The sequence below is a fragment of the Coleofasciculus sp. D1-CHI-01 genome (genome assembly GCF_040218875.1).
Classification (GTDB): domain Bacteria; phylum Cyanobacteriota; class Cyanobacteriia; order Cyanobacteriales; family Coleofasciculaceae; genus Coleofasciculus.
Genome location: NZ_JAVJQP010000061.1, coordinates 1 through 41,175, shown reverse-complemented (window position 1 = coordinate 41,175; position 41,175 = coordinate 1). Strand labels below are relative to the sequence as shown.

Genomic DNA, 41,175 nt, shown 5'->3' with positions numbered 1-41,175 from the left:
ATTGACATTCCCCCTTTGACCAGGTATAGCGCTCGTACACGCAGCTCTTGACTATATGCGATCGCCATCAGAACTTATCTGTGTCCTATCTCAACTTACTCTATTCTAGAGTGTAAATACGCCAGCGCGTAGCGCTATATTAGCATTATTGTGAGGATGAGTGCTGATCGAGCCATGTCAGTAAAAGCTCGTTAAACTCTTTGGGTTTTTCTAGCTGAAGCCAGTGATTAGAGTTTGAAATTTTGATATATTTCCATTCAGATTCAATCAAAGCAGCAGATTGTTTGATTTGCGCTTCAGCCATGAAGCTGTCTTGAGAACTCCAAACGCCTAAAGTCGGAACTTTAATTAGCTCTGGTTTTGATTTTTTATCAAAAAATGCAGAAGCAATGACAGGAATTACTGGATTGGCTTTTTCCCAAACTTGAATGTAAAAAGGCTTGCGATCGCGCAGAAATTTTTTAACGATCGTGTCTCGATCGGGGTGACTTCGTAGTACCCATTTAAAGAAAAGTCCGTCCATGGCTCGGTAGAGAGGAATCGATATGGGTAAAGGATTAAACAGCAAGTACCAACTTTTAACAAGCGATTCGAGCGACAAATTTTGCACTAAGACCCAAGGATGTCCTACAGAAAGTGCTGTGTAAGACAGTAAATATTCTGGATACTTTTCAACGAATTCCCAGGCCACCACTGCACCGTAGTCATGGGCAACGCAATGTACTTTGTTAAGACCGAGCAAATTGATCAACGTAGCAATATCTTGGGACAAAGAAGATAAAGTGTATTTACTCACATCTTCAGTCTTTTCACTTTTTCCGTGACCTAGCCAGTCAATGCAAATCACGCGATAGCCAGCGTCGATTAGAGCAGGAGTCTGGTACTTCCATACAGAACCATCGTCTGGCCATCCATGTAGTAATAAAACACTACTATGTCCAGTTTTGGAATCACGAACGTGGTAACTACAGTTGTTGATTGTCAAATTAGTTTCTTTCATTGTTAACACTCAAGTAAAAATGTTGGTGCATTGTCATCTCAAGAACTTAAGAATTTAAAATGTTTTCTTGCAATGACAAGTTTATTTAACATTGTGGTTTAAACGTACATCGAAAACAGAGAACAGCTATCGCTCTTATGTCACTCTAGGCAGAGGAAAAGTGGAAATCTGTACTAGCCTTAGCTAAAGGAACAGCGCCAGGGAAGCAATTCATCCAATTTATTAAACGATTTAAGGCCACATCTAAGTAAGGAATAGGAAAGATGTTCAACCACACCTTGATGTCATTAACCCTATTGCCCATTCCCCATTCCCAATTTCCCAAAACTATTCATATTCAGACTTCATCGGACTCCACCAACCCGAAGAAATGAGTGTACCCCCTAAACGCTGCACTCGCTCAGGTTGCATCAGGTAAATCCAAGCCTGTCCTAACGATTGGTTCGTCAGATCATAAATAGTCACTTGTTGCCGATAATATTCATTGTCCTCTGGGATTCGCTGCGGATTGTAGTCTTCTAGCTTATCCAAGACAGTTAAAAGGGTTGGCTCAGTGAACGTCAGTAAAAATCCCCGCACCTGATTATTACCAGGGATCATCGCTGGATAGCCGATGGGCAAATTAAACAGTTGACCCAACGCGATCGCAGGTTGGGCTGCTACCCCTTTCCCTTCACAGTAGCGTTGATAATTGACTTCCCCAGGTTTGAGAGTCCCGTAAACAAACACCCGGATCGACATACTCCCCTCCTAATCCTTTGACCGTCTTGGACTAAGCTTTGAAAATAATTTATAGATTTCATGGTACAGTTTAGGGGTTGAAGTTACGAAAACCCTTCCCCGTCCCCCGTTACCTTTTCCCTGTTCCCTTCTCTCACCTTTACCAAAACTAATCATTCACTTCAGAAATTCTATTCCCATAGCTAGACCCCAAGTCAACCCTGAGTCTAGGCAAGTTGCCAATTCGGGATATCTATCAATATCCCCATCGTGAGATTGCTGAAGGCTTCACATTTTGTTACAAATGTAAAGAGACAACTCGCGTGGATAACAGGACTACTATGCTCGGTGGCTTTGCCGGTTTTACCAACCCGTCTGGTACAGATTGGGGCGAACGGATGCTCAATACCGTCGCCAGCAATACGATTCGCCACCTCTTTACTCGCAGTGAGTCTGTCGAGGTTTCGGTGCGCTGTAATCCCTCCAGTAAACTGTTGCAGGGTAGCATTGACAGTTTTAAGATGCAGGGGCGAGGCTTGGTGATCCGTAGACAGTTTCGGACGGAGGAGATGTCCTTTGAAACAGACGCTGTGTCCTTGGACTTCAGTTCTGTCCTCAAGGGTCAGATCCACCTGAAGCAACCTACCCAAGCGATCGCCCAAGTCGTGTTGACAGAACCCGATATCAACCAGTCGTTTAAAGCAGAACTGGTGCGAAAGCGTTTAGAAAATATTTCCATTCCCGAATTGGAGGATATCACTGGGGGTAAACCAATTTCCTTTACCGACGTGCAACTCAAGCTGCTTCCCAATAACCGGATTCAGCTTTTTGCCAAAGTCAACATTCCCGATCAGGAGTTAGTTCCAATTAACATGACTTCAACGCTGGCTGTGGAACGGCGGCGGCGGATTCTCTTCAAAGACTCTCAGTTTGAACCGGATACGATTCCAGAGGACTTGCAAGACACCTCTGAAGCCTTGACGGATGCCCTAGATAAGATTCTGAATAACATGGTGGATCTCGATCGCTTCAATCTTGATGGCGTTACGATGCGAATCAATCGCCTAGAAACCCAAGGACAACAGCTGATATTCAGTGGTTACGCTCAAATTGATCGTATTCCTAATACTCCGTAACCATTAAGGGGGTGTAGGGTGTAGGGTGTAGGGTGTAGGGTGCGGAGGAGACAAGGCAACAAGGAAAAATTTGCCCTCTTTTCCTCTTCCCTCATCACTAATTGAGCAACTGCATGTCATTGAACGCCTTCTTTTCCTTGGGTGGGGTCGTTATGTTGCCCCTATTAGTGCTTTCTATCGTAGCGATCGCGCTTATCTTAGAGCGAATCAATTTTTGGCGGCGAGTCACCCAGCGCCAGAACCGCCTGATGCGAGAGGTGCTGCACCTGTATCAACAAAATCCCCCCGAAGCCTTTCTCAAGCTAGAACAAAACAGTGATCTGCCGATCGCCCGAATTTTTCTGGCGGCGTTGGAACTCAAACATCCCACCCCCGAACAATTTCGACTCGCCCTCGAAAGTGCTGTGCAAGCGGAGTTACCAATTCTCAAGCGGTTCAACACGGCATTTGAGACCATCATTAGTGTCTCACCTCTACTGGGACTTTTAGGTACAATTTTAGGATTAATTGACGCCTTTGCTGCCTTACGGATTGGGGATATTGGCGGTCAAACCACCGTGGGTGTGACAGGTGGGATCAGTGAAGCCTTAATTTCCACCGTCGCCGGATTGAGTGTCGCGATCGCGACTCTGATCTTTGCTAACACTTTTCGCGGATTGTATCGGCGTCAACTTGCCTTGATTCAAGAATATGGGGGGAAGTTGGAACTGATTTATCTGGGTTATTACGAGCGAATTAAATGAAGGAGATGGGGGAGATGGAGAAATTGTGTAGGGGCGGGTTTCACTACTATCGTTTAAAATGGTGCGTTACGCTACCCTTCGGGAACGCTTCGCGAACGCTAACGCACCCTACACCCACCCCGACTAAATAACGAATGACCAATGACAAATGACCAATGACGAATAACTAATTTCTCAATTTTTCAATAAAATACCAGGTTTTAACCAAATTTCCTTGCATCAGGGCAGCAACACCAGAAAGGGCTTGAACTTCTGGCAGATTGGGGCTGAGATTTAAGGCAGGCTTGAGCGCAGTTTGGGCATCTTTACCCCGCCATTCATATAAATAAACGAAGGCAAGATAAGCATGAGCATAAGGATTTTGGGGATCAAGCTGGACGACTCGCTTTAACGCCGCGATCGCACTCTGGGAATCTACTTGTAAAACCCTCGATAAAGCTAGAGCATACGCCAAATCTAACCGTTTTGGTTCCAACTTTAACCGATGAGTCAACGCCAAATCTACCTGCACGAGATAATCCTGAATTGGGTCATACTGATTAATTCGTCCTGTTTGTTCAAAGATAGCCTCCATAGAATCAGCACCATTGGGTAAAGTCGCTGCTAATGTGCGAAATTGGGTAATTAGGTCTAATTCCGGTGCAGGTGTTGCAGGTGCTTTTGGATCAATCTTTATCCTCACGGGTGGTACGGATATCGGATAGCTTTCCCCTGTCTCTCGGTTCAAATAGGTGGCTTTTAAGGTATAGGTTCCGGCTGGAATCTCTGCCGGAGGTAACATCGCCATTCGTTCAATAACCTGGTATTGCGGTGATTTATTGGTAACACTTGATAGCTGACGGTTGTTTGTTGATTTAGGAAACAAGTTTCCCATGGCAATACCATGATCATGTAACCATTGATGTTGAGATTTTCCTTCCAGTGAATGCCAAGTTAATAAAACAATTCCCGATTGTAACGGTTGCCAATCCCCTGTCCATTCGTAAGTAACAGGTACAGGTATACCAGGAGGAGCTGTCTCTGGCACAATTACCCGATTTAATTGAATTTTATCTAACCCTTCGACTACGCTTAACGGCAGGCTGTTGAATAAGGGCTTATTTTGTTGTTCATTCATTGGCGAAGAGGGCGGGTTTTGTTGTTCATTTATTGGTGAAGAGGGGGAGTTTTGTTGAACATTTATTGGTGGGTAGGGTGGGTTTCGTTGTTCATTTATTGATGAGTATCTGAATTGAGTTCCTAAACCCACCCCTACAATTGGGTCTAAACCCGCCCCTACAATTGGGTCTAAATCCGCCCCTACAATTGACGGTTTACTGTTGACTTTTGTTACCTCGAAAAATGGCTGATGTCGATGATAGAGCTTGAGCATACTACCATCCGGTAAATCCCACGTCTTCTGGAGTTGGAATTCTCCGCCTTGTTCAACAGTCTCCACCATAGTCGCTTGCGCCTCAGGAACAGAACCTTGATCTCCTATTTTCGTCACAAACCAAGAGAGCGATCGCGCATCCTGTTCAACTTGCTTTTCTCGTACTCCCACCTGACGTCCATACACCTGAAAATCCCGCAACGCCCCATAATAATTTAAATTGTGCTGATTAATTTCCGGCGTTGACGGTAATACACCTAATGTTGTCTGTAAATTCGGAGAGGTTTGGATAATTTCATCAATCACTTGAACCAGCGGAACAGGTTCTCTCAAATAAGGAAAATGTTGAACACGCGGCGCAAGAACTTGAGTTAAAAAACCACCGCCCAAAGGAAACAAATTCAGCACCATTAACACAGACGCAAACCCCACCGTACCCCAGCGAACAGACTTACCCCAACGACCTTGCCATAGAACCAAACCCGATGCTAAAACTAACGAAAATACAGACAACAATGGCAAAATATAACGAGCATCCTTATTCACATTTAGAGAACACAGTAAATATCCCCCAACCAAAAACACAGCCAGCCAACCGAAAGACCAACCTAACCCACCCAACCCATATCGTTTCTGAAACCCTCTGCGCCCCTCTGCGTTAACCTCTGCGCCCCTCTGCGTTGAAAAAACATCGTTCCTTTCCCTACCCCAAACTCTCTCTTTTTTGCGCCAATAAAGAATCAAACCCACAATCGGGACAATCAACAAAACCCACGACACCAAATACGGTAAAATCTTCCCATAATAAAGCCAAGCCTCCATAGTATTCAGCGCCGGATCACCTTCTGCGATCGCGGAATCTAAGGTTGCTCGTTTCCCAGAGGTTAAAATGAGTAGCCAGTTGGTGCGATACCAGGGATAAAATACCAACCCAGACACCAACAATCCCGCGATTAACTGAGCCAAACCTCCCCAGTTTCGCCGCCGAATTGTTCCCGCCATAACCCAGACAATTGGTATAAACAGAAAAAATAGCGCCGTTTGCTTTACCATTAGCGCTAATCCCAGAGACAAGCCAAAGAGTATTGCCCAGACTAGAGATTGGTAATTGGGTTGCGGTTTAGCAATTACAGGTTTTAAACTTTGGTTTCGCCAAACCGTGAGACAGAAGAAACTAAGTGTAACAACAGCAGTCAGTGGATAATCCAGCAGGAATTCTAAACGATAACGATAAAGTCCCGGTAAAAGTACCGTTAACCCAGCCGCCCATAATCCAACCCGACGGTTGAAAAGTTGGACGCCTAAACCATAAACTGAACCGATCAGAATAGCACTAAATAATAATAAAACCAGCGTCGCCTGATCCGTTCCCCGACCAAAAATATGTTGAATAATAGCGGTAGCGATATAAATAAAAGGCGGTATTTTAGAGGAAAGCTGCCATAAATTCGTCCACCATTCCCCAGAGAACCACTCAGGATGATGCAACGCTTGCCAATAATTTAACGAACCTGTCAAGTAATCCGCCTGATCCCAACCAGGGACAGAATTATCAAGCGCAAACCACAGGCGATCGCACAACGCGCTGGCTAGCCAAATTAGTCCGAGAATTCCCAGATATTTGCGGTTCCCCGTTTTCCACCACTGTAATCGATTGTTCATGGTTAATTGTTCATTGTCTACTTTCTTTGTCCAATAACCAGCAACTACTCACTATACAGTTGATATATTGTAGGGTGGGCATTGCCCACCAGCATACCAGTCAGTGGCACTCATCTTAACCGAGGTGTGAGGATGCTACAACTCCCAGATGTAGTGTATCAGCGCTATCAGCTTCAACAAAAGATGGGTCAGAATGCGAGTCGTCAAACCTGGTTGGCGATGGATCTCTCGGCGCAACCCAGCCAGCCAGTAATTCTCAAACTCCTCGCCTTTAATCCTCAGATGCAGTGGGAAGACTTGAAACTCTTTGAACGCGAAGCTCAAGTTCTCCAGCAGTTACAGCATCCTCGGATTCCCCGGTATCGAGACTATTTTTCCCTGGATAAGCAATCAGGAGGCGGCTTACCGTGGTTTGGTCTCGTCCAAGATTATATTCCCGGTGCTTCCTTGCAACAATGGCTAAACCAAGGAAAACGCTTTACGGAAGTTCAAGTGCGCCAGATTGCGACAGAGGTTCTGGAAATTCTCGGTTATTTGCACGCTTTAAATCCGCCTGTTCTCCATCGGGATATTAAACCCAGTAACCTGATTTGGGGAGAAGATGAACAGGTGTATCTCGTCGATTTTGGTGCGGTGCAAGATCAGACGGCGGTTGAAGGGGTAACGTTTACAGTGGTTGGTACGACGGGTTATGCTCCCTTAGAACAGTTTTGGGGTAAAGCTGTCCCGGCGTCTGATTTATACGCTTTGGGAGCCACCTTAATTCATCTTGCCACAGGTGTGGCTCCGGCTGATTTACCTCAGCATAATTTACGTTTACAATTTGCTGATCGAGTGAGCCTTAATCCCCGATTTAGCTATTGGTTAGACAAATTAATTGACCCGGCTACAGAACAACGATTTAGTAGCGCTCGTCAAGGGTTAGAGTCATTGACAGCAGCGGTTGCTCCTGAAGCTTTGACGACGAGTCAACCGTCGATTAGCCCGGTTACTGTTTTGAGTGTTTTTGCTGTTTTAATCGCATTTATTGCTGGAGGAATTAGCATTTATTTCTCCATCGCATTTTTTTTAAAGAATCAACAATTTAAAGCGACAAATGAATTGGAAGCAAAGACATACTTAAGAGCAATGAATCGCGCCCAGACGTTCTATTATATGAAGTACAAGAAATTTTCTAATTCGCTTGAAAAATTAGAACTTGGCATTAAAACAGAAACAGATAATTACACCTATTATACTTATCCATATACTGTTAATAATTTACCCCCTGAAACTCTCACCGAAAAGCAAATATTTGATTGGATGTTGAAGGATGAAATCAATCAAGATTCTATCTCTTCATCTTCTAATCAAATTGTCGTAAACTATGCAATATCTCGCCAAGAAAACCTGAGAAGCTATGTAGGATTTGTCTCAAATGGCATCCATCGAGAGAGAACTAGAGTAGAACTATCGGCAATTTTATGTCAAGCAAACAATCCAGGTACTATCTATCCTTCCATCCCAACCTATCAAACTGGTCACTTAGCTTGTGCTACTGGCACAAGCTCTGTTTGGTTAAACTATCGATAGCAAGTGGACACGCCGACACGACTGATTTGATTTCAGGAAACAAACCATTCAAGATGATCTACCTCGATTAGTATCCCAACTCCAAGATGTGCTAGAGTGGGAAACAAGGGAAGAATAGTTGATAAATTAGCGCTCCTCCCTGGGGGCTTGTAGGGGCGACCCGCTTCTTTTTCATGAACAATTGGAAGCCACTCAATTTGCTCGGGTCGCCCTATATCGGCGCGACTTTACAATTTTTAGGTGCAAGGCTAATCCATCCGATTCAAGGTTAAATCTTAAGACTTAAGTGATTTGATCATCTTAACATGAGAAATACCCGCTTCTTCAAATCTCTCTCCCTTTGGTAAAAAGCCAAGTTTTAGATAAAGAGATTTCACATAATCTTGAGCGTGAATAACCACTGTATTGATTTGCTTTTTGGCAGCAATATCTAGAGCTTTTTCCATCAATAGCTTACCGATTCCTTGTCCTCGGAAATCAGATAAAACAGCGAGGCGTTCAATTTTAGCCGTTTGATGATCCAAATATCTCACCCTGACGGTTCCCACAGGCTGATTCTCGACATACGCCAGAATATGATCGGCGGTTTCATCTTTGCCATCCAAATCCAAACTTGGATCAACGCCTTGTTCAATGTGAAAAACCCAGCGTCTCACCCCTTTAATATCGGCTGAATATGTCGTATAGTCGATAATCTTGAACGTGATATTGCTCATCGCGATCGCTCCATCGTTCGTAGTCAGGGATGCGAGCCTATTCACGGTAACAATTTGAGTAAAGGGCGACCCGAACAAATTGAGTGGACACCATTGTTAATTAATGCAAGCGGGTCGCCCCTACAGGAGAATAACCGCACCAGCAAATAGCTTGATCAACTGTGCAATTTACCCATTATGGCAAGGGCAAGAAAATGCGTTAACCACTTACCCTAATTTTGCAAGAACTGTATCAGTTGTTCCAATTTCGACCAAGCCGCCCCACTTTTGAGAATATCCTTTGCCTGTTCAATCCCAGCTTGGTGATCCTCCAACGCCACAACCCCAGCCACTTGCAGCGCTAAGGAAGTATTTAACGCCACCACATCCTGTTGGGCGGCGGTTCCTTTCCCCTGTAAAACATTCGTTAAAATGTCCACATTGTCCGCCACATAGCCGCCACGCAACGCGCCTGTTGGTGCTGACGTTAAGCCCAACTGTTGCGGATTTAGCGTAGACAGTCGCACCCCACCATCAGATAAAAGTGCCAAGTCGGTTTCGTCAGCCAATCCCGCTTCATCTAGGTTTTCTCGTCCATGTAGGACAATTCCCTGATCAATTCCCATTTGTTTTAACGCATGGGCAACTGTTGATACGACGTTAGCGTCAAATACGCCAATCACTTGACCTGTGGGGCGCAATGGATTGACTAGAGGTCCTAACAGATTAAATACCGTCCGCACCTTCAAAGTTTGTCGCAATGGGGCTACCGCTTTCATCGCGGGATGCCATCCCCGGGCAAACAAAAACGTGACTCCCACCTCATCCAAAGCGGACTGGACTTTTTCTGGTGGGGCAGATAAATTGACGCCCAACGCCTCTAAAACATCGGCTGAACCCACTTTCGAGGAGGCTGAGCGATTCCCATGTTTGGCAACCCGTACACCAGCCGCCGCCGCGACAAAAGCTACAGCCGTCGATATATTAAAGGTGGATGCACCATCGCCGCCTGTGCCACAGGTATCAATAACTGGTGTTTTATGGTCAATGGCGTCCTGCTGTAAGGATTGCTCCTGCAAGACTTGAGCCATTCCTGCCAATTCCGAGGGAGAGACTCCTTTTGCCTGAATCGCAGCCAGAATCGCCCCCGATAACACTGGCGGAATGTCCTCGTTGAGCCATCCCTGCATCAGTTGTGCGGCTTGCTCACGGGATAATGATTGTCTGTCGAGGATCTGTTGCAGCAGGTTAGACCAGTTGGTAGGAGTTTGGATCATTGGTTAATGTTTACCTGGAAAATAGGAGCTTGGAGAAATTACGATTACAAACAATTAATGGCTACTATGAAAAAGTGTAATATTATACCGGATGTTCTGGAGTGCGATTACTGGGCTACTAATCTAAACAACTATAAAGAAAGTGTTATCAGAGTACAAGCGTTGACATCCTTCCCCTACACCTGTGCTCCCCTGCATCTTGACATTTCGGCACCTCCGCCGTCTCAATCGAAAACGTTTCCATTTCCTGAATGTTATCATGAGCATTCAAAAACCTGACGGCACGTTAACTGAGTTTAGCGTTAACTCAAAACCCTTGTTTCATTCCAATCCCACCCGACCCAATACAGCTAGAACCTCTGTTGTGGACACTCCACCCAGACCTGTTGAGGCACAGCTAAATGAACGTGAAGACCGCTTCCGCGCTAGCTTTGAGCAAGCGACAGTTGGCATCAAACACGTATCGACGGATGGCAAAGTCATCCAGGTCAACCCCAAATTTTGTCAAATCGTTGGTTATACCCGTGAACAAGTTCTCACCCGCACCTGGCAAGACCTAACTCACCCTGATGACTGGGCAAGCGATCGCGCGATAATGGAGTTACTCTTAGCGGGGACTCTAGACTGTCACTGCCAACAAAAACGCTACCGACACCGAGATGGCAGCATTGTCTGGGTGCAAATTACCCTATCCTTAGTGCGAACGCCTCAAGGAGATCCGAAATACTTTTTGCTCGTCGTTCAAGATATGAGCGCCCGTCAAACGGCTGAATCGGCGTTGCAGCCAGAAGAACCCTGGCGCGAAAAATCTCGCCGCGAAGCCTTGCTCAATCGCCTCTCGACGCAAATCCGCAACAGTTTAGACGTAGATACGATTCTGGAAAAAACGGTACTGGAAATCCGCCAGCTATTGCGAATCGATCGCTGTCAGTTTATCCGATATCATACTGAGCAGACGCCGGCTTATTGGAAAGTTGTCACAGAAGATCGAGAGTCTCAGCTTCCCGATTTGACAGACTGCTATTGGGCGGATACCAATGCCGTTCTCACCCAGCAGATATTGCATCTGGACATTGTGCGGATTGATACCGTTGAAACGGTGAGCGATCCATTATTGCAGGAATTTATGCGATCGCTCGACTATCAGTCTCTCTTGCTTATCCCCCTGGAAACCCCGTCGGGAATCACCGGGATTATTAGTTGCAGCCACACTCAGGAGACTCGCCCTTGGACAGATAGCGAAGTTAAACTCCTGCAAGCGGTGATTAGTCAACTGCTCATGGCGCTCCAACAGGCTGAACTTTACGCCGCTAGCTGTCGAGCCACAGAACACGCCCGTAAACAAGCCGCCCAATTATCAAAAACACTCCACGACTTGCAGCGCACCCAATCCCAGTTGATCCAAAGCGAAAAAATGTCCAGTTTGGGTCAGCTTGTGGCAGGTATTGCTCACGAAATCAATAATCCTGTCAATTTTATTTATGGCAATCTCATTTATGCCCAAGAATATTACCAAGACCTCATAGCGCTGGTGCAACTTTACCGCACCGCTTATCCTAATCCTCAAGCCGTTATTAAAGAGCGGATGGATAGCATCGATTTGGACTTTATTTTGACCGATTTTGCTAAACTTCAATATTCAATGAAAGTCGGGGCTGAACGGATTCGGGAAATTGTGCAATCGTTGCGGACATTTTCTCGTTTAGATGAGTCAGGGCGCAAGAAAATAGATATTCATTCGGGTATTGAAAGTGCTTTGATGATTTTGCAATATCGACTCAAGGGGAATCCGGGAGCAGCAGGAATCTGTGTGATTAAAGAGTATGAAAATTTACCCCCAGTCGATTGTTGGCCCGGACAGTTAAATCAAGTTTTCATGAATATTTTGACGAATGCGATTGACGCGATCGAGGACAAGGAAAATTGCGATTCGTCTCAAACTGAGGCAGAGTTTTCCAAGGATACTGTCTTATTTTCACCAACGATTACGATTCGTACAGGTCTTAGTCAAACGGACTCCACACACCCCTCAATAACGGATGGTTTAACCGAGGAACACTCCAGCGGAGAAATGGATAATTCTCAACCGGACAATCCTTATGTTTTTATCCGCATTGCGGATAATGGAATCGGGATGAGTCCGCAGACCCAAAAACGGCTATTTGACCCATTTTTTACGACAAAACCTGTAGGATTAGGGACAGGTTTAGGGTTGGCGGTTAGTTACCAAATTGTTGTTGAAAAACATGGCGGTAAGCTGTGGTGTAATTCGACCCCTGAACAAGGGGCTGAGTTTGTGGTTGAGATTCCTATACGACAACCGCCGCACAAGCGGTGATTGGGGAAAATTGATCCGGTTCCCTCTTTTGGAAAGGGATTCCAATTCCCTCCTGTTAAAGAGGATTCCAGTTCCCCCCTTTTGAAGGGGGGCTAGGGGGGATCTCTTCTCAAGTGGTGATTATTTTGCATCAATTTATGGCTTGCTCTGTTTAGTTTAGATCCCCCTAAATCCCCCTTAAAAAGGGGGACTTTGAGTTTATTAATTTCCGGGGAACTTTGAGTTTATTAATTTCCGGGGGACTTTGAGTTTATTAATTTCCGACCAAGAACTAATGCTCTTTAACTAATAACGCTACAGCATAAGCCGCTATACCTTCTTCTCGTCCCACGGGTCCTAATTTTTCGTTGGTGGTGGCTTTAATCCCAATTTGATCGGGTTGTAATGCTAGAGTCGTGCTGAGGCGATCGCGCATGGTTTTGATGTGAGGCTTCAGCTTGGGACGTTCGGCGACGATTACGGAGTCAATGTTGCTAATCTGCCAACCCTGCGATCGCACTAACTCATTCACCTGACTCAATAACTCTAGACTATCAGCTCCTGCCCATTTTGGGTCGGTGGGGGGGAAATAATGACCAATATCGCCTAGACTCAATGCGCCCAGCATGGCATCCATAATCCCATGGGTGAGGACATCTGCATCACTATGTCCTAGCAATCCTAGTTCGTGGGGAATGTTTACACCCCCCAGAATTAAAGGGCGTCCGTTTCCCAGTTTATGGATGTCGTAACCGTTCCCAATACGGATATTCATGGCTTTTTACCCAAGGTTAACCTAAATAATTTACCAAATCCGTATCACTTAATAATAGTATTATAAATTCTGCTGAAAGCCTAGTCGGGTCAGGTTTTGGGCTGTGTACCTGCACAGTTTTTCCCTTTTTCCCCCTCTTACTCAGGGGTTGGGGGTGAGGGCTGTCGCTTCAATTGACACGAATGCGGTAAAACCCGCCCCTACACGCAACTTCCCCCATGACTAATCCCTAATCACGATTTTCTTTATCAAGTCTTTAACAAACAGATTCTTTTTTAAACTAACAGTGAATTTTTGCCATTCCTGCTCAAAAACAACCATCCAACCCCTTCAAATTTCTCAACATTAAGCTATTCTAAATAGTAAGAAGACCACTCCCTCCTAAATCTAAATAAGCGTTCAACCTCGCTTAAGGTTGTCTACTTATAAATTTTATCGCCGTTGAATTGCGCCAGACGCTGAAACCTTTAACGACGATTTATTATCCGTTTCACGGAACCAGCAACCTTATCTTGAAATTGCTCATTGTACTTAACCTAACTCTCCTATGAAACTCCAACAACATCGCATTCCTGAAGACCAAGCCCAAGACGTTTTGATGCGAGCGGCTCAAATCTATGCCCAGCACAACCAAAGTTATTCGGTACAAGAGCTAATTGATGCTGGAACCGAAGCCCAAATTCCATCAGAGTTTATGGAAGAGGCGATTCATCAGATTGAGTTAGAAAACATCCAAGCTGAGGCTCAACTCCGAAAAGCTAAACGTGGTAAACCTTTAGTTATGGGGTTCGCGATCGCACTTCCGGTACTCATCGCCCTTGGTGTAGCCGGATGGTTGTTACAGAGAAACAGTGTAACCAACGCCGCCGTCAGTCAGCCCGCCCAGACAGAAGAGACGATATCCCCACCCACTACAGTTAGTGATGCCAATGTCGCACCCAGTAACTTCAAATGTGCAGGCTTGACCCTCAACGGCGCTGATTTGAGTGGCAAAAATCTCAAAGGTGCCGATTGTACCAATGCCGATTTAGCATACGCGAATTTGGCAGGAGCCAATCTCGAAGGGGCAAATCTAAGTCATTCTAACTTAGAAGGTGCTAATCTAAATGGCGTTAATCTCAACGGGGCAGATTTAGCGGGAGCGAATTTAGCAGGGGCAAACCTAGACGGTGCTAACCTGGAAGGCGCGAACCTGAGCAATACGGATTTAAAAAATGCCAATCTCAACAACGCCACTATCACAGGAACCGATATGGCGGGAGCTAACTTAGACGGGGCGAACTTGAATAATGCCCAACCCTAAGCGGTTCGCCGTAATGGGAGCATCTTGCTCCCCCAGCTTCCCCAGCTTCCCCATCTCCCCCATCTCCCCCATCTCCCCCATCTCCCCTGACCGAGGTTGCGAAATGTTCTCTAGCAACTGTTGTAGGTTGGCTGATTTGTTAGAGTCCTTTAAGGATAAACTAAAACAGATCTCAGTGAATCTACATACCACAACCTCAACATGATGAAAGAACTTGACCTGAAAAAGACCATTGACGTACTCAACACCATTATGGAGTTTGAGTTGGCTGGTGTCGTGCGTTACACTCATTACTCCTTGATGATCATTGGTCCCAACCGAATTCCCATTGTCAACTTTTTTAAGGCACAGGCTAGTGAGTCTCTACTCCACGCTCAACAGGTGGGAGAAATTATCACAGGCTTAGAAGGTCATCCCAGCCAAAAGATTGCGCCCATCGAGGAAACCTACCAACATTCTGTGCAGGATATTTTGCAGGAAAGCCTTAATCATGAGAAAAAAGCCTTAGATCTCTATAAAGACCTTCTGGATATCGTGGAAGATGCTTCCATCTATCTCGAAGAATTTGCCCGGGGTCAAATTGGTCAGGAGGAAATGCACAACATAGAGATTAAGAAGATGATGCGTGATTTTAGCTTAGGGGTTACTGAATAAGTATTGTGGTGAGGGGAGGAAACAGGGAATGGAGAACAAAGAACGGGGAATGGGTGGGCTGTGGCATTTTTCTGGTTTCCGAATACTCCCCAAGCTGCACCGGGTATTGCTTCTATTCAACTCAAGCGGATGGGTTAGAAACTCATTCGTTATTCGTCATTCGTCATTCGTTATTCGTTATTCGTTATTCGTTATTCGTTAAGCTGTCATGCATTTAAATTGGGTATTAGTAGCGAGCAAGATGCAAAGCCTGCGGCATGGCTTCGCTAAACGCACTACGGTAAGGATTTCGCCATTATTGACATTAAGGTTTAAATGCAAAACAGCTTATTCGTCATCATAAGTAGGACAATTAATAGTTTATTGTTACATTTTTGTGAGCGATCGCATCAGGTAGCATCCCATTTTCGTAAAGAAAGATGTGATATATAGACAGATCGTCATTGAAACATCTACTATTGGTCTAATCTTTTAACCCGATCAACCGTGTGCTTGTCTGCCGTGAGTCAACGGTGGCTCAAGTTTGTCTGGAAAATTTTAGCGTGAATCCGACCTGTAAGTTGTCCGGATAGGTTGCCGTTGCTGTTGAAGGATAAAGCTTATTGTTCCAAGAATCGATTAATATGAAGAAAATCTTTTCCCGTCGCAGTTTAGCTCGCCAAGTTCGTGAAGAAGCCGCTGAAATTGCCTTTTTGCGCCCCCATCCTGAGCATTTAAATAATGGTGAGGAGTCGGCTTATCGGAACTCTGAGAATGAACTCAGTTATATTGCCAACTATTCCAAAGGGTTACCCCATAATGATTTAGGTGAAGTCGATCAAAAGGCTTACCGCCTCTTACTCAAAGCATTGTGTAGTGGCAATCCTGATGATTTTGAGGCAATACCACGGGGCTGTACTCACGGCAAATCTGAGTTATCTGAATCCAGTTCTGAGGAAAAGAAACGCCTAGGTTGTCGTCGATTAATCAATCCACAAGCCGCGTTAGCCTTTGACTTAGAAGGACCCGATGCTCAGTCATTAACGATTCGCCCGGCTCCCCGTATTGATGGGGCAGAAAATGCTTGTGAAGCCATCGAACTTTACTGGATGGCGCTTTTACGGGAAGTTAATTTTACCGACTTTCGCGATAACTGCGACATTGAAAAAGCCGCCGAAGAACTCTCAAACTGCTCGGATTTCCGGGGACCAAAAGAAGATGGTAAAGTGACACCGGATGTGATTTTCCGAGGGTCTACGCCGGGAGATGTGGTGGGTCCTTTTGTCTCGCAATTTTTGCTCAAAGATATCCAATATGGCACGCTGAAAATTAACCAACGCCAACGGACGGTTGTTCCCAACAGCGACTTTATGACCGATTATAAAATGTGGTTGGCGGTGCAAAATGGCTTTGATTTCAGTGGTCAGGATAAATGTGACGACGTGCCGCGCTATATTCGGAATATGCGGGATTTAGGCAATTATGTGCATTTTGATGCCCTCTATCAAGCTTATTTGAATGCTTGTTTGATTTTATTGGATATGGGCGCACCGTTTGATCGGGGAAATTTCTATATCACGTCAGAAAATCAGGATGGGTTTGGTACGTTTGGTGGACCGCATATCCTCAGTTTAGTTACAGAAGTGGCGACGCGAGCCTTAAAAGGGGTTTGGTATCAAAAATGGTTTGTGCATCGGCGGCTACGCCCTGAAGCCTTTGGTGGACTGATTCACAATCATTTAACGGGGCGGGCGGAGTATCCAATTCATCCAGAGATTCTCAATTCCCAAGCCCTCAAAGCGATGTTTGATAAAAATGGTAATTATCTGCTACCGCAAGTGTTTCCCGAAGGATCACCGACTCATCCGGCTTATGGTGCGGGACATGCGACAGTGGCGGGGGCTTGTGTGACGATGTTAAAGGCGTGGTTTGATGAGTCTTATCAGATACCCAAGCCAATGGTGCCCAATGAGGATGGGACGCAGTTGGTGTCTTATATCCCCTATAGTGGACCCGGTACAGAGGTTCTCACCGTAGGCGGTGAATTGAATAAGCTAGCGGCAAATATTTCCATTGGTCGCAACATGGCAGGTGTACACTGGCGGACAGACTACACCGAATCGGTAAAATTGGGAGAAGCGATCGCGATCGGGATTTTGCAGGAGCAAAAGCTGACGTATAACGAGGATAGCTGTTTCTCACTGACTAAGTTTGATGGTACAGCAATTACTATCTAAATTTGAATAGCAGCATCAGAATTTAGTAGAGACGTTCCACCGGAACGTCTCTTGTCCCCAGTTATTTGCCCACTGCTATAGCTGCGATCGTTGACCGCCACCTGGTATACTCTTCCCCAACCTGCCATGATCACAACCACTAACCGCCTGACTCTTGAAGAATACTTGAAGTATGACGACGGGACAGACACTTGCTATGAACTGGTTAATGGAGAGCTAGTCCCGATGAGCTTGGGTACTGGAAAACATGGAGCCATTTTAAAATTCTTGGAACGCACCTTTGATAACCAATGCGCTCAAATAGGACAAGAATGGACAGCCTTGGCTGGAGTTGTCGGTGTGCGTTCTCCCCGCGCTGGTCGATGGGATACCGTTCGTATTCCTGATGTCGTCGTGATTCCTCTAGAACAGTGGCGTAACCTGCAAAATCGTGAAGCCGTTATTGAATTAAATGAACCCCCACCTCTACTCGTTGTTGAAGTCGTCAGCGAATCGACGAAAAGCACCGACTATCGTGCCAAACGAGCCGAATATAGCGTTTTGGATATTCCTGAATATTGGATTGTTGACCCTCTAAATGCTAAAGTCACGGTTCTTGCTTTAGTCGAAGGTTGGTATGACGTGGTGGAGTTTGTGGGCAGCAATTTGATTCAATCGGGGATATTTCCTCGCCTCGAACTTACGGCTGAACAACTATTAGGTGGTAATGTTTAATGGTGAGTAGAGTCGCGTTTTCTGGATATCAAATAAGGCACGTCTAAAATTGACTTATCTGTTACTGTTACATTCACCACTAATTTTACTGCTATTTTCTAACCGAATAAAATGTACAATTCCAGACTTTTCCCCAGCTACGATTGTTATACCATCTGGTGCTACAGCATAGCAATTTAACCAAGTATCTCCAGTGAAACTAGTAATCAAATTCTCAGTTACCCCATCAAATATTTTTAACGTACCAGATACAATACATATTTCCCATTTTCTAGAGCGGCAAACCACTATTGTCTTTCCCCATTTCGCCAAACCGTTTTTGGTATAAATTATTTTTTTTGTTTCGAGGTTCCAACGAATAGTTTGATTCATTGAACTAGAAATTATATGTTTACCATCTGGTGTGACTTTCACATGCCATACATAGCCAGTATGCTCTGTAAAAGTAAAAGCCTCCTCTCCGGTTTCCAAATTCCAAATCTTGACTGTCATGTCTGCTGAACCTGAAATTAATTGCTTACCATCGGGTGTAACTGCTATAGCGTTTACATGACGGGTATGACCTTTAAATGTTTTTAGGTTCTTTCCTGTTTTTAAATTCCAGGATTCAATGTTGCCAGAACGCAACCCAGCAATCACTTGCTTACCATCTGGTGTGACGACCAAATCATGTACGGAATTTCTAAAGTTATTAACGTCTGTAAATGTATTTAAATTTTTTCCATTTTCTAAATCCCATATTTTAATATAACCATCGTCCGAACCAGAAATTGCTTGTTGACCATCCGGTGTAATTGTAATGGTTCTGATCTCATCGGCAAGTTCATTCTGAAGAAATATTTTTTTTGTCTTAACGGCTTCCAAATCCCAAATTTTTATAGTATTGTCAGTTGATCCAGATATTAGCTGTTTGCCATCTGGTGTCACAGCGAACGAACATATTGCACCCACATGATTGTTCATCAATGTGATAAGCTCTTCTTTTGTATTCAGATCCCAAATCTGGATAACACCGTTTCCTAAACCAGAAATTAGTAACTTGCCATCTGGGGTTACTGTCAGAGTATCTACTGATGATCCTACTCTTTTTATTTCTGTACATAGAGTAAAAAGTTTTTCTTTTGTTTCTAGATTAAAAATGGTGATATCAATTGCAGCAGAAATTAGATATTTACCATCAGGGGTGATCGCCATATTATTCCAAAAGCTCGTCTCACTCCATCGAGTAAAAACCTCTGTTCGATCTGCCAAGTTCCAGCCTTTGATAGCGCTATTATTAAAGAGGTTGATAGGTTTGTTCTCTAATCCAAAATCAATTAGCAAAGCAATTATCAACTTCCCATCTGGAGTGATGGAGACCAATTCGACTCGATCTGTATGAGCTTTTATTTTATTTAGCTGTTTTCCATTTTCCAAATCCCATATTCTAATAGTCTTATCCCATGAACCAGAAATCACCCATTTGCTGTCTGGCGTAACGGCGACGGATACGACAGCATCTGTATGACCTTCAAAAGTCAAAATTTCTCTTCCTGTATTGATATCCCAAACTTTGATTGTTTTATCTGATGAACCAGAAATTACTCGCTTACCATCTGGTGTAAGTGCTATTGCATTTACCCATTCTCTATGACCTGTCAAAGTGAGTAGTTCCTCTCCTGTTTCTAAATTCCAGATTATAATACTCTGATCGAGTGATCCAGAAATTAATTGTTTGCCATCGGGTGTTACGACAATAGAACTTATTGAACTCGTGTGACCTTTAAAAGTGCGTAGTAACAGCTTGTCAGGAGGGTATAAGCTAGGAGTCATAGGACGCAGCCAGGGTTCTATTGGCTGCACTTGTTCCAGCATCGCCCTAATCTCTGGCGTATCAAACGCCATCAACCGCCCCCACAATTGTCCTGCTAGTTGGTTTTTGTCGGCGGCTAAGATATGTGCTGATAGCCGAATCGCATCTTCAATTAAAGTGAAAACTTTGACTGGGGTGGGAAGTTCCGCTCCTGGCTTCCCTGGGAAAGCAGAGGGAGTAAAATTGCCGACGAATTCATAATCCTGAATCAGCGCCTGTACACCCAAGGCATCTAATTTAGCCTCGATAAAATCAAAATCAGTTAGCAAACGATACAATCGCTGAAACTGTCCGGCTTCACCAAAATGAGTGGGTAGGGTTTCTAAGGTATAGAGTCGCCTTTCTGGTGACATCGTTGCGAGTTTTTGCCTTAATTCACCCATGACTATCTTGGTTGAGAGTACATCTGGAAGTGGAGAGACGAGGACAAAGGAGAGAAGAGGATCACAGAACTCACGGAATTGAGTCGTGTAGATCCCCCTAAATCCCCCTTAAAAAGGGGGACTTTGATACCAACGGTTGTTAAGTTGGTGAGGTAAATTATTGGTTATTTTATCCATTGTCGCTGATTAGTTATCCTTTTTCTGTAATTTAGGTATACCTCATAAACCTGCAATCTGCTGTAATTTATTGTTCCCCTGTACCATAAAAGCGAAGCATCCTTTAGTCTCCCCCATGGAACAAAAAGCGAAGCATCCTTTGGTCTCCCCCTTTGGGGGACGGAAGGGGGATCAAAAGGGGGACGGAAGGGGGATCTGAAGGGAAGAGGGGGATCTATAAGGGAAGAGGGGGATCTATAAAAAAAGAGGAGGATCTACACGATAATTGATGGATCAATAATAACAAACTGAACAAATGAGTTAATATCAACCTCCAGCATTAATCACCCTCTCACTCGTTAAATCCAAATCTGGTAGCATCGGTGAAATAATCTGCTGATTACCCTGAAAAACTCGCTCTTCATAAAGCCCTTCTACCCATTCCAAGACTGTAACCTGTTGTTGTATTGGGTCAACAATCCAATATTCGGCAATCCCCCGCGCTGCATATTCAGAACGTTTATACCGATAATCTCGGTCTGCATTTTCCCTTCCGGGTGACACCACCTCAACCACCAACTGAGGCGGGGGCATATCAATCGTTATTGTAGACCGAATTGCCCCCTCTAACGCTGTTGCCAGTTCTTCAGAAAGCACCATTAAATCGGGTAAGCGCGTTGTTGCCCGTGAACCACTCACTACAATTTCTGCCCCGATTCTCAAGCGATAGGAGGGAATGCCTTGTTGGAGGAAATGGCTCAGTAAAAACATGACAATTCGCTGATTTAAATCGCTCTCTGGTGGCATAACAATTAATTCTCCATTAACGAGTTCATACTGGGTATCTGTCCCGTCGTTATAGTTCAGATACTCCTCAAGCGTCATTTTCTGGGATGTGATTGTCATGATGGTTTTGTCTCCTATAAAGATGTATCTATTCAAAAGCTTCTTGAGCGCTGACACCCGCCCGGAGTTCAAACTCCGGGCTAATAGCTCAAGTCAGCTAAAGCTGACTGAATATGGATTTTAGTCCACTTTAGTGGACTTTCGCTTTTGGTTCCTTGGGTTTGAACCTAAGGCGGTTGGTGAGACTTGAGTTTAGCGCTAACTTATAGTGGGAGATGCAAGCGTTGATGGCGCTAAAGCGCAACTACAAACTTCATTACAACCCTAATTCCTCGGCTAAATTATCGGCAATCAACGCATTAATATCTCGAATGGTTATCCCCGCCGCTTGGACAATATCCTGACGATGGAGAAAATCCTGGAAACTGGCATGATAAATACTATAACGGGTTTGTTCTTCAATCCGTTCCTCCCGTAAAAATTGATCCCAATCATCTAAAACTTCCTGCACGGTTAATGCATCTTCTCCCGCAAATTGGGAAATCAGTGAGGATGATACAGGTTTCCGGGCTTCCGCTAAAACATAGACGATTTTAATCTTAGTTCGCGGTAAGGGTTTAGCTGTCATTCCCATGCGTTGCCAATGCTGGTAATAATATTGCTGTAAACCTTGGGGTAAGTTGGCAAGATTTAAATCCTGATACGCGCCAGACTCGATATTTTCCTCGATATCTTCTAAGACATAGCGCAAATACATGAAGTTGCGATCGCTCTTTTGTGCCAGAGTGGTGATAAAGGTGGCTGTGTCTTGTCCCTGATTCTCTACCCATTGTTGTAATGAGGGCTTTTTATGAACCTGTTGCTCAATATAACGCTGTACGTCTTGTAAACTTTCTGCCCCATACTCCATTAAATTAAACAGGTAGGGCTTATTCACGGTTAATGGAACATAAGTCTGGCGTTTTGTCAAGATAAAATAAACGCCATTGGGTAAAGACTGCGGGAGATAGAGAACATTTGCCCCATCCGTCTGACTCTTCATCTCCACCTCATCCAACGCATCCACTGCAATCACGATGGGGGAATAGTGAGGGGCAATTTCGGTTAACAGTCGCGCCAAGAAATTGCCATCGCGGGTATTCTCTGGATGTAAGGGCAAATCATAGCGTAACTGATAGCGTTCAATTAACTGGCGGCAAACACTCTTGAGGAAATCATCAGCGCGATTGATGCCTTGCGATCGCACATTAAAGTATGCCACACATCCGGTCTGTCGCACATATTCGGCTAATATGGCACTTTTGCCTACACCAGGATCAGCTTCAATAATAAAATACCCATTCGGCTGCTGCTGTAAGAAGTCCTGAATCGCCCGAAACACAAACTCGCGCCCAACAAATCCTTCTGTCTTCTCCGCAATCAGGGATTGAAACTGAAGCGGAACCGCCGGATGTGTGGATAACTGGTTATGGATACGTTCTAACCAGCCTTTTATTTCACCCATATCTTGTCCAATAGTTGTCAGGGATGCTTCGATATCCTCAACCGTCACCTGCTGCGTTTTCAAATTAGCGTTAATCTGAGTCAGCAATTGTCCCTGAACAATATCCCGCAATACCGGATTATTCTGCATCTCCACTGCAAAACAGGCACACATCCGTTCAAACAAGCCTACCTGGGGAGTTACAGCCTTAGTTTGGTAATATGCGATCGCATTCTCCTGCTGTAAAATTACCTTGAGTTGTTGACGTACCACCTGAATCGTATCCCCAACCAACGCCCCATCTGGGGTTAGCAGGGAGTCAATATCAACCACAGGTGTCACCGCTAATTCGCCAAATTGCCCCTTTTCCAGCTTCTGCAAATCCGCCTTATTCCCAATAATCCCCGATAGGGCGGCGACAAAAACAAACCCTCCTAACCCGCTAATCAATTCCATCCCATCAGTCTCCTATCCCATAGCCTTAACCTCTATCTTGACATTGACCCAACCGCCATCCTCTAGGATATGTCCAGTAATAGCCATTCGTGGCAAATAAAACATAGAGACATTCCCCCTGAACGCCGCTCAATTATCAACCCAACTTTATCTTCTCCATACCGATAAAACTTGCACCCCAACCGCTAACCCCCTCTGCGTTCCTCTGCGCTTTCCCTCTGCGTTCCTCTGCGTTAAAAAAATACCCCATCCCCCCATCACCTTATACTAATAATGCGTCCCCGACTTGCGATGATGCACCGCCGTTACCCCATCCGATAACACCTTGCCATTGGTCACCACCCCATAAATCAACCAATGATCCCCACATTCCATCCGATTATCCACCGTACATTCCACATACGCCAAAGCATCGCTAAGAATCGGACAACCATTTTCCCCATCCTCTGTCGCCACCCCTGCAAAGCGGTCTTCCCCAGGGGCAAAGGGTTTGAGAAAATGCTTCATTAACCCCAAATGTTTCCCTTCCTCTAAAATATTCACGACAAATTGATCCCCCTGATACATCAACGACTCAATCGCCCGGTCTTTCGCCACCGCAATGGTTAAACCTGGTGGATTAAATGTGGCTTGGGAAATCCAATCTGCCAACATCGCCCCCGTCAGTTCTCCCTGCTTCGCCGTAATCATACAAAGTGACCCAATTAACCGCCCCACAGCCTGTTCTGTGCGGGCAACTTGGGCATCACTGACGGGTTGGCGAGACGTGCGAGATTTCTTGGCTTTCTTCAAGGCTTGGGCAAAATCCGTTCCCGCTTCTTCGGCGTATTTGAGTGTGGCTTCCGTGGGCTTAAACTTAACCCGAATCGTCTCAAAGCCAAACTTATACCCCGCATCCTTAAACTTATTTTCAATCAAATCAATCGCTTCACCACTCCAGCCAAACGACCCAAAAACCCCCGCCAGTTTGGTTTTCGTTGCTGTGGATAAAACAATTCCCAAAGCGGTTTGAATCTGGGTGGGTGCATGACCCCCTAAGGTAGGAGAACCCATAACAAACCCCTCTGCCTTTTCCACAGCAGCGCGAATCTCCTCCGGGTCAGCGATTTCGCAGTTAATCGATTCTACCCCAACTCCAGCCTTAGTAATCCCCCGTGCGATCGCCTGGGCAACGGTTCCGGTATTCCCATAAGCTGAAGCATACAGCAAGGCGACGCTTATGTCTTGGGTTTTTTGCCTCTCACACCATTGGCGATAGGATTGGGTCAGGGGAATTAAGCTGTAGCGTACCAATTGCCCATGACCTGTAGCATACAGCCTTGCTTGCACCTCCTCTACCTTATCCAGTGCCTTTTCCACCTGTCGCGCATGGGGTGCCATAACGCAATCGAAATAATAGCGGCGGTGTTCGCTAATTGTTGTCCAGCCTTCATCCATTACTTGGTCACCACACAGATGGGCACCAAATAACTTATCGGTAAATAGAACTTCGGTGTGCGGGTCGTAGGTACACAGGGCATCGGGCCAACGGGGATTCGGGGTGGGGATAAATTGGAGATGATGACCCTTGCCTAAATCCAGGGTTTCATCGCCCCGTACCACTGTTATTTTTAAATCCGGTGCATCTAAGATACCACGCAGCGCGATCGCACCGGGATTGGAACAGACAAATTGTATCTGAGGGGCGAGTTTGAGTAAGGCTTTTAGGGTAACGCCTCGGTTGGGATTGACGTGACCGAGGATGACATAATCGATTTGTTTGGGGTCGATACGGCGTTGGAGTTCGGTTAAAAAGATTTCGGTGAAGGATTCGCCCGGAGGGTCAATCAGGGCAATTTTATCGGCTTGAATCAGATAGGAATTGGCGGTGGTGCCGCGTTGTAGGGCATATTCGATTTCAAATTTGAGTCTATCCCATGTCCGGGAACGGAGAACAGTGGTGTCGGAGGCGATGGGGAGGACTTGAACGTCGCGAGGGGTAGGAGAGTTCATGGTTGAGTTTGGGGTGAATGTTTTTTTTAACGCAGAGGGACGCAGAGGGAAGCGCAGAGGTTCGCAGAGGGGGTTAGAGGTGGTTGACGACTCGTTTGAGGTTCATGGTTGAGTTTGGGGTGAATGTTTTTTTTAACGCAGAGGGACGCAGAGGGAAGCGCAGAGGTTCGCAGAGGGGGGTTAGAGGTGATTGACGACTCGTTTGATGCCGTCTTTGAGATGGATGACGTTGAAGTTGATTAGGAGTCCGAGTTTTTGGTGGGAGAGTTTGAGGTAGGTTAGGAGTTGGGCGGTGTGGATGGGATGCAGGGTGTCAACGGCTTTGAGTTCAACCATGACTTTGTTTTCGACGAGTAGATCGATTCGATATCCACATTCGAGGCGAATCTCTTCATAGACTAAGGGTAAGGGTTTCTGGGGTTCAAAGTTTAAGCCAGCCTTGTTCAGTTCATATCTCAAACAGGCTTCATAAGCTGACTCCAATAAACCCGGTCCTAACGCCGTGTGTACCTTCATCGCCAACCCAATGACTTTTCCCGACACTTCATTCTCAGTCATCCTCTGCGTACCTCTGCGTTGACCTCTGCGAACCTCTGCGTTTTAATAATAATTCCCCACTTTACGATGGTGAACCGCCGTCAATGCATCCGCCTTAGACACTCGTCCAGCGTCAACAGAGGCGTAGACAATCCAATGGTCACTCAACTCCATCCGACTTTCTACCTTACACTCTACATACGCTAACGCATCGGTGAGAATCGGCAATCCATTCGTCGCTGTTTGCGTCTTCACCCCCTCAAACCGATCGGCACCTGGGGGAAAGCGCTTGAGGAAGTGCTTCATTAACGCCTGATAATTGCCTTCTTCTAAAATATTCAGCACAAAGCGATCGCTAACTTGCATCAAAGACTCAATCGCCCGATCTTTAGCCACCGCAATGGTTAAGCCAAGAGGTTTGAAGCTGGCTTGGGATACCCAGGAGGCTAACATGGCACCGTTGATATCACCTTTGTGGGCGGTAATAATATATAGTCCGCCACTGATCCGTCCTAGGGCTTTGTCGAGATCACTATCCAGGGATTTCCGTTGCTTAATTTCGCGATCGCGGGTGAGGATTTGCCCCATATCTGTTCCGGCTTCTTCGCAGAGTTGATAGGTGGCTTCGGTTGGGGTTTCTTTGACCCGAATCGCGGCAAATCCTTCTTTGAGTCCAAGGTTGCGGAATTGACTCAATAGGGGGTCAATGGGTTCGTCATCTCCGCCATACGATTCAAAGATACCTACGACTTGCTTGGATTTTACAGCAGCCAGAACGGTACTCACGGCGGCGGTAGCGGCTTTATTCGACGCGGGAGGCATCGCAATCGCCAGTCCCCCGGCGCGACTTACGGTTTCCTGGACTTCCTGCGGATCAGCCGATTTTAAGTCCATCATTTCCACACCCACCCCAGTTTTGGTGATGCCTCGGGCAATGGCTTGGGAAAGGCGATCGCTATAACCGTAATCGGACACATAAAAGACGATGACGGAGGTTTCGGCTTTTGCCTGGGCTTTACTCCAGCGCCGATACCGATCCACCCATTCGCCCACATGATTCAATAATAGGGGACCATGACCCGTGGCGACGGTGGTTACCTCTCCCAGCTTATCCATCCGTTTTAGGGCGGAGAGAACGGAACGGGCATTGGGTGCCATTAAGCAGTCGTAGTAGAAACGGAAGTCGGCTTCTATGGCATTAATGTCTTCGTCGTAGGTGCTATCGGAACAGTAGTGCATCCCAAACGCATCACAGGTAAACATGACTTGGGTTCCAGCATCGTAGCTGAAGATGGTGTCGGGCCAATGCAGGTTGGGGGCATTGACAAATTCCAAGACATGACCTTCGCCTAAGTCCAGTTGATCGCCGTTTTTGACGATTTGCTGTTTGAAGGGGTGATGCACCAAGTCTTCTAGGAATTTAATCGCCACTTTTGATCCCACGACAGTAATCTCTGGCGCGAGTTGGACGATATCCTTAACCAAGCCACTGTGATCCGGTTCCGTGTGGCTAATAATCAGATAATCAATCTGGCTGGGGTCAATCAACCCCTTGAGGGTATCTAAGTAAAGTTCACGAAACTTTTCATGGGAGGTATCCACCAGGGCAATTTTCTCACCCCGAATCAGGAACGAGTTATAGGTGGTGCCGTTTTGCAGCCCAAACTCAATATCGAAGCGATCGCGATCCCAGTCTAAGGAACGGATAGCTGTTGTATCTGGCGCGATTTCGCCCGTCTGCATGGTTAAGCGCTTCTGGGTGCGATCGGTGAGTACTACCATTGATGTTGACTCCTGTATCAGCAACGTTTATTAAAACGATTTATATTTTCTTCATTTTTACACGATCAACCCCAGGGGCTTTATCAGAAATCCTTATAGGTGTTGAGTAGAAATACCCATCACGGCTTTTGAGTGAGTCGGATTAACTGCACCAAACCGTCATCATAGAGGATGGGTAGAGTGTAGATAATTCTGCTGGTATTGATACTCGTACTGAACGAAAATTCTATGAACAAGCCTGAAAAAACATTTGAACTGCGTTTGCATCCACGGGCAACTGAGACAGTATCACTCAAGATTCCTACAGACACAGTGGAGTCACTCAAAAAAGTGGTGGCTAGTCGAGATATGTCATTGGATGCTCTATTGAAGTTTTATATTGGTCAAGGATTACGACAGGATTTAGCTAAACTTTTTGGGTCAAGACTGTCGCATTATAGTGATTTACATCAAGCCCCTACTCGTACACGAGCCGCTTTGAGAGTTACTCGATTTCGCAAAGTTTGGTATAACTCTATCTCCTCGGATTTATGCCAAAAGAGAACAACTAAACCATATCGCTGTTTATAGTCAAATCCTGTCGAGAATCTTTGCTGACAACCGACAACCAAATGAATAACTGGTTCCGTCTCACCATCGGGTATTGTGAGTTTCGGTTTTCTTGACCACTTTATCCTTCTAACTTGCAGTGTTGACCACTGAACGTCAGTTTTTGGAGGTCGTAGTTTTATTTCCTTGCCAGGAGGAAGAACATCAACATCTTGTGCGGCATTTCTAGCTCGATATAGTTCCACCTCTTCAGTCGTTAGTCCATGCAATGCCTCTATCCACATTGTATTGGCAAGATACTCTTTTCGACTGGATTGAACTGGCGGGTCATAAGCAAGTGCAACCGTGATACCTCTCTTTCCTTTGGTGGAAAGAAACACTTGAGGAACAGCTACACGATAGATGTGAAGTTTATCTAATTCAACCTCATCCATCGCAATTAAACGAACTTGATTTTTTTTCGACCAAGTTAAGTCGTCTACAGAACATATACCGTAACCCACCAAACGAAGTGTTTCTTTCTCATCCTCTAACCAATCTGGAGGACATGGAGGCGGAATTGTTGCACTACCTACTAATGCACGAATTAAATTTGCAGATGGTTTTTGACCAAGGGTTGTCTCTAGACTGACAGACGCGATCGCACAAGCATGAGCTACATGAGGACAAGCGAAAGAAGTACCATATCTGGCTGTAATAAATCGACCATTTTGCTCTTTCTGAATGGTTGGTTCACCGAGAAAAATGAAAGGTTTCCAACTGGGATTTCCGCCAACTACTGTTTGAATTGCCCAATTGCCACCATAGGCAACAATATCGGGTTTAATAGCAAAATTTTTCGTTCCAGAAGAGAGTCCTGGTCCAATTCTAGTGAAGGGTGCTGGTGCATTAGCTGGCACACCTGCGAAAGCATCTCTTAACCGAGGTCCAGTATTCTGTTGATGATGCCCCAGTGCATCTGATCTAGCTATAGCACCAACGGTAAGAACAAGAGCGGCTGTACTAGGATTACAAATTCTTTGATTCTGATCATTTAATAAATTTTCTCGGATAGCTTTCTGAGCTTCCTCTCTGGTATAAACGGCTTCTGGTATCGGAGGATCTGGACGGTTCCCAGCAGCTTGAACAATAACAATATCTAGTTCTCTCGCTAATTCATCGAGTTTCTCTGCCCACTGAAACTGCCTTTCTAGACGGTAGACTTCATCTCTTGAGGCAATTGAAAGGTTAAATATTGAACACTGCCTTTCATGAACAAAGTATCGAATAGCCTCTTCGATAATCAACTCTGCACGGCGGTTTGCTGGGATATCAACTTCTTCTGAAATACGATTATGGCATAGCACTTTCGCACTACAAATCCTAACTCTAGGTTGCCATTGGTGACTTTCGATACACTTGGCAATATCACCGTGGACAACTAAACCTGCAACCGAGGTTCCATGACCATTCAAGTCAGTTGTCGTGTTTTCTCCAGTATCAAAATCTCGCTCTTCAATCACCCAATTTACCAGCAATGGATGTCCTGATACCACACCACTATCTACTACACAGACAAGGGGATCGTCATCCAAAGGAATTGGGACAGGATCAGGAAGTGTAATCTCATCAAAGATTTGCGAGTAAGCTTGTGACAATTTAGGAGGAAGATCAACACGAGCAACCCAGTCCAACTCTAGAAGAGCTTCAGCTAACTGTCTGGAACCATAAACTTTAATTAGGAGTAAACTGGATGTGCGTACTTCCTCTGTTAATGCACCGCCATAATTTGCACACATTGAGCGGATGTCACTTAGTACCTTGCGAGCATCTAAAGGATCTCCAGGATGCCAAAGATCAACATCTACATAGAATGACTCAACGTCAGGAAATCCCTCTTCACGAAGACGCACCCCAATTCTTTCATCTCGTGATATAGAACGCACGGCTTGTAGAGCGTCACAAAAATTTTGCCTCATACCTAGAGGCAAAACTTCACGATTATTAGCTTCTGTTCTGTAGAGTCGAATTTCTTCTTGTAAATGCTGACGAGATGTTTCAGTAGGAAATTGAACAAGAAACCGATATCGCTCTTGGTTTCCAACTTTATCCTTATATTCGCTAACAACCCAAGCTCCAAAACGCTGCTCAAAAATATCTCGCAGATCAAGATTGACACTCCCGAACTCTAAAACGAAAAGTTTGGAAGGCTCTATTCCACAACCTTGACGAACTTGAGATATTTGTTGAACTGCCTCAGTTATATCTTGAGAAACGTCTTGAGCATGTTGATGAAAGTCTTCTGGTATGGGAGGTTTTGGTCTGGGAAACTTATTGTTTGGTCGCCGCCTCTCGGGTTGACGTTTTACATCCCGAACAAACTCAATGTGCAAATACTGACCCGAACCCGGTTGAAGTGTTGGCATAATTTCTTAATCTTTATCAATTGTTGCCATAGGACTGTTATATGCTTTTTCCAGGATAGCCTTACGATAAGAATATCGAGAGACAGCTTCTGCCACATCTTCCTGGGTGATTTGCCGAGTACCCTGAATAGCACATGACTTACGGATATCGAGACAAACTCGCTCGGCATCTGCATAAGTTGAGTCGGAGAGATGACTCACAATTTCATTGACTTGTGACGCTTTAAATTTTAGAGGGACTAGTCTTTTTTTGACCAACTGATTAAGCTGCTGATTCGTCGGTTTCTCAAAACGAATTATATCATCAAACCTTCTCCAAGCGGCTGGATCTAAAGCCTGCTCAAAGTTTGTTGCCGCAATGATCAGTGATCTGCCACTGAAGTTATCCACAATTTGGAGATATGAATTAACAACTCGCTTAATCTCACTATGCTCTGTCGGATCATCCCGCGAACGACCAATAGCGTCAAACTCATCAAAAAACATCACCCACTGTCCTCTTTGAGCATAGTCAAAGACTCTGCGGAGATTAGCAGCTGTTTCACCTAGCAGTGATGAAACAACAGCATCAAAGCGAACATATAGCAGAGGCAATCCTAATTCTGCGGCAATGGCTTCGGCTGCTGCTGTTTTACCGCATCCAGATGGACCGCAAAACAAAACCCGTCGCACTGGAAGCAAACCATTCGCCTCCAGCACTTCCCATTCCCGAAATTCACGCATAAGCCTCTCAATAGAATGCCGGATCTCTTGGCTCAAAATCAGATCATCCAGATAACGGCTAGTCCACTTTGTTTCAAGTAATCCGACTCCCTTGTCGGCATCTCGCGGAATAGGTTCAAACAGTGTCAAATTAGACGGTTGTCCTTGTTCTATATACCCGTTCCCATTCTTCAGTATTCGCTCTAGCTCGTTTGCCAAAACAATATGATGCTTCTTTCTCTCCTGTTCAATAATTTCTGCCGCCGCTTCACGGAAAGCTCGGTCATCACGCTTTTGGTAGCTCTGTAGGAGTTTTTTTAACAGATCTGCTCTTGCCATTGTTCTCTTTATACGCTACCCAAGCGTCGTTAACCTAATAGGAAAAACATAGTTTGCACTATCCTCAACTGTATTTAGGATTTAACTGGTGTTGAGATAGGCTATAGCTTCACAAATTAGTTCAATTGTACTACAAAAGGAATGCTAAAACTATTAAGATTTGATGATCAACAGGACGATTATCTCCTTTGGCTCAACTGTAGATAGGCTATCATCTTTAGGTGCGATCGCCTGATGGCTCATTATCACATTTTTACAATGCCTGTATTGCATCCAAGCAGAACATTAATACAATACTTCAAGTCAATTCGTCGCAGATAGAATCAAAGCAAAATTCCCTATCTGAGTAAATAAAATAGACCTTGAAACACTGGGGTCTTTAGGTTGAAGCCCATTAAGCTGATGTGGATTTAAATTGGGTATTCCCTATTCCCTGTTACACACCGAGCGAAGCCGAGGTGTTCCCCGTTCCCTTTGTCGAATTTAAGGATGTCAACCTAAATCCTGAACAGCTTACTGAAAAGAGCGATCGCGCCTCTACCTAAAGTCATAAAAACCCCCAATCCAATCATACTCTTAAGTTAGAGGCAGATAGGAGCTTATTTTTGCTAAAAGATACCCAATACATCAAAATATTAGAGAATTGGGTGCTATGAAAAACACTATACTTTCTTCTGTCCAACACCTTAAACCAATTTTTTCCTGGCTATCGGTCGGACTCTTTGCCAGTGCTATTGGTGGAAGTATTGCCCCACCTGTCAAGGCACAGAACTACTCAGATATCCAAGGTCATTGGGCTGAACAATGTATTCAAGGATTGACTCAGCAAGGAGTAGTCAGTGGTTATCCCGATCAAACCTTTAAACCAAATAATATGATTACTCGCGCTGAATATGCGGCGATGATTGACCAGGCATTTCCGAATACCGCCTTAGAACGAAATGCGATTAATTTTAAAGATGTCTCCGCCTCCTATTGGGGTCAAGATGCGATTCAAAATACCTATCGCAAAGGATTTCTCTCTGGATATCCGGGTCAAGTCTTTAAACCCAATGATTTGATTGTACGGGTAGAAGCCTTTGTCGCCCTCGCTAACGTTTGTTTGGTGTGCTTTGGTGTTGGATGATCGGCAGGAAAAGCCAACAGTAGCTAGATTATCATTCCGGGATGCGATCGCGATCGCTACTATTCGCCGCTATTCGATACAGTAGGGATGTGACATAGCTAACGTGGTGGAATAGATTTTGCTGATAAACCAGTTGTAGTTGTAGGTTGGGTTGACGACAGGAAACCCAACAGAATATAGGATATAGGGCTAAAGCCCTTACTACGAACCCAAGCTAATCCATCAAACTAGATGTGTCACGCCAGTAAGATACAATTCAATTCTTCACTCATGGCAACATCTTCTTGGAAACCTAAAGGTAAATCTCTCCCATCAACCGTGATTATCCGGTTGGGCAAGTTTGTCTGGACAACAATGTGGCAGATTATGATGTCCAAACTAGCACCACCCAGCAAAAAGGGAGAATACATTCGCCCAGAGAGTCAGTTTAGACAGACGATTGGTACAGACGCCGGAAATCCCTATCCACCCGCCCCAGGGCGCTATACTCTGTTTGTGGGACTCGGATGTCCTTGGGCGCATCGGACGCTTGTTGTTAGGGCGCTGAAGGGATTGGATGAGGTGATTGGAGTATCGATTGTCTCGCCATCTTCAGATCAGGGAATCTGGGTGTTTGAGAAACCCGAAGAAGGCTGTCACACGTTGCCGGAATTATATCAGTTAGCCCAATCCGGTTACAGTGGACGTTCGACGGTGCCAGTTTTGTGGGATAACCAGACGAAAACGATAGTTAATAATGAGAGTGCCGAGATTATTGTTATACTCAACTCTCAGTTTAATCAGTTCGCAAAGAATTCTGCACTCGACTTGTATCCAGAGGATCTGAAGTCCGCGATCGCTGAGTGGAATGATAAAATTTACCATACGGTGAATAATGGCGTTTATCGCTGCGGTTTTGCCCAATCTCAAGAGGCTTATGATCAAGCCTGTGATGAATTGTTTACGACACTCAATGAAATTGATGCGGTATTAGAGACAAATCGCTATTTATGTGGGGATAGAGTGACGTTGGCAGATGTGCGTCTATTTACAACCCTATTCCGCTTTGATATTGTTTACTATGGACTCTTTAAGTGCAACCGTCGCCGGATTAAAGACTATCAAAACTTAGGCGTTTACCTGCGCGATTTGTATCAGCTTCCGGGGGTTGCGGATACCTGTGATTTGGAGAGTGTTAAGCGAGATTATTATGGGAATTTGTTTCCGCTGAATCCTGGCGGAATTATCCCTAGTGGTCCCGATGTGTCTAGCCTTATGGAACCTCATAGTCGAGAGACTGTGGGCAAAGCTTCAGTGAGAAGCTAAGTAGGGTCTGCTGAATAAGTCTTGTGGTGGGAATAGGGAATAGGCAATAGGCAATAGTTTCAACATCTCGACTTACAAAGAACGTTTGCCATGGTAAAAGTTCCTGGTAAAATTTTGTCCAACGTCTAGTAGTTAAGATGGGCTAAGTGTAGTTACTAGACCACCATTCTCGCACAATACGTCCGTCGCGTTATAGTGCTGCCACAAAACCCGATAGAGATGTAAAGGCGAAGTCTTACCCTTCACCCAAACAGGTGGTATTTTTTCGAGGGGAATACTCGGATCACCCAGCTTATCAAATGTACTTTGAGCGATTAAAATTTGCCCAGCTTGAGCCACGTCACAAATTCGACTGCTCACATTCGTTGTATCACCAATTGTGGCATATTGAATCATATTTTTAGAACCAATATTTCCAGCCGCGACTGTGCCTGTATTCAAACCAATGTGAATTTGAATCGGTTGTCGGTTTTCGCGAATCCATTTCTGATTTAAGCGAGAAACTGCCCATTGCATTTCAATCGCTGCTTGTACCGCTAAATCCACATCATTGGGTTGGCGATACGGTGCGCCCCAAATTGCTAGAATTCCATCACCGATGTACTTTTCTAACGTTCCTTCGTAAGGAAAAACAATCTCTTCTACAATGACTTGGAAATACTCATTCAGCATTTCAACAATCTGACGCGGTTCCATTTCCGCCGACATTTGCGTATAGTTGCTAATATCGGCAAACAAAGCCGTCACTTCTGTCTCCACCGTGGCTAAATTACCTTCTTCCCGTAACTTGCGACTCACAGATTGAGGAAAGAATCGTTCCAACTTTGCCCTCATTACTTCCTGTTCCTGCATCTTTTTATACAGGCGGGAATTTTCAATCGCGATCGCGGCTTGGTTGGCTAGACACGTTAAAAACTCTAAATCTTCATCGGAATAGATATCAGTCATTGATAAATTATCCACATACAATACCCCAATCACCTCATCTGCGGGCTTCAGAGGAACACACATTGCGGCATGAATCCCTTGTTCGACAATAGAGATTGAATCGTTAAATAAGCCATCTTTGCGAGCATCACCCGTGAGAATTGCATCCCCCTGATGACGGACAAAATTAGTAATTTTACTACTGTAAAAATTCTCGTCAGTCGGGATGCCAGAGCGCCAGTTTACAGCTTTTTGTTCCAGAACACCACTGATTTGATTAACCATCAAAATAGTGACGCGATCGATATGCATAATTTCAAATAGCAAATCGACGATTTTTTGCAGCAATTGATCGGGATCTTCGGGAGAGGATAATTGTTTACTGACTTCCAGCAAAATTTGCAATTTATCAACCGTTCGTTGATGAGCATCCTGCTGCTTCAGTTTAATAATAGAGTTTTCTGACTTATCAGATTGCAATAAATCAGTGATGGCAATTCTAGTTTTTTCCGGAGAGACTTGCTTGACAATTGATATTTCAGTATCACTGTCTGATGATACAGTGTTCTCAACCCTAGGGATTTGCTGTACAAACTTAAACGATACATCCCCTAAACGAATAAAATCTCCATCCTTAAGTTGACATTGTTCAACTTTAAACTCATTCACAAACGTACCATTGAGGCTATTGAGATCCCGCAGTATCACAGCGTCAGGGGAGAGCAAAATCTGAGCGTGGTAACGGGAAAGATAGGTATGGTCAACTACAATAGTGTTATCCTCTTCCCGCCCAATCGTATTCGCGCCCCAACTTAATGGATAGATTTGCTTGTGCAAGATTTCACAAGTACAGATTAAGTAAGTCACTTTTTTAAAGAGGTAAGACTGTTAAAAAATAGTCTTATTTAATGTTCCTATTTCACTATTCTGGCTACAGGGATTCTTTCAGATAGATATGTGTTAGGAGTTGGTGAGGAATTGGTAAAGAGTCTATAAAGTGGTCATTCGTCATACTCGCTTTCATCGAGAAGCAAGCTACGTCATTCGTCCTTTGTTAATTGTTCATGGTTCCACCGAAAATTTTATTCTCTCCCTCATCTTCCCCATCTTCCCCATCTTCCCCATCTCCCTCATCTTCCCTATCTCCCCTATCTTCTCCATCTCATTAACACGGAAATGCCTCAGGGGGAGCAATATCAGCTCCTGCTTGTACACCACCAGTTTGACTCGATTTAATCCCAGGCGTATGAGTAGATTGGCTAGTTTCAGCTTTTGGAGACATAGAGTTTTGACCCGAAGGAACAGGTTCAGGTTCCGCTGTGTTTTGGGGTGCAGATTGTTGGTTCGACATCCAGTTGAGTCCTCCCACTGCTCCTGCAATCAATGTGGCGTAACCTAGATATAAATGAACCGATTTAAGGTGAAACCCTGTCGCTACTGGATCTTTATACCAGGAAGGAATCACAGACTTGACCGGATCAATTTCCGGCAAAGACAAGGCTAACCCTACACCATCTAACCCCAGTGCATAACCAAGCCGGCGAATAAAACCACGAATATAAATATCCTCGGGTAGTTGCGCCAGACTACCCGTTTCTAATGCTTCAATTTGATGAATGGGAACTAAGGTTTGGCGATGTAGTTGCTGAAGGCTCAAAGAGCGGGATTTACGCGCTCGTCGCAGTTGTTGACCAATTTGCTGCAACATCTCTTCCCGTTCTAGGGAAAGCTTTTGCGCGGCTAATTCTGCTTTAGTGAGTTTTTTACGCGACTGAGTTTCCCCAATCTCTCGATCTGCTAAACTGGGCGATAAGTTTGTCTCAACCCTATGGGACATCGTTTCTTTCGAGCCAATGGGACATTCCCTCTCTTCAGTTTGGGGAATCTCCAACTCCTCCTCTTCGGTTTCTGTCGGTTGATTCATTCCGTCAGAAGCCACAGGAGTCACAGGAACAACCTTATACTGTCTGGCAAATTCCTGAAATGTCAACCTGACTGCTTCTCGCCCCACCGCCTTGACCAGAATATGGGCGTTGCTTGAGGCTTCTCCTAACATCGTTTGTAACCCAGCCATGGTGCGGCGGTAAACTTCACTATCGATGAGTTCCGCCTCAATCTGATTCAGAATAGACCGCAATCCTTCCTGAGAAAGTTCAAGGGTTGAGCTATCGATAGAACCATTACCATACGTAGGTTGCATTACCATAACTTGCTCTTGCTCGTTGTTGTTTACATATTTAAGGATGAGGTACTCCAGAGTCAGGGATTCGGTTGGATAGGATGAATTACCTACTCCTTTTGGGCGGTCAAATCCTAGCATCCTTACCTCCAACATTATTGAATGAACACCAAAGCCGGAGTTTGGAGTTCATTCATCTGACCCGCAACAATTGTTAATAAATTGATAAGGGTACCGAAGGCGTTTGATTACCTTTTTCTGTCATCAAGGCATTCATCCGGATAATCTGATACTAAATCCGGGTTAACTATTTCCTTTTTGGTAAGGACAAGGCAGATGGCAGATGGCAGATGGCAGAAGGCTTCCAGGAAACAGCACCCCGGTGATACAGGAGGTTAATGAAGCAGATTTGGTATGAATTATGGCAAACTAATCAACGTATGATCCAACGTATGATCAATGATAAAAACCCCTTCATGCTAGATGAAGGGGTCTTATTGCATCTGAAAATTGAATTTAGGAATGGAGCCTACGGGAATTGAACCCGTGTCCGCATTGGGTATTTACCTACCGATCATTCACAGGTTTAGCCCTTCTCATCCTCAGGGCGGGAACCATCCATTATCCCGGATGGTGGGATGCTTTGGTTAGGTCTTTGCTAGCCAGCCGACCAAAGACAGCTAACTAGCGCATCCGTTGGGGTTGTGTCCTTAGCCCTTAACGGAGTCAGACTAAGAACGCTCGAACCTATAAGAGGTGTTTAAGCGGCTACAGGAGCTGCCTTACGAGCAAAAGGAACGATGTTGTTCGCAGTTACTTTTGTTTGAGTCCGGGATTTACGAGAGAAGACTCACTCTCGACCTGTATCACGGGTTGGCTTTCACCAACACGTCGAAACCATTAAGGCCCCCTGTGATATATTCTCATTTTAATCAAAAGTTTAGCGATCGACCACCGTAGCCTGAGGATGTGTTGAGTGTTGAGGAAAGTAGGGGCGGGTTTAGGGATTGTCGCACAAGCTATTGATGGTAACCTTTGTACAAAACCCGCCCTGACTGAGTGTTGACCCCCTGGGAATTGACGATTGGCAACCGATAACGCTTACTACACCAGAAAAAACTGTATTCAATGTTACAAAAATTTCATTGGTGGGAGTGTAAAACGTGTCATGCTGGTTACATATAAAGAAACGTAAGTGAGGAGCTAGAATCTTGAAAAAGGTAGAAGCGATTATTCGACCATTTAAGCTCGATGAAGTTAAAATCGTCCTCGTCAACGCGGGAATCGTCGGCATGACGGTTTCGGAAGTTCGAGGATTTGGACGCCAAAAAGGTCAAACCGAACGCTATCGCGGTTCCGAGTACACCGTCGAGTTCCTGCAAAAGCTCAAGGTGGAGATTGTCGTCGAAGATTCCCAAGTTGATATGGTCGTTGAAAAAGTGATTGATGCGGCTCGCACGGGTGAAATTGGCGACGGAAAAATCTTCATCAGTCCCGTTGAGGAAATTGTCCGGATCAGGACGGGTGAACGGAATCTGGAAGCTGTTTAAACTAACGGCTACTAACTATAAGGCGGGACAAGATGAAGAAAAAGGGCGATTTGTTCATAAGCGAATGAAATAACTTAGAGTGGGATGAAAAAAGGAGAGAAACAGCTTCTGAGGCACTCCTTAAAAAACATCTCACAACTCTTTTCTAGATGCGGCAATACCGACGCATCTTGTTTCGCCTTATAAAAGCTTGAATCATGGCTTCTTCTGCATCTACAGAGTTGCCTGCTATCCACGTTAAGCAATAATTGTAAAGGTCGTTATAATTCTCCCGCCAGAGCAGCCAAAAAGTATCGCGATCGCACTTGCCCATTGTCCCACATCCCTCGCCAAGATAGGTCAACCGTTAGAGGTAGAATTTCGCGGTAATACTTATCCCGCCGTTGTCGTCAAAAAACCCTTTTATCGTGCCAAAAAACCTTCCGATTAATCCCCTACAACCTTAACAGGGAAAGAACATGGAAAATTTAGAAATTTTGCCATCCCTATCTCAATGGGCTACTAATCTCACATTTGCAAGGATACCCAAAGCAGCCGTTGAAGCAGCGAAGAGATCAATTATTGATACCTTTGCGGTTGGTTGTGCCGGATCAACCTGGAGTACAATAACAGCACTCAAAAAAAGTAGCCAAGAGTTGTATCAAGGCTCAAGTGCTGATTGTCTGGATTTTCAAACAACTCTATCCCCTGTGGGAGCGGCACTTCTTAACAGCGCAGCCTGTCATGTCTTGGATTATGATGATACATTTTACCCAGGCGTTTTACACCCTTCTACAGTAGTTTTCCCATCAGCATTAGCCTTAGCACAATCGGTAAGGAGTGATGGTCAATCACTGCTAACAGCATTTATCGCTGGCTTAGAAGCCGAATGTATTCTCGGTAAGATGGTTCAAGATACTCTCTACAACCAAGGCTGGTTTCCCACTGTAGTTTTAGGTGTAGTCGGTTCAGCAATTGCTGCATCCCATCTGTTGAAACTATCGGCGATTCAAACCAGCTATGCGGTTAATATCGCACTCAGTCAAAGTAGCCTTTTGCCAAAAAGGGGAACACCTGTTAGACCCTATCTTGTGGGTCGTGCCGCCGCAATTGGTGTAGAATCCGCGTATATTGCTCAGGCAGGGATTAACTTAGATGTTGATGCCTTTGCTCATGCCTGTCATCAACTTTTTTCACAGATTAATCCTCACCTAAATTTTGATGTCAGTCTGGTCAAACAGCTTGGCAAGATTTGGTCTTTAGTCGAACCGGGCTTTGCACTCAAAAGGTATCCCGTTTGCTCATCAGCCCAGGCAGCTAGTGAATGTTTGCAGAACGTAGTCACACAGCACGAGCTTGATCCTGCTGATATTCAATATTGAAAAAAAATTCCAGGAACCGCTGTTAGAAAATGTCAACCCCTAATTCTGCGTTCGAGTCAATCGATTGGCATCAATATCGAGTAGACTATATCTATAACGAACTCAAGGAACTTGGTAAAACTGGGGATACTTTGAGTGTCGAAGATTTGATTCCTTTTGATCAATTCCATCCCCTCTCCACTACAGCACTTGATGAAGCGGTCAAACAACTAGGAATTTTACCATCTACTCACGTACTTGATATTGGTGCAGGGGTTGGGGGACCAGCGCGTTACCTAGCTCATCAATATGGATGTTCTGTGACAGGGGTTGAACTTCACCCCCAGATGTGTGCGGCTGCAATTGAATTGACCCAAAAAACAGGTTTATCCGAACAAGTTAATTTTCTCCAGGGAGATATTACAACTATCGACCTGAATGGTCAAACCTTTGACCACTGGATTTCTATTGGGGTTTTTCTGCATATTCCAGACCGTTCTACCTTATTTTCAACTTGTTTTCGCCTACTGAAACCGGGTGGGAGTGGTTATATTGAAGACTTTTTTGAGCGCCAACCCCTCACTGCTGATGAGAAAGTCCAATTGACAGAAACCCTTGCCTGTCCTTATTTACCAAATCGTGACCAATATCTGGCAGACTTAGCGGCGGCTGGCTTTGTCGATTTACACTTTGAGGACGTGACTCACTTATGGCAACCTTGGGAAATTCAAAGACCTGTAGATTTTGAGCAAAGCAAATCCCGGCATCTGCGCGTCCATGGTGATCAAGTTGTTCAAAGTATGAGGCATCGTTACCAAGTTTGGGCAGAACTTTTTCAACGGGGCAATATCGGAGGCGCGAGAATTCGTTGTCAACGCCCGAATGCCTAAGTTGGAATGTGTTGAATAGGTTGATAGTTGAAACTTTAGGAGATAATTGATACTGTAGGGGCGACCCGCTTGCACTAATTAGGGGCTGCTGAATAAGTGTTGTGGTGAGGGGGAGCTGGGGAAGCTGGGGAAGCTGGGGGAGCTGGGGGAGCAAGGGTACATTTTCCCTGAGTAAGGTGATGCCATACTTATGAAGGATGCTACCCCATTTCCTTGCACT

General features: G+C 44.9%; 30 protein-coding genes, 1 other RNA gene and 1 pseudogene. 15 read left to right on the top strand and 17 right to left on the bottom strand.

Features of this window, described 5'->3' with window-relative positions; translation table 11 throughout:
- Positions 1-145 precede the first annotated feature (145 nt).
- Both RIB93_RS12170 and RIB93_RS12165 read right to left on the bottom strand, forming a co-directional pair.
- A complete protein-coding gene (locus RIB93_RS12170) occupies positions 146-1,000 on the bottom strand; it encodes an alpha/beta fold hydrolase (protein ID WP_446373032.1) in 855 nt (284 codons plus the stop codon).
- Between the two features lie 327 nt (positions 1,001-1,327).
- Positions 1,328-1,741 carry a gamma-glutamylcyclotransferase family protein gene (locus tag RIB93_RS12165; protein WP_446373031.1) on the bottom strand — a complete coding sequence of 138 codons (414 nt, stop codon included), beginning with the start codon at positions 1,739-1,741 and terminating at the stop codon, positions 1,328-1,330.
- A 320-nt stretch (positions 1,742-2,061) separates the two neighbouring features.
- Between RIB93_RS12165 and RIB93_RS12160 the strand changes: the two genes are divergently transcribed.
- Both RIB93_RS12160 and RIB93_RS12155 read left to right on the top strand, forming a co-directional pair.
- A complete protein-coding gene (locus RIB93_RS12160; RefSeq protein ID WP_446373034.1) occupies positions 2,062-2,856 on the top strand; it encodes an LmeA family phospholipid-binding protein in 795 nt (264 codons plus the stop codon).
- A gap of 113 nt (positions 2,857-2,969) precedes the next feature.
- Complete coding sequence (locus tag RIB93_RS12155; protein WP_446373030.1) at positions 2,970-3,599, top strand: MotA/TolQ/ExbB proton channel family protein; 630 nt, start codon at positions 2,970-2,972, stop codon at positions 3,597-3,599.
- A gap of 166 nt (positions 3,600-3,765) precedes the next feature.
- Here RIB93_RS12155 and RIB93_RS12150 read toward each other — a convergent pair whose 3' ends face one another.
- Positions 3,766-6,633, bottom strand: a complete 2,868-nt coding sequence (locus tag RIB93_RS12150) for a phospholipid carrier-dependent glycosyltransferase (protein ID WP_446373029.1) — start codon at positions 6,631-6,633, stop codon at positions 3,766-3,768.
- 132 nt (positions 6,634-6,765) lie between these two features.
- Here RIB93_RS12150 and RIB93_RS12145 point away from each other — a divergent pair, with 132 nt between their 5' ends.
- The gene (locus RIB93_RS12145) at positions 6,766-8,205 is read left to right on the top strand and encodes a protein kinase domain-containing protein (RefSeq protein WP_446373028.1); all 1,440 of its coding nucleotides are present in this window, start codon (positions 6,766-6,768) and stop codon (positions 8,203-8,205) included.
- A gap of 275 nt (positions 8,206-8,480) precedes the next feature.
- Here RIB93_RS12145 and RIB93_RS12140 read toward each other — a convergent pair whose 3' ends face one another.
- Positions 8,481-8,921: a GNAT family N-acetyltransferase gene (locus RIB93_RS12140; protein ID WP_446373033.1), complete on the bottom strand. Its 441-nt coding sequence runs from the start codon at positions 8,919-8,921 to the stop codon at positions 8,481-8,483.
- 212 nt (positions 8,922-9,133) lie between these two features.
- Complete coding sequence (gene trpD, locus RIB93_RS12135) at positions 9,134-10,177, bottom strand: anthranilate phosphoribosyltransferase (protein WP_446373027.1); 1,044 nt, start codon at positions 10,175-10,177, stop codon at positions 9,134-9,136.
- Positions 10,178-10,436: 259 nt separating this feature from the next.
- Between trpD and RIB93_RS12130 the strand changes: the two genes are divergently transcribed.
- Positions 10,437-12,515 (top strand): PAS domain S-box protein, encoded by a 2,079-nt coding sequence (locus RIB93_RS12130; protein ID WP_446373026.1) that lies wholly within the window; start codon positions 10,437-10,439, stop codon positions 12,513-12,515.
- 271 nt (positions 12,516-12,786) lie between these two features.
- Here RIB93_RS12130 and ispF read toward each other — a convergent pair whose 3' ends face one another.
- The gene (gene ispF, locus RIB93_RS12125; protein ID WP_446373025.1) at positions 12,787-13,269 is read right to left on the bottom strand and encodes a 2-C-methyl-D-erythritol 2,4-cyclodiphosphate synthase; all 483 of its coding nucleotides are present in this window, start codon (positions 13,267-13,269) and stop codon (positions 12,787-12,789) included.
- A gap of 547 nt (positions 13,270-13,816) precedes the next feature.
- Here ispF and RIB93_RS12120 point away from each other — a divergent pair.
- The 4 genes from RIB93_RS12120 to RIB93_RS12105 all read left to right on the top strand — a co-directional run bounded on the left by RIB93_RS12120 (position 13,817) and on the right by RIB93_RS12105 (position 18,156).
- Positions 13,817-14,572 carry a pentapeptide repeat-containing protein gene (locus RIB93_RS12120; RefSeq protein ID WP_446373024.1) on the top strand — a complete coding sequence of 252 codons (756 nt, stop codon included), beginning with the start codon at positions 13,817-13,819 and terminating at the stop codon, positions 14,570-14,572.
- Between the two features lie 204 nt (positions 14,573-14,776).
- Complete coding sequence (locus tag RIB93_RS12115) at positions 14,777-15,226, top strand: ferritin-like domain-containing protein (RefSeq protein WP_446346311.1); 450 nt, start codon at positions 14,777-14,779, stop codon at positions 15,224-15,226.
- Between the two features lie 623 nt (positions 15,227-15,849).
- Positions 15,850-17,442, top strand: a complete 1,593-nt coding sequence (locus RIB93_RS12110) for a vanadium-dependent haloperoxidase (protein ID WP_446373023.1) — start codon at positions 15,850-15,852, stop codon at positions 17,440-17,442.
- 126 nt (positions 17,443-17,568) lie between these two features.
- The gene (locus tag RIB93_RS12105) at positions 17,569-18,156 is read left to right on the top strand and encodes a Uma2 family endonuclease (RefSeq protein WP_446373022.1); all 588 of its coding nucleotides are present in this window, start codon (positions 17,569-17,571) and stop codon (positions 18,154-18,156) included.
- Positions 18,157-18,210: 54 nt separating this feature from the next.
- On the opposite strand, the gene RIB93_RS12100 is transcribed toward RIB93_RS12105, so the two are convergent.
- From RIB93_RS12100 to RIB93_RS12065, 8 genes are all read right to left on the bottom strand, one after another.
- The gene (locus tag RIB93_RS12100) at positions 18,211-20,391 is read right to left on the bottom strand and encodes an outer membrane protein assembly factor BamB family protein (protein WP_446373021.1); all 2,181 of its coding nucleotides are present in this window, start codon (positions 20,389-20,391) and stop codon (positions 18,211-18,213) included.
- A gap of 483 nt (positions 20,392-20,874) precedes the next feature.
- Positions 20,875-21,453: a Uma2 family endonuclease gene (locus RIB93_RS12095; protein ID WP_446373020.1), complete on the bottom strand. Its 579-nt coding sequence runs from the start codon at positions 21,451-21,453 to the stop codon at positions 20,875-20,877.
- 256 nt (positions 21,454-21,709) lie between these two features.
- The gene (locus RIB93_RS12090; RefSeq protein WP_446373019.1) at positions 21,710-23,332 is read right to left on the bottom strand and encodes a hypothetical protein; all 1,623 of its coding nucleotides are present in this window, start codon (positions 23,330-23,332) and stop codon (positions 21,710-21,712) included.
- A 267-nt stretch (positions 23,333-23,599) separates the two neighbouring features.
- The gene (locus tag RIB93_RS12085) at positions 23,600-25,324 is read right to left on the bottom strand and encodes a diflavin flavoprotein (RefSeq protein ID WP_446373018.1); all 1,725 of its coding nucleotides are present in this window, start codon (positions 25,322-25,324) and stop codon (positions 23,600-23,602) included.
- Between the two features lie 180 nt (positions 25,325-25,504).
- Positions 25,505-25,882: a GxxExxY protein gene (locus RIB93_RS12080; protein WP_446373017.1), complete on the bottom strand. Its 378-nt coding sequence runs from the start codon at positions 25,880-25,882 to the stop codon at positions 25,505-25,507.
- A gap of 42 nt (positions 25,883-25,924) precedes the next feature.
- Positions 25,925-27,643 (bottom strand): diflavin flavoprotein, encoded by a 1,719-nt coding sequence (locus tag RIB93_RS12075; protein ID WP_446373016.1) that lies wholly within the window; start codon positions 27,641-27,643, stop codon positions 25,925-25,927.
- 449 nt (positions 27,644-28,092) lie between these two features.
- Positions 28,093-30,597 (bottom strand): S8 family peptidase, encoded by a 2,505-nt coding sequence (locus RIB93_RS12070; protein WP_446373015.1) that lies wholly within the window; start codon positions 30,595-30,597, stop codon positions 28,093-28,095.
- Between the two features lie 6 nt (positions 30,598-30,603).
- Entirely contained in the window at positions 30,604-31,638 is a 1,035-nt protein-coding gene (locus RIB93_RS12065; RefSeq protein WP_446373014.1) for an AAA family ATPase, read from the bottom strand.
- Between the two features lie 404 nt (positions 31,639-32,042).
- Between RIB93_RS12065 and RIB93_RS12060 the strand changes: the two genes are divergently transcribed.
- The 3 genes from RIB93_RS12060 to RIB93_RS12050 all read left to right on the top strand — a co-directional run bounded on the left by RIB93_RS12060 (position 32,043) and on the right by RIB93_RS12050 (position 34,069).
- On the top strand, positions 32,043-32,183 hold the full coding sequence (locus RIB93_RS12060) for a hypothetical protein (RefSeq protein WP_446373013.1): 141 nt from the start codon (positions 32,043-32,045) through the stop codon (positions 32,181-32,183).
- Between the two features lie 107 nt (positions 32,184-32,290).
- Positions 32,291-32,764, top strand: coding sequence for an S-layer homology domain-containing protein (locus RIB93_RS12055; RefSeq protein WP_446373012.1), 474 nt, complete (start codon positions 32,291-32,293; stop codon positions 32,762-32,764).
- Positions 32,765-33,034: 270 nt separating this feature from the next.
- Positions 33,035-34,069: a glutathione S-transferase family protein gene (locus tag RIB93_RS12050; protein ID WP_446373011.1), complete on the top strand. Its 1,035-nt coding sequence runs from the start codon at positions 33,035-33,037 to the stop codon at positions 34,067-34,069.
- A 132-nt stretch (positions 34,070-34,201) separates the two neighbouring features.
- On the opposite strand, the gene RIB93_RS12045 is transcribed toward RIB93_RS12050, so the two are convergent.
- The 3 genes from RIB93_RS12045 to ssrA all read right to left on the bottom strand — a co-directional run bounded on the left by RIB93_RS12045 (position 34,202) and on the right by ssrA (position 38,085).
- Positions 34,202-35,863: an adenylate/guanylate cyclase domain-containing protein gene (locus RIB93_RS12045; RefSeq protein ID WP_446373010.1), complete on the bottom strand. Its 1,662-nt coding sequence runs from the start codon at positions 35,861-35,863 to the stop codon at positions 34,202-34,204.
- A 298-nt stretch (positions 35,864-36,161) separates the two neighbouring features.
- Positions 36,162-37,202 (bottom strand): helix-turn-helix domain-containing protein, encoded by a 1,041-nt coding sequence (locus RIB93_RS12040; RefSeq protein WP_446373009.1) that lies wholly within the window; start codon positions 37,200-37,202, stop codon positions 36,162-36,164.
- 493 nt (positions 37,203-37,695) lie between these two features.
- Positions 37,696-38,085, bottom strand: a transfer-messenger RNA (tmRNA) gene (gene ssrA, locus RIB93_RS12035).
- A gap of 301 nt (positions 38,086-38,386) precedes the next feature.
- On the opposite strand from ssrA, the gene RIB93_RS12030 reads away from it, so the two are divergent.
- The 4 genes and pseudogenes from RIB93_RS12030 (at position 38,387) to RIB93_RS12015 (ending at position 40,955) form a co-directional block, all read left to right on the top strand.
- Complete coding sequence (locus tag RIB93_RS12030; protein ID WP_446346227.1) at positions 38,387-38,725, top strand: P-II family nitrogen regulator; 339 nt, start codon at positions 38,387-38,389, stop codon at positions 38,723-38,725.
- A 295-nt stretch (positions 38,726-39,020) separates the two neighbouring features.
- Positions 39,021-39,155: pseudogene (locus RIB93_RS12025) on the top strand (glycine cleavage T C-terminal barrel domain-containing protein); the annotation flags it as partial.
- 28 nt (positions 39,156-39,183) lie between these two features.
- The gene (locus RIB93_RS12020; protein ID WP_446373008.1) at positions 39,184-40,086 is read left to right on the top strand and encodes an MmgE/PrpD family protein; all 903 of its coding nucleotides are present in this window, start codon (positions 39,184-39,186) and stop codon (positions 40,084-40,086) included.
- 29 nt (positions 40,087-40,115) lie between these two features.
- Positions 40,116-40,955, top strand: a complete 840-nt coding sequence (locus RIB93_RS12015; RefSeq protein ID WP_446373007.1) for an SAM-dependent methyltransferase — start codon at positions 40,116-40,118, stop codon at positions 40,953-40,955.
- The last annotated feature ends 220 nt before the right edge of the window (positions 40,956-41,175 follow it).

Coding starts and splice junctions, on each gene's coding strand:
- RIB93_RS12170 (WP_446373032.1), bottom strand. CDS start 1,000: ATGAAAGAAACTAATTTGACAATCAACAACTGTAGTTACCACGTTCGT.
- RIB93_RS12165 (WP_446373031.1), bottom strand. CDS start 1,741: ATGTCGATCCGGGTGTTTGTTTACGGGACTCTCAAACCTGGGGAAGTC.
- RIB93_RS12160 (WP_446373034.1), top strand. CDS start 2,062: ATGCTCGGTGGCTTTGCCGGTTTTACCAACCCGTCTGGTACAGATTGG.
- RIB93_RS12155 (WP_446373030.1), top strand. CDS start 2,970: ATGTCATTGAACGCCTTCTTTTCCTTGGGTGGGGTCGTTATGTTGCCC.
- RIB93_RS12150 (WP_446373029.1), bottom strand. CDS start 6,633: ATGAACAATCGATTACAGTGGTGGAAAACGGGGAACCGCAAATATCTG.
- RIB93_RS12145 (WP_446373028.1), top strand. CDS start 6,766: ATGCTACAACTCCCAGATGTAGTGTATCAGCGCTATCAGCTTCAACAA.
- RIB93_RS12140 (WP_446373033.1), bottom strand. CDS start 8,921: ATGAGCAATATCACGTTCAAGATTATCGACTATACGACATATTCAGCC.
- trpD (WP_446373027.1), bottom strand. CDS start 10,177: ATGATCCAAACTCCTACCAACTGGTCTAACCTGCTGCAACAGATCCTC.
- RIB93_RS12130 (WP_446373026.1), top strand. CDS start 10,437: ATGAGCATTCAAAAACCTGACGGCACGTTAACTGAGTTTAGCGTTAAC.
- ispF (WP_446373025.1), bottom strand. CDS start 13,269: ATGAATATCCGTATTGGGAACGGTTACGACATCCATAAACTGGGAAAC.
- RIB93_RS12120 (WP_446373024.1), top strand. CDS start 13,817: ATGAAACTCCAACAACATCGCATTCCTGAAGACCAAGCCCAAGACGTT.
- RIB93_RS12115 (WP_446346311.1), top strand. CDS start 14,777: ATGAAAGAACTTGACCTGAAAAAGACCATTGACGTACTCAACACCATT.
- RIB93_RS12110 (WP_446373023.1), top strand. CDS start 15,850: ATGAAGAAAATCTTTTCCCGTCGCAGTTTAGCTCGCCAAGTTCGTGAA.
- RIB93_RS12105 (WP_446373022.1), top strand. CDS start 17,569: ATGATCACAACCACTAACCGCCTGACTCTTGAAGAATACTTGAAGTAT.
- RIB93_RS12100 (WP_446373021.1), bottom strand. CDS start 20,391: ATGGGTGAATTAAGGCAAAAACTCGCAACGATGTCACCAGAAAGGCGA.
- RIB93_RS12095 (WP_446373020.1), bottom strand. CDS start 21,453: ATGACAATCACATCCCAGAAAATGACGCTTGAGGAGTATCTGAACTAT.
- RIB93_RS12090 (WP_446373019.1), bottom strand. CDS start 23,332: ATGGAATTGATTAGCGGGTTAGGAGGGTTTGTTTTTGTCGCCGCCCTA.
- RIB93_RS12085 (WP_446373018.1), bottom strand. CDS start 25,324: ATGAACTCTCCTACCCCTCGCGACGTTCAAGTCCTCCCCATCGCCTCC.
- RIB93_RS12080 (WP_446373017.1), bottom strand. CDS start 25,882: ATGACTGAGAATGAAGTGTCGGGAAAAGTCATTGGGTTGGCGATGAAG.
- RIB93_RS12075 (WP_446373016.1), bottom strand. CDS start 27,643: ATGGTAGTACTCACCGATCGCACCCAGAAGCGCTTAACCATGCAGACG.
- RIB93_RS12070 (WP_446373015.1), bottom strand. CDS start 30,597: ATGCCAACACTTCAACCGGGTTCGGGTCAGTATTTGCACATTGAGTTT.
- RIB93_RS12065 (WP_446373014.1), bottom strand. CDS start 31,638: ATGGCAAGAGCAGATCTGTTAAAAAAACTCCTACAGAGCTACCAAAAG.
- RIB93_RS12055 (WP_446373012.1), top strand. CDS start 32,291: ATGAAAAACACTATACTTTCTTCTGTCCAACACCTTAAACCAATTTTT.
- RIB93_RS12050 (WP_446373011.1), top strand. CDS start 33,035: ATGGCAACATCTTCTTGGAAACCTAAAGGTAAATCTCTCCCATCAACC.
- RIB93_RS12040 (WP_446373009.1), bottom strand. CDS start 37,202: ATGGTAATGCAACCTACGTATGGTAATGGTTCTATCGATAGCTCAACC.
- RIB93_RS12020 (WP_446373008.1), top strand. CDS start 39,184: ATGGAAAATTTAGAAATTTTGCCATCCCTATCTCAATGGGCTACTAAT.
- RIB93_RS12015 (WP_446373007.1), top strand. CDS start 40,116: ATGTCAACCCCTAATTCTGCGTTCGAGTCAATCGATTGGCATCAATAT.